This is a genomic window from Pseudomonas sp. B21-051, from assembly GCF_024748795.1.
GTDB lineage: Bacteria > Pseudomonadota > Gammaproteobacteria > Pseudomonadales > Pseudomonadaceae > Aquipseudomonas > Aquipseudomonas putida_A.
On the sequence record NZ_CP087166.1, the window covers coordinates 4,441,110 to 4,497,569 of the forward strand.

Annotated in this window: 52 protein-coding genes and 3 pseudogenes (2 of these 55 running past the window's edge); 24 read left to right on the top strand and 31 right to left on the bottom strand. The window is 59.6% G+C overall.

Annotation, left to right across the window (positions count from 1 at the left end; all coding sequences use genetic code 11):
* From astE to LOY52_RS19975, 7 genes are all read right to left on the bottom strand, one after another.
* A protein-coding gene (gene astE, locus LOY52_RS19945; protein ID WP_258675714.1) for a succinylglutamate desuccinylase crosses the window boundary here: on the bottom strand, positions 1-568 show its 5' portion. Its footprint begins 443 nt before the window's first position; the window shows 568 of its 1,011 coding nt (coding positions 1-568); the start codon lies at positions 566-568; its stop codon lies beyond the left edge, outside the window.
* 12 nt (positions 569-580) lie between these two features.
* The gene (locus LOY52_RS19950) at positions 581-868 is read right to left on the bottom strand and encodes a hypothetical protein (protein WP_007963090.1); all 288 of its coding nucleotides are present in this window, start codon (positions 866-868) and stop codon (positions 581-583) included.
* A gap of 57 nt (positions 869-925) precedes the next feature.
* Positions 926-2,272, bottom strand: coding sequence for an N-succinylarginine dihydrolase (gene astB, locus LOY52_RS19955; protein ID WP_258675715.1), 1,347 nt, complete (start codon positions 2,270-2,272; stop codon positions 926-928).
* A 142-nt stretch (positions 2,273-2,414) separates the two neighbouring features.
* A complete protein-coding gene (gene astD, locus LOY52_RS19960) occupies positions 2,415-3,884 on the bottom strand; it encodes a succinylglutamate-semialdehyde dehydrogenase (RefSeq protein ID WP_258679941.1) in 1,470 nt (489 codons plus the stop codon).
* Complete coding sequence (astA, locus tag LOY52_RS19965; protein ID WP_007963095.1) at positions 3,881-4,906, bottom strand: arginine N-succinyltransferase; 1,026 nt, start codon at positions 4,904-4,906, stop codon at positions 3,881-3,883. The genes astD and astA overlap by 4 nt, the downstream gene beginning before the upstream one ends.
* A gap of 51 nt (positions 4,907-4,957) precedes the next feature.
* Complete coding sequence (gene aruF, locus LOY52_RS19970) at positions 4,958-5,977, bottom strand: arginine/ornithine succinyltransferase subunit alpha (RefSeq protein ID WP_025112905.1); 1,020 nt, start codon at positions 5,975-5,977, stop codon at positions 4,958-4,960.
* A gap of 202 nt (positions 5,978-6,179) precedes the next feature.
* A complete protein-coding gene (locus LOY52_RS19975) occupies positions 6,180-7,400 on the bottom strand; it encodes an aspartate aminotransferase family protein (protein WP_097085830.1) in 1,221 nt (406 codons plus the stop codon).
* A gap of 449 nt (positions 7,401-7,849) precedes the next feature.
* On the opposite strand from LOY52_RS19975, the gene LOY52_RS19980 reads away from it, so the two are divergent.
* Positions 7,850-12,757, top strand: coding sequence for a dermonecrotic toxin domain-containing protein (locus LOY52_RS19980; protein WP_408980408.1), 4,908 nt, complete (start codon positions 7,850-7,852; stop codon positions 12,755-12,757).
* Between the two features lie 26 nt (positions 12,758-12,783).
* On the opposite strand, the gene argR is transcribed toward LOY52_RS19980, so the two are convergent.
* From argR to acs, 7 genes are all read right to left on the bottom strand, one after another.
* Positions 12,784-13,776: a transcriptional regulator ArgR gene (gene argR / locus LOY52_RS19985; RefSeq protein WP_258675717.1), complete on the bottom strand. Its 993-nt coding sequence runs from the start codon at positions 13,774-13,776 to the stop codon at positions 12,784-12,786.
* Positions 13,777-14,021: 245 nt separating this feature from the next.
* Complete coding sequence (locus LOY52_RS19990) at positions 14,022-14,786, bottom strand: ABC transporter ATP-binding protein (protein ID WP_003227281.1); 765 nt, start codon at positions 14,784-14,786, stop codon at positions 14,022-14,024.
* Positions 14,787-14,813: 27 nt separating this feature from the next.
* Complete coding sequence (locus LOY52_RS19995) at positions 14,814-15,926, bottom strand: M14 family metallopeptidase (protein WP_258675718.1); 1,113 nt, start codon at positions 15,924-15,926, stop codon at positions 14,814-14,816.
* A gap of 1 nt (position 15,927) precedes the next feature.
* A complete protein-coding gene (locus tag LOY52_RS20000; protein WP_003227285.1) occupies positions 15,928-16,626 on the bottom strand; it encodes an ABC transporter permease in 699 nt (232 codons plus the stop codon).
* Positions 16,623-17,312 (bottom strand): ABC transporter permease, encoded by a 690-nt coding sequence (locus LOY52_RS20005; protein ID WP_003227287.1) that lies wholly within the window; start codon positions 17,310-17,312, stop codon positions 16,623-16,625. The genes LOY52_RS20000 and LOY52_RS20005 overlap by 4 nt, the downstream gene beginning before the upstream one ends.
* 91 nt (positions 17,313-17,403) lie before the next feature.
* The gene (locus LOY52_RS20010; RefSeq protein WP_027612633.1) at positions 17,404-18,177 is read right to left on the bottom strand and encodes an ABC transporter substrate-binding protein; all 774 of its coding nucleotides are present in this window, start codon (positions 18,175-18,177) and stop codon (positions 17,404-17,406) included.
* A 726-nt stretch (positions 18,178-18,903) separates the two neighbouring features.
* On the bottom strand, positions 18,904-20,859 hold the full coding sequence (gene acs, locus LOY52_RS20015) for an acetate--CoA ligase (RefSeq protein WP_258675719.1): 1,956 nt from the start codon (positions 20,857-20,859) through the stop codon (positions 18,904-18,906).
* A gap of 417 nt (positions 20,860-21,276) precedes the next feature.
* On the opposite strand from acs, the gene LOY52_RS20020 reads away from it, so the two are divergent.
* The 3 genes from LOY52_RS20020 to LOY52_RS20030 all read left to right on the top strand — a co-directional run bounded on the left by LOY52_RS20020 (position 21,277) and on the right by LOY52_RS20030 (position 24,073).
* Complete coding sequence (locus LOY52_RS20020) at positions 21,277-21,537, top strand: DUF2790 domain-containing protein (RefSeq protein ID WP_108589286.1); 261 nt, start codon at positions 21,277-21,279, stop codon at positions 21,535-21,537.
* A 564-nt stretch (positions 21,538-22,101) separates the two neighbouring features.
* Positions 22,102-23,352 (top strand): ribonucleotide-diphosphate reductase subunit beta, encoded by a 1,251-nt coding sequence (locus LOY52_RS20025; protein ID WP_003227292.1) that lies wholly within the window; start codon positions 22,102-22,104, stop codon positions 23,350-23,352.
* Positions 23,353-23,848: 496 nt separating this feature from the next.
* A complete protein-coding gene (locus LOY52_RS20030) occupies positions 23,849-24,073 on the top strand; it encodes a DUF2188 domain-containing protein (RefSeq protein ID WP_258675720.1) in 225 nt (74 codons plus the stop codon).
* Positions 24,074-24,161: 88 nt separating this feature from the next.
* On the opposite strand, the gene LOY52_RS20035 is transcribed toward LOY52_RS20030, so the two are convergent.
* The 3 genes from LOY52_RS20035 to dcm form a co-directional block, all read right to left on the bottom strand.
* Positions 24,162-24,590: a very short patch repair endonuclease gene (locus LOY52_RS20035; protein WP_258675721.1), complete on the bottom strand. Its 429-nt coding sequence runs from the start codon at positions 24,588-24,590 to the stop codon at positions 24,162-24,164.
* Between the two features lie 110 nt (positions 24,591-24,700).
* A complete protein-coding gene (locus LOY52_RS20040) occupies positions 24,701-25,921 on the bottom strand; it encodes a type II restriction endonuclease (protein WP_258675722.1) in 1,221 nt (406 codons plus the stop codon).
* A 174-nt stretch (positions 25,922-26,095) separates the two neighbouring features.
* A complete protein-coding gene (gene dcm, locus LOY52_RS20045) occupies positions 26,096-27,532 on the bottom strand; it encodes a DNA (cytosine-5-)-methyltransferase (protein WP_258675723.1) in 1,437 nt (478 codons plus the stop codon).
* Positions 27,533-28,105: 573 nt separating this feature from the next.
* Between dcm and LOY52_RS20050 the strand changes: the two genes are divergently transcribed.
* Both LOY52_RS20050 and LOY52_RS20055 read left to right on the top strand, forming a co-directional pair.
* Positions 28,106-28,615: a Bro-N domain-containing protein gene (locus LOY52_RS20050; RefSeq protein WP_258675725.1), complete on the top strand. Its 510-nt coding sequence runs from the start codon at positions 28,106-28,108 to the stop codon at positions 28,613-28,615.
* Positions 28,616-28,890: 275 nt separating this feature from the next.
* Entirely contained in the window at positions 28,891-29,874 is a 984-nt protein-coding gene (locus LOY52_RS20055) for a hypothetical protein (protein WP_258675726.1), read from the top strand.
* Between the two features lie 3 nt (positions 29,875-29,877).
* Here LOY52_RS20055 and LOY52_RS20060 read toward each other — a convergent pair whose 3' ends face one another.
* Positions 29,878-31,068 carry a hypothetical protein gene (locus LOY52_RS20060; RefSeq protein WP_258675727.1) on the bottom strand — a complete coding sequence of 397 codons (1,191 nt, stop codon included), beginning with the start codon at positions 31,066-31,068 and terminating at the stop codon, positions 29,878-29,880.
* Between the two features lie 63 nt (positions 31,069-31,131).
* Entirely contained in the window at positions 31,132-31,947 is an 816-nt protein-coding gene (locus LOY52_RS20065; RefSeq protein ID WP_258675728.1) for a sulfite exporter TauE/SafE family protein, read from the bottom strand.
* Positions 31,948-32,059: 112 nt separating this feature from the next.
* Between LOY52_RS20065 and LOY52_RS20070 the strand changes: the two genes are divergently transcribed.
* From LOY52_RS20070 to LOY52_RS20080, 3 genes are all read left to right on the top strand, one after another.
* The gene (locus LOY52_RS20070; protein WP_258675729.1) at positions 32,060-32,827 is read left to right on the top strand and encodes a helix-turn-helix domain-containing protein; all 768 of its coding nucleotides are present in this window, start codon (positions 32,060-32,062) and stop codon (positions 32,825-32,827) included.
* 93 nt (positions 32,828-32,920) lie between these two features.
* Positions 32,921-33,235: an XRE family transcriptional regulator gene (locus LOY52_RS20075; RefSeq protein WP_258675730.1), complete on the top strand. Its 315-nt coding sequence runs from the start codon at positions 32,921-32,923 to the stop codon at positions 33,233-33,235.
* 11 nt (positions 33,236-33,246) lie between these two features.
* Positions 33,247-33,513, top strand: coding sequence for a helix-turn-helix domain-containing protein (locus tag LOY52_RS20080; protein WP_258675731.1), 267 nt, complete (start codon positions 33,247-33,249; stop codon positions 33,511-33,513).
* A 36-nt stretch (positions 33,514-33,549) separates the two neighbouring features.
* Here LOY52_RS20080 and LOY52_RS20085 read toward each other — a convergent pair whose 3' ends face one another.
* On the bottom strand, positions 33,550-34,605 hold the full coding sequence (locus LOY52_RS20085) for an MBL fold metallo-hydrolase (protein WP_258675732.1): 1,056 nt from the start codon (positions 34,603-34,605) through the stop codon (positions 33,550-33,552).
* Positions 34,606-34,821: 216 nt separating this feature from the next.
* Between LOY52_RS20085 and LOY52_RS20090 the strand changes: the two genes are divergently transcribed.
* From LOY52_RS20090 to LOY52_RS20105, 5 genes and pseudogenes are all read left to right on the top strand, one after another.
* Positions 34,822-35,430, top strand: coding sequence for a TetR/AcrR family transcriptional regulator (locus tag LOY52_RS20090; RefSeq protein WP_258675733.1), 609 nt, complete (start codon positions 34,822-34,824; stop codon positions 35,428-35,430).
* A gap of 156 nt (positions 35,431-35,586) precedes the next feature.
* Positions 35,587-36,636 (top strand): diguanylate cyclase, encoded by a 1,050-nt coding sequence (locus LOY52_RS20095; RefSeq protein ID WP_258679947.1) that lies wholly within the window; start codon positions 35,587-35,589, stop codon positions 36,634-36,636.
* Between the two features lie 294 nt (positions 36,637-36,930).
* A pseudogene (locus LOY52_RS27495) lies at positions 36,931-37,566 on the top strand (PAS domain-containing protein); the annotation flags it as partial.
* 156 nt (positions 37,567-37,722) lie between these two features.
* Positions 37,723-38,160, top strand: a pseudogene (locus LOY52_RS27500) (methyl-accepting chemotaxis protein); the annotation flags it as partial.
* A 144-nt stretch (positions 38,161-38,304) separates the two neighbouring features.
* Positions 38,305-38,838 carry a DUF1003 domain-containing protein gene (locus LOY52_RS20105; protein WP_258675736.1) on the top strand — a complete coding sequence of 178 codons (534 nt, stop codon included), beginning with the start codon at positions 38,305-38,307 and terminating at the stop codon, positions 38,836-38,838.
* On the opposite strand, the gene LOY52_RS20110 is transcribed toward LOY52_RS20105, so the two are convergent.
* Positions 38,839-39,780: a LysR family transcriptional regulator gene (locus tag LOY52_RS20110; protein ID WP_258679949.1), complete on the bottom strand. Its 942-nt coding sequence runs from the start codon at positions 39,778-39,780 to the stop codon at positions 38,839-38,841.
* A gap of 51 nt (positions 39,781-39,831) precedes the next feature.
* On the opposite strand from LOY52_RS20110, the gene LOY52_RS20115 reads away from it, so the two are divergent.
* On the top strand, positions 39,832-40,533 hold the full coding sequence (locus tag LOY52_RS20115; protein WP_258675738.1) for a CTP synthase: 702 nt from the start codon (positions 39,832-39,834) through the stop codon (positions 40,531-40,533).
* Entirely contained in the window at positions 40,530-40,844 is a 315-nt protein-coding gene (locus LOY52_RS20120) for an antibiotic biosynthesis monooxygenase (protein WP_258675739.1), read from the top strand. Before LOY52_RS20115 ends, LOY52_RS20120 begins: the two co-directional genes overlap by 4 nt.
* A gap of 125 nt (positions 40,845-40,969) precedes the next feature.
* Here LOY52_RS20120 and LOY52_RS20125 read toward each other — a convergent pair whose 3' ends face one another.
* A complete protein-coding gene (locus LOY52_RS20125) occupies positions 40,970-41,296 on the bottom strand; it encodes a DUF2025 family protein (RefSeq protein WP_258675740.1) in 327 nt (108 codons plus the stop codon).
* Between the two features lie 222 nt (positions 41,297-41,518).
* Here LOY52_RS20125 and LOY52_RS20130 point away from each other — a divergent pair, with 222 nt between their 5' ends.
* The 3 genes from LOY52_RS20130 (at position 41,519) to LOY52_RS20140 (ending at position 44,424) form a co-directional block, all read left to right on the top strand.
* Positions 41,519-42,643 carry a glycerophosphodiester phosphodiesterase gene (locus tag LOY52_RS20130; RefSeq protein WP_258675741.1) on the top strand — a complete coding sequence of 375 codons (1,125 nt, stop codon included), beginning with the start codon at positions 41,519-41,521 and terminating at the stop codon, positions 42,641-42,643.
* Between the two features lie 138 nt (positions 42,644-42,781).
* Positions 42,782-43,087, top strand: coding sequence for a PepSY domain-containing protein (locus LOY52_RS20135; protein ID WP_007963131.1), 306 nt, complete (start codon positions 42,782-42,784; stop codon positions 43,085-43,087).
* 161 nt (positions 43,088-43,248) lie between these two features.
* Positions 43,249-44,424: a GAF domain-containing sensor histidine kinase gene (locus LOY52_RS20140; protein ID WP_258675742.1), complete on the top strand. Its 1,176-nt coding sequence runs from the start codon at positions 43,249-43,251 to the stop codon at positions 44,422-44,424.
* Between the two features lie 146 nt (positions 44,425-44,570).
* Here the strand turns inward: LOY52_RS20140 and LOY52_RS20145 are convergent, their stop codons facing one another.
* The 3 genes and pseudogenes from LOY52_RS20145 to LOY52_RS27510 form a co-directional block, all read right to left on the bottom strand.
* Positions 44,571-45,017 carry a hypothetical protein gene (locus LOY52_RS20145; RefSeq protein WP_115989070.1) on the bottom strand — a complete coding sequence of 149 codons (447 nt, stop codon included), beginning with the start codon at positions 45,015-45,017 and terminating at the stop codon, positions 44,571-44,573.
* Positions 45,018-45,127: 110 nt separating this feature from the next.
* Positions 45,128-45,895, bottom strand: coding sequence for a methyl-accepting chemotaxis protein (locus tag LOY52_RS27505; RefSeq protein ID WP_408980445.1), 768 nt, complete (start codon positions 45,893-45,895; stop codon positions 45,128-45,130).
* Between the two features lie 165 nt (positions 45,896-46,060).
* Positions 46,061-46,750: pseudogene (locus tag LOY52_RS27510) on the bottom strand (methyl-accepting chemotaxis protein); the annotation flags it as partial.
* A gap of 276 nt (positions 46,751-47,026) precedes the next feature.
* On the opposite strand from LOY52_RS27510, the gene LOY52_RS20155 reads away from it, so the two are divergent.
* Entirely contained in the window at positions 47,027-48,049 is a 1,023-nt protein-coding gene (locus tag LOY52_RS20155; protein WP_007963136.1) for a transporter, read from the top strand.
* A 249-nt stretch (positions 48,050-48,298) separates the two neighbouring features.
* Complete coding sequence (locus LOY52_RS20160) at positions 48,299-49,915, top strand: inorganic phosphate transporter (protein ID WP_225136048.1); 1,617 nt, start codon at positions 48,299-48,301, stop codon at positions 49,913-49,915.
* A gap of 110 nt (positions 49,916-50,025) precedes the next feature.
* Here LOY52_RS20160 and LOY52_RS20165 read toward each other — a convergent pair whose 3' ends face one another.
* On the bottom strand, positions 50,026-50,922 hold the full coding sequence (locus tag LOY52_RS20165; RefSeq protein ID WP_258675744.1) for a LysR family transcriptional regulator: 897 nt from the start codon (positions 50,920-50,922) through the stop codon (positions 50,026-50,028).
* A gap of 120 nt (positions 50,923-51,042) precedes the next feature.
* On the opposite strand from LOY52_RS20165, the gene LOY52_RS20170 reads away from it, so the two are divergent.
* The gene (locus LOY52_RS20170) at positions 51,043-51,798 is read left to right on the top strand and encodes an SDR family NAD(P)-dependent oxidoreductase (protein WP_258675745.1); all 756 of its coding nucleotides are present in this window, start codon (positions 51,043-51,045) and stop codon (positions 51,796-51,798) included.
* Between the two features lie 112 nt (positions 51,799-51,910).
* Here the strand turns inward: LOY52_RS20170 and LOY52_RS20175 are convergent, their stop codons facing one another.
* On the bottom strand, positions 51,911-52,348 hold the full coding sequence (locus LOY52_RS20175) for a multidrug/biocide efflux PACE transporter (protein WP_258675746.1): 438 nt from the start codon (positions 52,346-52,348) through the stop codon (positions 51,911-51,913).
* Positions 52,349-52,437: 89 nt separating this feature from the next.
* Between LOY52_RS20175 and LOY52_RS20180 the strand changes: the two genes are divergently transcribed.
* Entirely contained in the window at positions 52,438-53,292 is an 855-nt protein-coding gene (locus LOY52_RS20180; RefSeq protein WP_258675747.1) for a LysR family transcriptional regulator, read from the top strand.
* A gap of 106 nt (positions 53,293-53,398) precedes the next feature.
* Here the strand turns inward: LOY52_RS20180 and LOY52_RS20185 are convergent, their stop codons facing one another.
* The 3 genes from LOY52_RS20185 to LOY52_RS20195 are packed head-to-tail and all read right to left on the bottom strand — an operon-like array spanning position 53,399 to position 55,431.
* On the bottom strand, positions 53,399-54,628 hold the full coding sequence (locus tag LOY52_RS20185) for an RNA polymerase sigma factor (RefSeq protein WP_097085875.1): 1,230 nt from the start codon (positions 54,626-54,628) through the stop codon (positions 53,399-53,401).
* A complete protein-coding gene (locus LOY52_RS20190; RefSeq protein ID WP_003227360.1) occupies positions 54,621-54,965 on the bottom strand; it encodes a YciI family protein in 345 nt (114 codons plus the stop codon). Before LOY52_RS20190 ends, LOY52_RS20185 begins: the two co-directional genes overlap by 8 nt.
* Positions 54,966-55,005: 40 nt before the next feature.
* The gene (locus LOY52_RS20195) at positions 55,006-55,431 is read right to left on the bottom strand and encodes a nuclear transport factor 2 family protein (RefSeq protein ID WP_027612596.1); all 426 of its coding nucleotides are present in this window, start codon (positions 55,429-55,431) and stop codon (positions 55,006-55,008) included.
* A gap of 140 nt (positions 55,432-55,571) precedes the next feature.
* Here LOY52_RS20195 and LOY52_RS20200 point away from each other — a divergent pair, with 140 nt between their 5' ends.
* Positions 55,572-56,057, top strand: a complete 486-nt coding sequence (locus tag LOY52_RS20200; protein ID WP_258675748.1) for an N-acetyltransferase — start codon at positions 55,572-55,574, stop codon at positions 56,055-56,057.
* 170 nt (positions 56,058-56,227) lie between these two features.
* On the opposite strand, the gene LOY52_RS20205 is transcribed toward LOY52_RS20200, so the two are convergent.
* On the bottom strand, positions 56,228-56,460 hold the 3' portion of the coding sequence (locus LOY52_RS20205) for a GNAT family N-acetyltransferase (protein ID WP_225136057.1). The gene runs 256 nt beyond the window's last position; 233 of the gene's 489 nt are visible here — the last part of the coding sequence; its start codon lies off the right edge, out of view; it ends in the stop codon at positions 56,228-56,230.

Consider the following 56,460-nt stretch of genomic DNA (forward strand, 5'->3'; position numbering starts at 1 on the left):
GCACCGCTTCCATCCCGGCGGCACGCAGGCGCGCCAGTTCGCGGCGCGAATGCTGGCGCCCTTCTTTCCACGGGTACAGGGCGAACTGCTCGATCTTCGAACCACGAATGGCGGTGTGCAGGTCGTAGTGCAGACGCTGACGATCCGCCAGGCTGAAGAAGCTCGCCGCCAGCCGTTCCAGCTCGCAGGCGCGGATGGCTTCGGAACCGCTGGTTTGTTCATGACGGCCGTTGAACAGCCGATTGACGTCCTGCTCGACGAAGCGCTCGCCCTTGCGAATCGCTTCCGGGTTGCCGAACAGGAACAGAATGCGTGCACGCGGCTTCAGATCGCCGCGAGCGATGTCATGCAGCAGCCGATCGAGCAACTCGATCGGCGCTGTTTCATTGCCGTGGATGCCTGCCGACAGCAGCAGGTCCAGGCCATTGTCGCGCGCTTCGGGCGGCCGGACTTCCAGCGCACCCTCGCTCAACCAGCGCATGCGCACGCCTTCGACAGTCAGTTGAGTCTTCTCCGCCGGTTCGCGGCCGGCGAGGGTCAGTTCAAGCAGTTTGCCGAGGGCGAGCATAGAGCGGTTTCCTTAGTGATCGTGATTGCAATCCGGGCCGTGCACGTGGTCTTCGTCACCGACTTCAGCCGGTTCCATTTCCAGTTGCAGACTTACCAGATTAGTTGCCAATGGGCGCAGCAGCAGGTTGGCGTACTCTTCGTCACCTTCCTCGACGTCCACGCCGATCAGCAGTTGGCCACGGCCGTCCTGCTGAATCCACAGCTCTTTGCCTTGCCACATGACCGCGACGCGGGTGCAGGAGGTTTGCAGTTGCGTGCCGTCGGTGTCTTCAAGGATCAGCTGCAGGGAATCGCTCATGTTTTTACTCTCTTGGGTAGACAAGCCGCGCGTCGCGTTCAGGCGACGCGCCGGCCATCAATTGATCTGGAATGGATAAACCGCGCCCAGTTTAAGGATTTGCGTCAGTTCATCCAGTGCCGTCCGGCATTCAAGCAGCAACTGCGGGTCCGCCAGATCGGTTTCGCTCAGGCGGTCGCGGTAGTGCTTTTCAACCCATGCGGTCAACGAACCGTACAACGGGGCCGTCATGATAACCCCTGGGTTGACGGCTGCCAGCTCGGTTTCGTTGAGCGCGACGCGCAGTCGCAGGCACGCCGGGCCACCGCCGTTCTGCATGCTCTGCTTGAGGTCGAAGACTTTGACTTCGCGGATCAGCCCGCCGGAGCTGGTCAGACCTTGCAGGTAGTTCCACACGCGCTCGTTGCCACGGCATTCTTCCGGCACGATCAGCAGCATCGAGCCATCAGGACGCGACAGCAACTGGCTGTTGAACAGGTAGGAGCGCACCGCGTCGTCGACGGTGACCGCCGAACGCGGCACGCAGACCGACTGGAACTGGCCGCCGACCTTGGCCAGTTTGCCCTGCAGCTCGGCCAGCATCTGTTCGGTGCCGAGGAACGCGTCCTCGTGATAGAACAGCACCTCGCCGTTACCCACCGCGATCACGTCGTTGTGGAACACGCCCTGGTCGATCACCGCCGGGTTCTGCTGCGCGTAAACCACGCCTTCCTCACGCAGACCGTGCAGACGGGCCACCGCTTGCGAGGCTTCCAGAGTCTGGCGCGCCGGGTACTTCTGAGGCGACGGGTAACGGGTGTCGAACGCGCTGCGCCCGAACACGAAGAACTCGACACCGGCCTCGCCGTACTCACGGCAGAAACGCGTGTGGTTGGCTGCACCTTCGTCACCGAACTGCGCCACCGCCGGCAGCGCGGCGTGGTGGGCGAAGTGTTGCTGATCGGCGAACATCGCACCGAGCACGCGGCTGGTGGTCGGGTGTTCGATGCTGCGGTGGTATTTGCAGTTGAGGTTGGCGGCGGTGAAATGCACGCGACCGTCAGCGGTGTCGGCACTCGGGCTGACGGTGGCGGCGTTGGCCACCCACATGCTTGACGCCGAGCAACTGGCGACCAGCAACGGCATGGCTTCCTTCGCGGCGCGCTCGATCACTTGCGCGTCGGTGCCGCTGAAACCCAGACGGCGCAACGCGGCCACGTCCGGACGCTCCTGCGGCGCCAGCACGCCTTGCTGAAAGCCCATTTCCATCAGCGCTTTCATTTTCGCCAGACCTTGCAGCGCCGCTTCCTTCGGGTTCGAGGATTGCTGGCTGTTGCTCTGGGACGCGACGTTGCCGTAGGACAGACCGCCGTAGTTATGGGTCGGCCCCACTAGACCGTCAAAATTGACTTCATAGGATTTCATCAGCGAGGCTCCACGAGAATCTGTTGTTATAGGCTTCAGTAACTAACTGTTCAGTGCGACCGCGTTGCGGCCTTCGCGAGCAGGCTCGCTCCCACAGGGATCTCATCGCCCTTGTGGGAGCGAGCCTGCTCGCGAATGGGCATCACACCATTTTGATGCCAGGCGTCAGGGCCGACGGCAGCGTCAGGCTCGGCGTTTCCAGCGAGGCCACCGGGTACGCGCAGTAATCCGCCGCGTAGTAGGCGCTGGCGCGGTGGTTGCCCGAAGCACCAACACCGCCGAACGGCGCGCTGCTCGCCGCACCGGTCAGCTGTTTGTTCCAGTTGACGATACCGGCGCGGCTTTCCAGCCAGAACTGCTGATAACGATCTTCGGAATCCGACAGCAAGCCAGCCGCCAAGCCATAAGCGGTGTCGTTGGCCTCAGCGATCGCCGCAGCGAAATCGGCGTAGCGGATCACTTGCAGCAACGGGCCGAACAGTTCTTCGTCCGGGCGCTCGGCCACGGCGGTCACATCAAGAATGCCCGGGGTCAGCAAGGCCGACTGCGCCTGTGGCTGAGTCATCGCCAGCAGCGACACCGCGCCATTGGCCAGCAGGTGTTGCTGGGCATCCATCAGCGCTTTCGCCGCGCCAAGGGAAATCACCGATCCCATGAACGGCGCCGGCTGCTGATCGAACGCACCGACTTCGATGGTCGCGCTGACTTCCACCAGACGCTTTAGCAGGCTGTCGCCCCACGCACCTTGCGGCACCAGCAGACGACGCGCACACGTGCAGCGCTGACCGGCGGAGATGAACGCCGACTGAATGATCGTGTAGACGGCTGCATCCAGGTCAGCCACCTGATCGACCACCAGCGGGTTGTTGCCGCCCATTTCCAGCGCAAGAATCTTGTCCGGACGCCCGGCAAACTGCTGATGCAGATGATTGCCGGTGCGGCTCGAACCGGTGAAGAACAGACCGTCGATGCCCGGGTTCGCCGCCAGCGCGATGCCGGTTTCGCGAGCGCCTTGTAGCAGGTTCAACACGCCGGCCGGCAGACCGGCTTCGATCCAGCACTTGACCGTCAGCTCGGCAGCTTTTGGCGTCAGCTCGCTTGGCTTGAACAGCACGCTGTTACCCGCCAGCAGCGCCGGCACGATGTGCCCGTTCGGCAAGTGGCCTGGGAAGTTGTAAGGGCCGAACACCGCGACCACACCGTGTGGCTTGTGGCGCAGCACGGCGGTGGCGTCGCCCAGCGGGCCGCTCTTCTCGCCGGTACGTTCGCGGTAGCTTTGCACCGAGATCGCGATCTTGTTGACCATGCTGGTGACTTCGGTCGCGGCTTCCCACAGTGGCTTGCCGGTTTCCTCACCGATGGTGCGGGCCAGTTCGTCGCTGTGGTTTTTCAGTGCCGCAGCGAAAGCTTCGAGCACGCTGATACGCTCGTCCAGCGAGCGCTGCGCCCAGCCCGGGAAAGCCTGACGCGCCGCTTGCACGGCCGACTCGACCTGAGCGGCAGTGGCGCCCTCCCCCGACCACAGCACTTGCTGGGTCACCGGGTTCAGCGACTGAAAGGCTTCGCCTTGACCGGCCAGCCATTCACCTGCGATGTATAGCGAATTCATTATTTCGACTCCCGAGCAGCAGACAACGCCACGGCGCGCACTTGATCGCCGGCGTTGAGTTGAAGACGTTTGGCGGTCAGCGGATCGACCACCAGCGTGCCCGCAGCCAGACGGGCCGGCGCAGCAGTGATGCGGCAATCTTCGCGCTTGCGGTTGTGGATGATGAACGGCGTGGCGTCATCGCCCGGTGTACCGATCGCCAGCACCAGCGCTTCGCTGTCGCGGACTGCGCGGATCTTGCTGGTTTCGCACTCGATGGCCGGGCCGGCGTCGAAGATGTCGACGTAGCCCTGATAGCTGAAACCTTCGCTCTTGAGCATCGCCAGCGCCGGTTCAGTGTCGGGGTGCACCTGACCGATGACGTTGCGCGCATCCGGCGACAGGAAGCAGGTGTACAGCGGGAATTTCGGCATCAGTTCGGCAATGAACGCCTTGTTGCCAACACCGGTCAGGTAGTCGGCCTGGCTGAATTCCATCTTGAAGAAGTGCCGACCCAGACTCTCCCAGAACGGCGAACGACCGGCTTCATCGGAGACGCCGCGCATCTCGGCGATGATCTTGTTGCCGAACAGTTCCGGGAACTCGGCGATGAACAGCATGCGCGCCTTGGACAGCATGCGGCCGTTCAGACCGCTGCGGTAATCGGCGTGCAGGAACAGCGAGCACAGCTCGGAGTTGCCGGTCAGGTCGTTGGCGAGGAACAACGTCGGAATCTCGCGATAGATGTTCAGCTCTTGCGAGGCGCTGACGGTCAGACCGACGCGGAAGTTGTACCACGGCTCGCGCATGCCCACGGCACCGGCAATGGCGGAAATCCCCACCACGCGACCGTTGTCGTCTTCGAGCACGAACAGGTAGTCCGCATCGCCACGGCCGGCTTCGCCGCGAAAGGTCTTCTCGGCCCAGCCAACCCGATGGGTCAGGCGTTCTTCGTTGGCCGGCAACGTGGTCAGGCCGGTGCCGGTGCTGCGGGCCAGGTCGATCAGCGCGGATAAATCGCTGCTGCGTACGGGACGAACAATCATGCTATCTCCTCAAACGGGCCGCCTTCGCCACCCGTGAAACTCGCTAAGGCGTTAAACCGCCACCAGGCGCACGCTGGCACCTTCACCGACGCCCAGGGCTTCGGCTGCTTCCAGATCCAGGGTCACCGGTTTGCCCGGCGCGTAATCCAGTTCCAGCAGCACCGCGCGGTAATCCTGCAACTGCGCGTTGGCCACCAGATACTGGCGCCCGGCACCTTTGACCGGCTCGCCGATCTTCACCGGCACTACGCGGCTCTGGGCGATCGAACGGATCCCCGAAACACGCGCATGCAGGGTCGGGCCACCGTCGAAAATGTCGATGTAGTGATCGGTCTCGAAGCCTTCGCGCATCAGGATGTCGAAGGTGATCTGCGCACGCGGGTGCACCTGGCCCATCGCCTCTTGAGCGGAATCCGGCAGCAATGGCACGTAGATCGGGTAATGCGGCATCAGTTCGGCGAGGAACGTGCGACTCTTCAGGCCACACAGGCGCTCGGCCTCGGCGTAGTTGAGGTCGAAGAAGTTGCGACCGATTGCGTCCCAGAATGGCGAGTCGCCGTTCTCGTCGCTGTAACCGACGATCTCGGTCACCACCGAATCAGCGAAACGCTCCGGGTGGCTGGCGACGAACAGCAGGCGACCACGGGAGTTGAGCTCGGCCCACGGCGACCCCACCAGCTCGCGCTGCACGTAGAAACTGGTCAGCAAGCTGTTGCCGGTCAGGTCGTGGCACTGCGAAAGCACGTGGATCTTGTTGTGGATCTTCAGCTCGCGGGAGGCGTGGACGAAGGTCTCGTTACGGAAGCTGTAGAACGGCTCGGAGTAACCGGCCGAGGCAACGATCGCCGAGCAGCCGACCAGTTTGCCGGTGGCGGTGTCTTCGAGGACGAAGAAGTAGCTCTCTTCACCGTTGAAGCTCACTTCGGCAGCGAACGAGGCTTCGCTTGCAGCGATCTTGTCGCTCAGACGTTCCACGTCATCCGGCAAGGAAGTGACACCAATCGGACTGTCCGCAGCCAGACGCTGTACCTCGCCCAGATCAGCCATTTGCGCAGGGCGCATCACCAGCATGGTGTCACTCCTTTCTCTTATAAAAATCACAGAAAAAACACCGGACATTGTGGGAGCGAGCCTGCTCGCGAAAGCGATCTATCTGTCAGCAAAAATGTTGACTGACACGCCGTCTTCGCGAGCAGGCTCGCTCCCATAATGGAACTCGCCCGGTATCAAAATTGGGTTCGACGCCCGAGAAGCTCAGGCGTCGAAGGTTCTATCAGGCTTGCGTCAGTGCTGCTGCAGCGCGTTCGAAGCGGTCCAGACCGGCGTCGATGTCGGCGTCTTCCACCACCAGGCTCGGGGCGAAACGGATCACGTCCGGGCCGGCCTGCAGAATCATGAGGCCTTCTTTTTCAGCGGCGTTGAAGATGTCCTTGGCCTTGCCTTTCCAGGCATCGCTCAGCACACAACCGATCAACAGACCGAGGCCACGCACCTGAGTGAACAGGCCGTACTTCTCGCCGATCTGCTGCAGACGGGTCTTGAATTTGTCGTGCTTGGCGTTGACGCCGCTCAGCACCTCAGGGGTGTTGATCACGTCGATCACCGCTTCGGCGACGGCGCACGCCAGCGGGTTGCCGCCGTAAGTAGTGCCGTGGGTACCGACGACCAGATGTTTGGCCAGCGCTTCAGTGGTCAGCATCGCGGCGATCGGGAAACCACCGCCCAGGCTCTTGGCGCTGGTCAGGATGTCCGGGGTCACGCCGTAATGCTGATAGGCGAACAGGTGGCCGGTACGGCCCATGCCGGTCTGCACTTCGTCGAACACCAGCAGCGCGTTGTGCGCGTCGCACAGTTCACGGGCACCTTGCAGGTAAGCCAGTTCGGCCGGCAGTACGCCGCCCTCGCCCTGGATCGGTTCGAGCACGACCGCACAGGTCTTGTCGGAAACCGCCGCTTTCAACGCGGCCAGATCGTTGTAAGGAACGTGAGTGATGCCGGTGATTTTCGGACCGAAACCGTCGGAGTACTTCGACTGGCCACCGACGTTGACGGTGAACAGGGTACGACCGTGGAAGCTGTTGAGCGCGGCGATGATCTCGTACTTCTCGCTGCCAAAACGGTCGAACGCCACGCGACGGGCCAGCTTGAACGCGGCCTCGTTGGCTTCAGCGCCGGAGTTGCAGAAGAACACGCGCTCGGCGAACGTGGCATCGATCAGCTTGTGCGCCAGGCGCAGGGCCGGCTCGTTGGTGAACACGTTGGACACGTGCCACAGCTTGTTCGCTTGCTCGGTCAAGGCACCGACCAGCGCCGGATGCGCGTGGCCCAATACGTTTACGGCAATCCCGCCGGCGAAGTCGATCAGCTCGCGACCGCTCTGGTCCCAGACGCGGGAACCGGCGCCACGCACCGGAATGAAAGCGGCAGGCGCGTAGTTGGGAACCATTACCTGGTCGAAATCGGCGCGTTGTACCGCAGCGTGCTCAACGGACATCGGAGTCTCCTGAAGAGGAACACCCGCCTGAAACTGGCGAGCGATGGGGGGATTGTAAGGACAGTTTTCAGCCCGGCCTTGCCGCCAAGCGACAACTTCTTATAGCGCAAACCCCGGATTTTCCCGGGTTTACGGCAATGCGACATATAGCGTCGCAAAGGCGCAGTTTAAACTGCACGCCGCCATTTGCGCAGACGTACCGGAGATCTTAATCAAGAGAGTTTTGTGGTGTGCGGTATATATGTACCGCACATCGAATCAATGGCCGGTGTTTGCTAGGGACCTTTCTCCAGGCAAACGGCCTCACCCCCATGATTCAAGAAACCACACCCGCCCTCGCGACACTGCCCGACCCACTGCTGCTACCCAGGCAGGACGCACACTATCAACCGCTGCTCCAGTCCATCCCGACATGGCTGAGCCAGGCTTCGGCACACAAGCGCGCGGCCTTGAAACGAGCCAGTCCGCTACTGCCCGCCAACCTCAAACAGGCATCACGCAACGAGCATGCAAAACTGCGCGCGCTGCATGCCGCGCACTGGACCGCACACAACCGCGTCGAACGAAGCCTTGCCCGGCTGCAGGATGCCAAAGCGTTCGCCGAACCGTTGCTGCGCGCCGAACTGGCAAAGCGCTTTGGCTTGAATCTGGATGTCCGGCAGACCTTCCTGCGCCTGTACCTGCCCGACCATGTTCCGTGGCTGCGCATCAAATCCGGCGCCGCGCGCACCTGGACCGTCTCGTTGCTGGACGCCGCGCTGCACAATTTTGAAAACAGCGAGACCGCCGCTGACGCCTTTGAATCAGCCTCGGGCTATGTCAGCCAGCCCTCCCCCGAAGGACAGTTCAACGTGCTGCCGAACATCCTCAAGGCGATGCCGATCCCTGCCTTCACCCGCCTGTGTCGCGAACTGGATATCGGCCGCCGCTACAACACTTATCTGCAAGACAACCTGGGCGTCAGCAATCCGCTGGTCGCAGCCGTGCTGCAACCGCAGGTTTGCACGAGTGACAAAGCCGCACTGGTCGCCGCCCTGCAAATGGCCTACATGCAAAAGCTGCTGGGGGTCGATGTCCATCGCCTGATTCTCGGGCTGCTCGATGGTTTGCAGCATTTGCGCCTCAATCGTCAGGTGTGGCATTGCCATGCGCTGACGATGATGAAAGTCAGCCTGACCGGCATCGTACTGTTCGCGCCGAATCTTGAAGCTGCAAACGCAGCAGCGCGAGTCGTGGTTTACATTCCCGATGATCCGCAACACCCGGTCAAGGAATACGCCAGTTCCGCTGCCTTCGCTGAGGAGCTGGCGCGACGCTTGCGCGATCCGGACTATCAGGTCTTCTTCAGCCGTTTCATCGACCATGCCGAGCGCGGCGCTTTCTTCGGTCAGTTGCGGGCCTTGCTCAGCCCCGTCACCTGGCAACCCGTGCCGACCGGCGATCCACGCCCCACCTGGCGCGAGCATCCGGCCGCGCGACCTTTTCTGCAGATCGTCGCGACCCCGATACGTGGTGATCTATGGGTGTTTCTCTACCAGCGCAAGCTCGACAAGATGCTCAACGATGCCCGCGTCATCGCCGTCTCGACGGCCATGGTCGATCGCAAGGCGCGCTGGGCACTCTGGGATTCCTTCACGGATATCGCACAGTCGCTGCTCAACCTCGTCGCGTTTGTCGCCTTGCCATTCGTGCCATTTCTTGGCGAGCTGATGCTTGCCTACACCGCCTACCAACTGCTCGACGAGACGTTCGAAAGCATCGTCGACTGGGCCGAAGGACAACCCCGCGAAGCGTTCGCGCACTTGATCGGTGTAGTGGAGTCCATGGTGCAGGTCGGTACTTTCGCCGCTGGCGGCGCGATCGCCGTCAGCGAGTTTCGCGCGCTGTTGCCTGCCGATGTCGTGCAATTCATCGACCGCTTCATTCCGGTGAAGACGGCTAATGGCAAGACCCGCTACTGGAAACCCGACCTGCGCCCTTACGAGTGGCCCGGCACGCTGCCCAAAGACGCCAGAACCGATGCACTGGGCCTGCAAGTCCACCAGGGCAAGAGCCTGCTGGCCCTCGAAGACAAGTTGTATGCCGTCAGCCTCGCTCCCGAAACGGGCGCCTATCACATCGACCATCCGACGCGTCCCGAGGCTTACAAACCCGCACTCAGGCACAACACCGCAGGCGCCTGGCAAACCGAAATTGACCAGCCACTGGGTTGGGATCGCGCCACCGTGCTGAGCCGCAGCAGTGCGCAGATGCAGCGCCTTCCCGCCGCTCTGCGGGAGCGCCTGCTGAACATCAGTGGCTGCGAGGAAAATAGCCTGCGCCAGATGCACGTCGAGCGCGATCAGTTGCCACCCTTACTGAGCGATACGCTGCAGCGCTGGCAGATCGATCAGGACATTCAATTGTTCATCGAACAGATCGGCAGCCCGCATGCCGAGGATTACCTCAAGGCCGACCCTGCCACACAACTGCAACTGCTGTTCGACACCGGCGAGTGGCCTGCAGAGCGGGGCCTGCAACTGATCGATCGCCAAGGCAGAACCCTGTGGCGCAGCCCTGTCGTCGATGTGCCCTTCGTACAAATCGAGGGCTCACGACTGGACGATGGCGACCTGCTCAAGACCTGTCTGCAACGCCTGACAGAATCGCAAAGAAGGCGGCTATTGAGCGAAGCATCACATACGCCCGCTCCTTCGGCCGAGACCCGCGCAACTAGCCTGCGGCGCACCGTCGCCGAGCTGGCACAGCGCAAACGCCAAAGCCTGTTCGAGGATCGATATCGTCAATTGCAGCGCGGCGCCAGCCCGCCGGTACAGGTACTGATGGATGCCGAACCCGGCCTGCCGAAGGCGTTGGCGCAATCGGTACTGGAAACGGCAAGTGATGCCGAATACCTGCAATTACAGCGCGGAACACTCTCCGCAAGACTGGCCGCACTGACCCAGGAGATGGGCCTGCAAGTGCGCGCAACCCGCGCCCTCGAAGGACTGGAGCTGCAAGCGACAGTCAATAATCTGGATACCGATCGGCTGGCCCTCCATTCCTTGCCTCGGTTGCCGGGCTGGTCGCAGACCATACGACTGGAGCTCAGGCACTACAGCCATAGCGGGCAACTGATCAACAGCCTCGGCGCGCAGGACGCCCTCACTCGTAAAGTACTGGTACTGACCGAACAGGGTGACTATCAGCCGTTCGACGCCACCGGTGAGGCGCTCAGCGCGCCGGGGTCACTGTATTCAAGCCTGCTGCATGCCCTGCCCGACGCAGAACGTTCGGCGCTGAACATCCACATCACGCAAGACCTGCAGCTCAAGCAGTTGATTCGTGACCACGCGCTCGACCGTCAAGCGTTGCTGGAGCTATTGTCGCAAAACCCGATTCGCAAACCCGCTTACGACCCCACCGTGATGCGCCTGCGTGGCGGAACCAGTGGCTATCGACGCATGCCTACCAATACGCCGACGCTGCACGCCCATGCCCACTGGCTGCTGCCGCACTTGCTGCCTGAAGAGCTCAACGCGTTCGTCGAGCGCCTGCAACGCCATCCGAACGGCCCGCGAGCGGAGCTGAGCCGCCTGATCGCTGAACGCAACCGCCTCGACGCGGTGCTGAATCCGTGGGCTGAGAGTATTCCGCTCGCTCATCCGGAGACCGGCGCCAGCCTTACCACCGAGCAATATGCGATCCAGCGTCATCGCCGACGGCAGATGCGCGTCGACATCCTGGACTGCTGGAAGCAGCAGGTTTCCTTGCCGGAGAACACCGAGCAGACCATCGACCTGCGCCTGTCACAGCCAATCACGGGAGAGCTGCCAGCGCTGGAGGTAAACTTCAGTCACGTGGACTACCTGACCATCGAGGGGGTCGGCAGCACTCAGGGTATACACGGCTTTCTGAACTGCTTCTCCGGCTTGCGTCGTCTGGCGCTGCGCAATTTCCAGTTGGGCAGCCTGCCGGAGTCGATCAGCCAGTCGCCACAACTGCGCGAGCTGATTCTCAGCGACTGCGGCATCACCCTGACAGCCGAGAGCCACACCACACTGGCGGCCTTGACTCACCTGAGAACCCTGGACCTGTTCAGGAACCCGCTCGGGCTCACCCCCAATGTCGAAAAAATGCCCCGACTCAATTACATCGATGTATCGGAGACCGGCATTTCCGAACTGCCACCCGGCCTGCTCACGCGTCCGCTCTTGCGCACTGCGCTGCTCAACGACAACCAGATCCGGTCGTTGCCTCCCGCCCTCTTCGAGCTGCCCAGCGACGTTCCGGAAGGCTTCGATCTGAGCGGCAATCCGATTGCCAGCGCAGACCGGGAGCGCGTCAAACGCCACTTCAACGACACACGACAGGACTTCGGCGTAATGGCGGAACAGACTGATCTGTTGCGCGTACAGGCGCTGTACACGCACATGGATCTGGAACAGGCCAGTGAGTTTTTCTATCTGCTACCCGGCACCCTGGCCGAGGGTCGAATCGAACTTGCACGACTTGAGAGTGAATACAGCGACTTGAGTAGCAACCTCGCCAACTGGACGACCGACCACCCTGCCCTGCACCCGATCAGTGGCGAGCCCTTCACGATCGAGCAGGTGTTGAACGAGCGTGCAGCACGTCAGGAATTCAAATCCCTCATTGAGCAGTGCTGGCGACGGGAAACCGAGCAGGACGAACCGGATCAGAACCTGCAGCCACTGCATGACTTGAACCTGGCGACGATCATCAGCGGCGACTTGCCCGTACTCAATGCCGATTTCAGCCATGTCACGCATCTGTACCTCAGAAGCCTGCCGGGCCAGACGTTCGGGGTGGACAGGTTTGTCGAGACGTTCGCCAGTCTCAGAGGACTGACGATCTACCAATATCGACTGGAACACATTCCGCCGGCCGTGTTTCGCATGACTGAGCTGACCTATTTGTCGCTCTCACATTGCGAGCTGACGCTCACGCCGCAAAACGCCCTTGAGCTTGCGCAAATGGAGCGCATGGATCACCTGGACCTGAGTGATAACCCGTTGGGCGAGACCCCGGATGTCAGCCAGATGACCAATCTGTCGACGCTAATGCTGGACAACAGCGGCATCTCCAGCCTGCCGCCGGGCTTGCTGCAACTCGAACACCTGGAAATCGCCGACCTGAGCGACAACGCAATCACCCAGGTTCCCAGCGATATTCTGGAGTTGCCAGAAGAACGTGCGGACAAATTCAGCCTGCGGGGCAATCCGCTCTCTGAGCTCAGCCTGCAACGGCTGATCGCCTACTTCAGAAAGCACCGCATCGATTTTGGCGTGGAGGACGTCATCGAACGGGCGGAAATGGAGGTGTCCACGTCCGAAGATTCAGGGGTCGATGAGTGACGTTCAGCGGAGTCTGCCGGGGTGCGTCAACCGCGCTCCGGCGGCACCGACGACAGCTCGAACGGACTGCTGCTGCGCCGCTGGTTGCGATCTTCGCGCGGCGTGGCGCCGAAGAAGTTGCGGTAGGCGCTGGAGAAATGCGGCCCCGAGGAGAAACCACAGGACAGGCCGATCTGGATGATCGACTTACTGGTTTGCATCAACATCTGCCGGGCCTTGTTCAGGCGCAGTTCCAGGTAGTACTGGCTCGGCACGCGGTTGAGGTATTGCTTGAAGATCCGCTCCAGTTGCCGACGGGACACGCACACGTGCTGGGCGATTTCGTCGGTGGTCAACGGCTCTTCGATGTTCGCTTCCATCAGCAACACCGCCTGGGTGAGCTTCGGATGGCTGGAGCCGAGGCGGTTCTGCAGCGGAATGCGCTGGCGTTCGCCACCCTCGCGAATGCGCTCGACCACCAGCTCTTCGGACACCGCCCCGGCCAGTTCAGCCCCATGATCACGGGCCAGCACCGCCAGCAACAGGTCGAGTACCGACAGGCCGCCACACGCGGTCAAGCGATCACGATCCCAGTCGAACAGGTGACTGGTGGCGATGACTTTCGGGAAACGCTCGGCGAAATCGTCCTGCCAGCGCCAGTGCACGGCCGCGCGATAACCGTCGAGCAAACCGAGCTGCGCCAACGGATAGACACCGGCCGACAGACCACCGATCACGCAACCGGCACGCACCAGTTGCTTGAGCGCGCTGCTGAGGGCCGGGGCCAGGGTGGTCGGTGGCTCGTCGGCGAGCAGGAACAGTTTCTGGAAGTTTTCCAGCTTGCCGGTCCAAGCCTCGCCCGGCAGTTGCCACGCCCCCTCGGCCGCAACGTCTGTCACGGTTTCGGCCTGGAGGAACGACAGTTCGTAAACCACCTCCGGATGCACCCGCTGCGCAACACGCAAGGCCTCCTCCGCCAGCGCCAGCGTCAGAGCTTTAGTGCTGGGCCAAATCAGGAAACCAATTCGATGGGCAGTCATGGGCGGGCAATCCGAAACGAAGAACGGTGATGAAGGCATGGGCCAATGCTAGCCCGTAAATGAACGCAAATCTCGAAACCTGCGAAGCTCCCACTGTAGGAGCTGTCGAGTGAAACGAGGCTGCGATCTTTTGATCTTGTTGTGAAGATCAAAAGATCGCAGCCTTCGGCAGCTCCTACAGGGGATTGGAGCCAGCCTTCAGGCTGCGAAGCATGCACTATTTGGGTGCATATCGGCAGCTCTGATTACTTCAAGCTGCCCGAGAGGAATTGCTGCAAGCGCTCGGATTGCGGATTGACCAGCACCTCGCGCGGGTTGCCGCTCTCTTCAACGACACCTTTGTGCAGGAACACCAACTGGTTCGACACTTCACGGGCAAAGCCCATTTCGTGCGTAACCACCACCATGGTGCGGCCTTCCTGAGCGAGGGCCTGCATGACTTTCAGCACGTCGCCGACCAGTTCCGGGTCGAGGGCCGAAGTCGGTTCGTCGAACAGCATCACTTCCGGCTCCATCGCCAGCGCACGGGCAATCGCCACACGCTGCTGCTCGCCACCGGACATGTGCCCCGGGAACGCGTCTTTACGATGGGCCACGCCAACCTTGTTCAGGTAGTGCTCGGCTTTCTCGCGGGCTTCAGCCTTGGACACGCCGAGTACGTGGACCGGCGCTTCCATGATGTTTTCCAGAGCAGTCATGTGCGACCACAGGTTGAAATGCTGGAACACCATCGACAGGCGCGAACGCATGCGTTGCAGCTGTTTCGGATCAGCGGCTTTCAGCGCGCCATCCTTGTTCGCTACCAGTTTCAGCTCTTCGTTGTTGAGCAAGATCTTGCCCGCGTGCGGCTGCTCGAGCAGGTTGATGCAACGCAGGAAAGTACTTTTGCCGGAGCCACTGGAGCCGATGATGCTGATCACATCGCCGGCTGCCGCTTTCAGGGACACGCCCTTGAGCACTTCGTGACTGCCATAGCGTTTATGCAGGTCTTGGACTTCAAGTTTGTACATGCGGTCGGTTCTCACAAAAACAGTCAGTCAGTCGTTGAGCAAGCGCCCGTGACGCAGCGCTTCGCGCCCCGCCACCTTGGCCAGCCAGAAACCGGGTTGGGCATAGCGCAGCCGTTCAATGGCAAACAGCACCCCGGACGTACCAGCACACACCGTGCTGACCCGATCGGACACAGGGTCGATCACTTCGAAAATCTCATCTCCGACGTCAACCCACTCGCCGGGTTTACGCAGAAAACTCACCACACCGGGGTGCGGTGCTAACAGTAATTCAGTGCCTTCGAACGGCATGCCTTCGCACGCTTCGTTGGCCGGTTTCGGCCACTCGCCCGTGATCAGGCCCTGCTCGGCAAGAAACGCCAGAATGCCTTCAGCCCAGGCCACCGCATCAGCGCGGTCGGTATTGGCCTGACCGCCGAGCTCGACGGTAGTCGCCAGGCACGCCAGCGGAATCTGCGCGTCCGGGAACTGCCGCGACAGACGCAGCCACGGCAACGAGCACGCTTCATCGAAGGAGCTGCCGCCGGAATCTTCCGCCAGCAAACCGACCTTCACATTCAGGTGCGCGGCCAGCGAACGCCACTGCGGCCAGTGCTGCGGCAGTGCATACATGTGCAGCGCGGCTTCAGCGTCGCAGTGCAGATCGAGCACCACATCGGCGGTGCAGGCGTGGCTGAGCAGTACGCGCTGCATGCCTTGCAACTGGCTGCTCGCCTCGGGCAATGCCGCCAGATGATCAGCCATGGCCTGACGGATCAGGCGAATGTTGGCGTGCGGATCGTCACCAAGGCTGTCAGCCAGTGCCGCCGCAACCGGCGCGCTCAGCTCGACGAAATCGCGGTTGAAATTCTTGCCGCTGCCCGCCTCGAAACGCCCCTGATGATTGCCTTGCAGCAACTGGCCGAGGCCCAGCGGGTTGGCGACCGGCACCAGCTCGATCACGCCGTTGAGCAGACCTTGGGCTTCGAGTTCGCCGAGGCGCTTTTTCAGCTCCCAGGCGGTGCGCATGCCCGGCAGTTCGTCGGCGTGCAGGCTGGCCTGAATGTAAGCCTTGCGCTCGCCGCTCCCAAACCGGAACACCGAAATCTTGCGCTCGCTGCCCAGATGGCTCCACGGCAATACGTGGTCGATGCGTTCCATATCAGTGCTTCCGCGGGGCCAGGTAGCTCAACCAGCGGCGCTCGGCCAGCTTGAACAGCTTCACCAGAATGAAGGTCAGGCACAGGTAGAACACGCCAGCGGTGATGTACGCCTCGAACGGCAGGTAATACTGCGCGTTGACGGTACGGGCCGCACCGGTGATGTCGATCAGGGTCACGATGGACGCCAGACTGGTGGTCTGCAGCATCATGATCACTTCGTTGCTGTACTGCGGCAGCGCCCGGCGCAGGGCCGATGGCAACAGAATGCGCTTGTACAGTTTGAAGCGCGACATGCCCATGGCCTTGGCGGCTTCGATCTCGCCGTTCGGCGTGGCCTTGAGGCTGCCGGCGATGATTTCGGCGGTGTAGGCGCTGGTATTGATCGCGAACGCCAGGCACGCACAGAACGTCGCGCTGGACAGCCACGGCCACAAGAAGCTTTCACGTACCGCTTCGAATTGCGCCAGACCGTAGTAGATCAAAAACAGCTGCACCAGCATCGGCGTGCCGCGGATCACGTAGGTGTAGAGCCACGCGGCGCCGTTGACGATCGGGTTCTTGGAGACGCGCATCAGGCCCAGCGGCAGTGCCGCCAACAGACCGAACAACAGCGACAGCGCGAGCAGTTTGAGGGTGGTCAGCAGGCCGCCGAGGTACAGCGGCATGGCCTCCCAAATGACGTTGTAGTCGAAGATCATAGATCAGCCGCCCTTACGCCTACCGAGTAGCGCTTCTCAAGGTGACGCAGCGCCAGCAACGAGACACTGGTGATCACCAGGTACATCGCCGCCACTGCGAGGAAGAAGGTGAAAGGCTCGCGGGTGGCATCTGCCGCCTGCTTGGCCTTGAACATCATGTCTTGCAGACCGACCACCGAAATCAGCGCGGTCGCCTTGGTCAGAACCAGCCAGTTGTTGGTGAAGCCAGGAATCGCCAGGCGAATCATCTGCGGCACCATCACCCGGAAGAACACCTGAAAACTGCTCATGCCGTACGCCATGCCCGCTTCAGCCTGGCCCTTGGGGATCGCCATGAACGCACCGCGGAACGTCTCGGACAGATATGCACCGAAAATGAAACCGAGGGTGCCGATACCGGCGGCCAGCGGGTTCAGGTCGATGTAGTCGTCATAGCCGAGCATCGGCGCAACGCGGTTGAGCAGGTCTTGACCGCCGTAGAAAATCAGCAGGATCAGCACCAGGTCGGGAATCCCGCGGATCACCGTGGAATACAGATCGCCCAGCCACGCCAGCCAGCGAATCGGCGACAGGCGCAATGCGACCCCGATCAGCCCGAGAACGATGGCCAGGGCCATGGACGACAAGGCGAGCTGAAGCGTCAGCCATGCGCCATCGAGGATGACAGCCCCGTAGCCTTTCAACATGATTCAGGTCCTCGAAAGTTGGGATGAAAAAATGGCGCAAACCGCAGAGATCCTGTTGCTTGCGCCATTTCTGACTTGTCGCAGAGACGTGTTACTTGCCGTAGATATCGAAGGCGAAGTACTTGTCCTGGATAGCTTTGTATTTACCGTTTTCACGGATGGCCGCGATGGCCGCGTTGATCTTGTCTTTCAGCGCGTCACCCTTGCGCACCGCGATGCCTACGCCGTCGCCGAAGTATTTGACGTCGGTGAACTGCGGGCCAACGAAGGCGAAGCCTTTGCCGGAATCAGTGTTCAGGAAGCCGTCCTGCAGCAGGGTGGCATCAGCCACGGTACCGTCGAGGCGACCGGCGGCCACGTCGAGGTAGATTTCGTTCTGCGAGCCGTATGGCTTGATCTCGGCACCCAGCGGGGCCAGGACTTCGCGAGCGAAACGCTCGTGGATCGAACCACGTTGCACGCCGATGTTCTTGCCTTTGAGCTCAGACAGGTTGTCGCTGACAACGGTACCTTGCTTCATGACCAGACGGGCCGGGGTGTTGTAGTACTTGTTGGTGAAGTCCACGGACTTCTTGCGGTCTTCGGTGATCGACATGGACGACAGGATCGCGTCGATCTTGCGCACTTTCAGCGCCGGGATCAGACCGTCGAACTCTTGCTCGACCCACTGGCACTTGACCTTCATTTCTTCACACAAGGCGTTGCCGATGTCGTAGTCGAAACCGACGATGCTGCCATCCGGCGCTTTGGAAGCGAACGGAGGGTAAGCCGCTTCGATACCGATCTTCAGAGGTTTTTCATCAGCGAAGGAATTCAGCGACAGCACGGACAGTGCCAGGGCGCCAAGCAGCACAAGTTTCTTCATCTTGGGACTCCATCGGTAAAGGGCAAAAACGGCAGAGTGAGCGACAGCCCAATATGCGAATGGGTGAATCGGGAAAGCGGTGCAGCATCGGTGGGAAATTTCCCATTGAAACCCTCGGGGTTTCAACGTCAGCCACGATGAGCGAGTGATCGGCATTCTAACGACAGGCCCGAAGCCGATATTTCTTCAATGCGACAACTAATTACAGATGCACAGAGAAACCCGCTTGAGCACATTGACAGCCTTGCAAATTCATGCAATAGCGAAAGACAGTGAACCGATCTATGCTGCAAATTGCGGGCCTATTATTCGCAAACCCTTCTAATCCGGCAAGCGCAGCGTTGTGTCTTATTTTTCACCGGGGTTTTTGAGGCTCTAAAACGGGGCGTTGCGTTTCCCTTCGCCCCGGTTTGACGCGGGCGGTTACACATTCGGTTACGTGGAAAGCAGGCGGTAACAGCGGGAAATGTCTTACGGGGGAAATCGATAATTATTGGTGGGTGGGGCCTGCGTTCCGACAGCGGGCTACACGGGCGTCAGCCAAGTTGCCTTCGCGAGCAGGCTCGCTCCCACAGGGTTCTGCATTTTGTCTGAAGGTACTCAGTCAAACTGTGGGAGCGAGCCTGCTCGCGAAGAGGCCAGCCCAGCCCCCACAAAAACTCCAGATACAAAAAAGCCCCACCCGGCATACACCGGACGGGGCTTTGTTCTTTTCAGACGTTCTACTTAAGCCACATTCATCGTCTTGTGCGTATCAATCAAATGCTGCACCACACCCGGATCCGCCAGGGTCGAGATATCCCCCAACCCATCGTACTCAGCCGTCGCAATCTTGCGCAGAATCCGCCGCATGATCTTGCCCGAACGGGTCTTCGGCAGCCCCGGCGCCCACTGGATCACATCCGGCGAAGCAATCGGGCCAATCTCTCTGCGCACCCAGTTTTTCAGTTCCAGGCGCAGTTGCTCGCTTGGCTCCTCGCCGTTTTTCAGGGTGACGTAGACATAAATGCCCTGCCCCTTGATGTCATGCGGCACACCGACCACCGCCGCTTCGGCGACTTTCGGGTGGGCGACCATCGCGCTTTCGATCTCGGCGGTGCCCATGCGGTGGCCGGAGACGTTGAGCACGTCGTCTACGCGCCCGGTGATCCAGTAATAACCATCGGCGTCACGCCGCGCACCGTCACCGGTGAAGTACATGCCACGGAAGGTCTTGAAGTAGGTGTCGACGAAGCGGTCATGGTCGCCATACAAGGTGCGCGCCTGACCCGGCCACGAATCGAGAATCACCAGATTGCCCTCGGCCTCACCCTCGATGATGTTGCCGAGGTTGTCGACCAGCGCCGGTACCACACCGAAGAACGGACGTGCCGCCGACCCCGGCTTCAGTGCATGCGCCCCCGGCAGCGGGCTCATCATGTTGCCGCCGGTTTCGGTCTGCCACCAGGTATCAACGATCGGGCAACGCGACTTGCCGACATTCTTGTAGTACCAGTCCCAGGCTTCCGGGTTGATCGGCTCACCCACCGAACCGAGCAGACGCAGGCTGCTGCCATCAGCGCCCTCAACAGCAGCGGTACCCGAAGCCATCATCGCGCGGATCGCGGTCGGTGCGGTGTAGAGGATGTTGACCTTGTGCTTGTCGACGATCTTCGCCACCCGGGTGATGTCCGGGTAGTTCGGCACGCCTTCGAACAGCAGCGTGGTCGCGCCATTGGCCAGCGGGCCGTAGACGATGTAGCTGTGGCCGGTGACCCAGCCGACGTCGGCGGTGCACCAGTAGATTTCGCCTGGACGGTAGTCAAACACGCGCTCATGGGTCATCGCCGCGTACAGCAGATAACCGCCGGTGGTGTGCTGCACGCCCTTCGGCTTGCCGGTCGAGCCGGAGGTGTAAAGAATGAACAGCGCTTCTTCGGCGCCCATCTCTTTTGGCGCGCAGACGGTGCCCGCCACTTTCATCAGGTCTTCGTACCAGATGTCGCGATGCTGGTTCCACTTGATGTCGCCACCGGTGCGCTTGCACACGATGACTTTCTGGATGCTGCTGGTTTCCGGATTGGTCAGCGCGTCGTCGACGTTGGCCTTCAGCGAGATCTTCTTGCCGGCACGGATGCCTTCGTCAGCGGTGATCACCACTTTCGATTTGCAGTCGATGATCCGCCCCGCCAGCGCTTCCGGCGAGAAGCCGCCGAACACCACCGAGTGAATCGCGCCGATCCGGGTACAGGCCAGCATGGCGACCACGGCTTCGGGGATCATCGGCATATAAATAGTCACCACATCGCCGCGGTGCACGTCCTGACCACGCAGGGCGTTGGCCAGTTTGCAGACTTGTTCGTGCAGTTCGCGGTAGGTGATGTTGCGGCTTTCGGAAGGATCGTCGCCTTCCCAGATGATCGCGATCTGATCGCCGCGCTCGGCCAGATGACGGTCGAGGCAGTTGTAGGAAACGTTCAGGGTGCCGTCGGCGAACCATTTGATGTCGACATGGTGATCGTCGAAAGAAGTCTGCTTCACCGTGGTGAAAGGCTTGATCCAGTCAAGACGCTTGGCTTGCTCGCGCCAGAAACCGTCAGGGTTGACGACCGACTGCTGGTACATGGCTTTGTAGGTCGCCTCGTCAGTCAGCGTATTGGCCAGAACCTCGGGACGAACGGGATACAGAGAAGCCGCACTCATCTTTCTTACCTCGGTGGAATAGTTGTTTTTGTATGACCCCGTTGTAGCCGGGCCGGCCCCATAGAACCATTCGACGATGGTTGTAGGAGCTGCCGCAGGCTGCGATCTTTTGATCTTGCCTTGCAAAATCAAATACGAAAGATCGCAGCCTTCGGCAGCGCCTACAAGGGTTGGGCGGTGTTTTGTGTGGATTGTTACCAAAACCGCGAAAAGTGTTTATCAAAACCCCACCTGTTTACCCCCACCCCACCTCCCTAAAATCCGCATCGCCGACAAGGCAAACGCGATTAACAACGTTACAGCCCCCACGAAGGCCGTTAATCCAGCTCTCAAGCAATAACTGCAAACGATGAAGTTCCACACGCAACCCTAAAAAGGTTGCATGACCCCACTCGACCTCAAAAAGGTAAATCTGAAATGAAAGCTTTATTGGTTCTGGCCCTCAGCAGTCTGTGCGCAACCGCCATGGCAGACGAGGTCCCGACTGATGTCGCACAGCAACAACCGGTGATCGAGGAATACACTTACTCCACTCACCTGGACATCGCCAACGTAGTGTCCATGAGCGAAGTTCCAAACGTCTGCGAAGTTGTCCCGATGAAAATGGAATACGACGACTCCAAGGGTCAGCGTCATATCCTGCGTTACAGCGTGATGGGTAACGGCTGCACCAATTGATGATCGAGACTGCACCGAATCGGACCACTCAGCGTCTCGTTTGAGGGTCGATTCCAGCCCGACTTCGGTCGGGCTCAGTTGTGTCTGGAGTCGCTCAAAAGGGTTGCAAAACACAAGATATAGTGAAAAACCCGGTTTTTTGCTCATTTCTTGAGCAACCGAAGCCTAGCAAAAAAATTAATGAAAAAAAATTCTCGCAGGCCAATCCCAGCGAAAGCCCTGTAAACCCTCGCTCCAATCGAAATCACCCGGCCAATCGAACGGCCTGCGGTGTTTCGCCCTCCCCCACGCCCGCGTTTTTTTCCCTATAATGCCGCCCTAATCGGGTCAGCAATATTCCCTTACAGGGATCAAAGCCATTCTGAAGCCCCGCAGCAGCCCAAACGCTGATCTGCGCCCGTCAGAGGCTCTCGGAAACCCGTACAAAATTCTGTTTTATTGCCTGCCTTGGCTGCCGCAAAAAACGATTCCTTAAGATCCAACGCGGTCTGTACGACCGTGTGAAAAACCAACCAATCAGGTTTCACACGGGGCGACAGGCCCTCACGCAGGAGACGACACGTCATGCTGAGCTGGGACGAATTCGACAAAGAAGACAGTGAAGTAGCAACCGTGAAAGGCGCCAACGCCGGTCACGCTACTGAAGCCAACATGGACCGCCTCGACAGCGCCGGCGGCGCCGCAGCGCTGGAAGCCCGCGCCGTGACCGCCGACGACTCGGCCGCCGTGGCCCGCGCCAAGGCCGCACTGGATTCCCTCGACGTCGCCGAAGGCCTCGCCGAACTCGAAGGCGCCTCCGCCCGTGTCGCCGTTGACGAAAAGCGCATGATCAACTGCCGCGCCGACCTTAACCAACTCGTGCCATTCAAGTACGACTGGGCCTGGCAGAAGTACCTGGACGGCTGCGCAAACCACTGGATGCCGCAAGAAGTCAACATGACCGCCGACATCGCCCTCTGGAAAAACCCGGAAGGCCTGACCGACGACGAGCGCCGCATCGTGATGCGCAACCTCGGCTTCTTCTCCACCGCCGACTCCCTGGTTGCCAACAACCTGGTGCTGGCCGTGTACCGCCTGATCACCAACCCGGAATGCCGCCAGTACATCCTGCGCCAGGCGTTCGAAGAGGCGATCCACACCCACGCTTACCAGTACTGCATCGAATCGCTGGCCATGGATGAAGGCGAGATCTTCAACATGTACCACGAGATCCCGTCGGTCGCGAAAAAGGCAGCCTGGGGCCTGAAATACACCCGTTCGATCTCCGATCCGAAGTTCGAAACCGGCACCCCGGACACCGACAAAGAACTGCTGCGCAACCTGATCGCCTACTACTGCGTTCTGGAAGGCATCTTCTTCTACTGCGGCTTCACCCAGATCCTGTCCATGGGCCGCCGCAACAAAATGACCGGCGTCGCCGAGCAGTTCCAGTACATCCTGCGCGACGAATCCATGCACCTGAACTTCGGCATCGACGTGATCAACCAGATCAAAATCGAAAACCCACACCTGTGGGATGCCGAGATGAAAGAAGAAGCGACCCAGATGATCCTGCAGGGTACGCAACTGGAAATCGAATACGCGCGCGACACCATGCCTCGCGGCGTACTGGGCATGAACGCGGCGATGATGGAGGACTACCTGAAGTTCATCGCTAACCGTCGTCTGTCGCAGATTGGTTTGAAGGAAGAGTACCCTGGGACGACTAACCCGTTCCCTTGGATGAGCGAGATCATGGACTTGAAGAAAGAGAAGAATTTCTTTGAGACGCGGGTTATTGAGTATCAGACTGGTGGTGCTTTGAGCTGGGATTGATTTTCTGAGTGCGCAGCCTGAAACATCGACGCGGTTGTCAGCCCTTGATGTTTTTTTGTGAGTTTGAAATAGGTCAGAATGAGGCCGCTGCGATTGGGATTAGCGGCTTCAGTTTGACGTATCTGGCAAACGGCAGCTGCTAACCACTCAGCATTTAGCACAGAAGTAGCTACGAGTAGCCTCGGCGTCTGCTTTCGAGAGATTGCGGAGAAGATGAAGGGGCAAAAACAAGAAACCCACAGCAACCGTTGGCGCGGATGCTGTGGGTCTTGACCGTACTGGTGAACAAAGCCCACTCGTACGGGCCGTAATCGGGGTAGCCCACAATCACGAAAGCATTTGGGAAATGCGGGGCGTGATTATGGACGACCTTTGAGCGGTGTCAACGGCTGATCGTCGGAGATTGGGTTTCGTACGAAATCTTATTTCCATAGTAAATCGGCAAGCTAGGCAATTTTGCCAAAGCTTGGACATCCACATTGCGAGGACTTTTATCATGCCCAAGAAAAATCAGCATGTAGTTCCACATGGAGACGACTGGGCCGTCAAAGGCGCGGGCAACTCGAAAGCAACAAAAGTTGTGAACACGCAAGCAGAGGCTATTCAGCTCGCGCGCGAGATCGCAAAGAACCAAGGCAGCGAAATGTTCATTCACGGACAGAATGGGCAAATTCGAGAGCGCAACACCTACGGCGATGACCCGTTTCCTCCCAAGGGCTAATCGCACCGGCTCAAGGACGAGCCGATTTCTAGCTACATAACCTCCAATGTTCATCGAACTGACCCAACCATCTCCGCCTTCACCATCATCAAACTGATTGGTCCAGAGCGATAACGCGTAATTTCTCCGCCAACCCCTCCAAAGTATAGGGATCGTTCTTGAGAAAGCATTCCCAAACTATCAGAACATGCCAGCCGGCAGATTCCAGAGCGTCGATGTTGGCTAAATCTCTGTTTACATTCTTCTGAAATTTTTCCTCCCAGAATTCATGGCGTGTTTTCGGAGTAGTTGCGTAAACGCACCCCGGATGACGATGCCAGAAGCATCCATGGACGAAAATGCAGACTTTCAGACGGGAAAGTACAAGATCTGGCTTTCCAGGAAGGTCTTTCCGGTGGATTCGGTACCGATAACCTCGCGCATGCAGGAATCTTCTGACCTGCATTTCCGGGGCGGTATTCTTTCCGCGAATACCGGACATCATTCTGGAGCGAGTTGACGAGTCAACTATGTCCATGCCAACTCTCCTAGAAACCTCGTTGCCAATCAAGACTCAGCTAATAACCTTATGCGTCGAGAAGAGACGCGGAACGAGCATCCTCTATCCCCCCTCGAAGGCATCATTGATCAGGTGTGTAGTCGTATATCTTTAGCTTCCACAATAAAGTCATTCAGCGTCATAAGCTTTTCACGCACCTCATCTGGGTATTTCGTATGCAGTGGCTTAGGAACCACTAACTTTACGTTCGCGTCCTTCATCTCTGCGAATTGATGAGGAGAGACGCCCTCCTGAAGCGTAAAAAGGTGAATCTGCTCCACTCTGTTGGCTTCATTCAAAACCTGACGCCAGCGGTCTTTGCACGTTGTCTTGACAGCCAGCATTCGCAGATTCTGTTCAGGGTACGCGGGGTCATGATAGTCAGCACATGAAGGGAAGATAAAATCTGGCCGCTTGTTACCTTCAGTTCTGCACTGGGTACTAAATTGCTCAAGTCCGAACTGTCGAAATAGATGCTCGAGATGTATCTCTAAAGATCTTCCAGACCTCGATTTACGCCTATTGCTGACCGAGTTCGCCACCTGCATGAACTCGTCTACGGAACCGAACCCCTGTTGAACTCTGTGCAGAATATGGAGTTCTTCAATCTGGCGGAACAGTTTGTACTCGCTGTCACGCCTTTCAATGATGAGTTCATCGGGTGTTGTCTTGCCGAAACGAAAAACCGTGGGAAGGTAGGCAATAATCTCCTCGCCACTTGGGAACCTGTCTTCCCAAAGTGGAGGAATCACAACATGGCTAGGCTCTTTATCTGATCCAGCAGCGAAGCCAGCAAACAACCGGTCCCCTCTGTCAAAAAGTGAGCTGCCGGGAATCACTTCGCCGATCTTGCTCTCGACGAACTCCTCCTCCTCCAATCCTTTGCAGATCCAGATATCCAAAAATTCGGAATCTCTGCCCAAATGGGGCACATGAAAAGCAAAAATTGCTAAGGCACCAGTATTCTCGGGATCTTGGGCAGGACTGTTTCTAAAATCTGTATTCCATCTAGTCAATCGATGTTCGTTGCGTGACCCAGGGCCTTCGAAATGACGATTGTTGTAGTAGATGCCCCTCAGCGTTTGCTCTGGAAGACCGTGTGAGGTGATCCGTGCTGTCAGACTGCAATCAGGATTCTGAGAACAGGTGCTTGAAATGGACGGTAGCGCTGTCGCTACAACAGCTTTGGGCACATAAATACCTACCCCGTTGCCCCCCGTTAGCCCTGTGTCATTGGCTGATAGACGCTTGATGAATATCCACCATTCGTCTCGATTCTTGTCTTCAATCCATTGGGAAAAGCTAGTCATGGGTAAGGCCGCTGAACAATTGATGAGTCGAAATTAAAGTGTTTCCGACAGGTTCGCAGAATTGCCTTTCCGAGAGAAGCCTCAAACGGAGGGATAATGCAATGACCCAAAGCCCTGCAACTGGTGTCAGGACTTTGCGCATCTAATCATCGAGAGCGAAGGCGATAAGACTGATTACTCAGGAAGAGTAAATTCCAGCTGTGGTCGCTCCTTGTCAGCAGTTTTTTCCTTTGCCGCCAAAATGCGTTCCTTCATCAACCGAGCCACCGCCTCAAAAACGGGGACTGCCACTGAGTTACCAAACTGCCGATACGCTTGGGTATCGGAGACAGGAATCACAAATTTGCTTTCCCCCGGCTTGTCAAAACCCATCAGGCGCGAGCACTCATGCGGAGTCAATCGGCGCGGGCGATTGAGCTGATTCAATTCACTGTTGAAATCCAAGGTATCCACAAACCCGCGGTCAACCAGGATTTCCGAACCATCCTTGTGATATCTCGCCGAAAGCGTACGAGCAACATCGTTTGGACGGGTAAGACCAAAGCCAAAACCATTACCCTTTTCGCGATGTTTCTCGGCATATCGGTAGAGGTAATCCCAGAGCTTCGGAGTAAGGATGTATTTTTCGTCCACATCCTTATCGAGCAGATCACCGAAGCTAGGTCGCTGCTTTGGTATGTGCTTGCTGATGTCACGCAGGGTGAACCCTTGGTGAACATTCAAGTCACGACGGAAACCGACCAGCACTATTCGCTCACGATGCTGAGGGACAAAATGCTTGGCATCAATGACCTTCGGGTCTGAGCCTTTCGGTGCGTTAACGTCTGCAACCTCATAGCCCAGTTCATCCAGCGCTTCGCAAATGATCCGGAACGTATTGCCCTTGTCATGGCTTTTCAGGTTTTTCACGTTTTCCAGCAAGAATGCGGCCGGGCGTTTCGCGGCAATTATCCGCGCCACATCGAAAAACAGAGTGCCTTGGGTCTCACACTCGAAACCATGTTTGCGTCCCAGAGAGTTCTTCTTGGAAACACCCGCAAGCGAGAACGGCTGGCATGGAAAACCCGCCAACAGGACGTCGTGATCAGGAATTTCGCGATCAATATTCTTGTACGCTTCTTCGTCGCTGACCTCGGGCTTGTCCGAAAGCGTGACCGAGCGGATGTCGAGATTGAAGCGGTGACGAGCCGGATCGCAGAAGTGGTTGGCCTTGTAGGTCTTGACCGCGTACTTGTTCCATTCGGACGTGAACAGGCACTCGCCGCCGATGGCTTCAAACCCTTTTCTGATACCGCCGATACCGGCAAAGAGATCGATAAAGGTGAATGAAGGTTTGTGGTTCAAACGCTTGGGCAGCAGATCCTTGAGGCGAGTGAACTCAATGTGGGAAAGCTTCGGCGAAGCCTTGCCCTTGATCCATCGATTGATGGTTTCACGGCACCAATGACTCGGGCTCACATCGTTGAGAATTTCGGCCAACTGCCCTTGGTCGTAGATCTCCAGCAGCTTGTGCAGTAACGCAAGGTCGGTAACAGGATGGGTATCAGGCTCATAAGAATCCGAGGTCGTTTCGCTCAAGGATTCAAAAGATGCTGTTTCAAAAAGATTCATGAGCCGGAATTTCCTCTGGGTCAAAGCTGTGACGAATGGTCACCATTCTAGCCCTAGAAACTCCAAAGTAAATGAAATTTCCCGTAATCCGTGAGATCAGTCATGGCGACACGGGTTGGGTGAATTGGAAGAACAGCGGCGACCAAATACTGGATATAAACACAGCATAATTTACTCTGCGCCATTGTCCAGATTTCGTTTTACCTCACGATAAGTAGGAAAAGTCGCTGGTTGACGACCATCCCTGTTCCCCCTACCCTCAGCTCCGAGCCTAAGAAACTCTACAAACCAGAGCGGCCCTCCGCACCCGACAGTCATGCGGCTTTTTTTCGTCTGCGGTTTTTCTACGCCTGCGAAAAGTCCCGTTATGTCGGGAGTGGGCGAATACAAGACCCGAAAGGGGAATATGTCCGGCCCGTCTCTGGTGGGTTTCTTAGCTCCCGACACCCTAACGAATGCCCTAAGAAAGCAGCCAGAGGTAAATGGAAATGCCTGAATACTCAGCCTTCATGATGAAGGTGAATCGCTGTACCCACCGTTCGAATCCCGTGCTTCCAGGTCTGGAGGCATGCCATGTCTGAACCACTTTTCCCGACTCGTTTCACCCGCAACAAAACCCATCTGCACGCCCTGCTGGTTGAGAACCAGGCGTGGTTCTGCGTCCAAGAGCTGGGCCGGTTGATGGGCAAACATCTTGATGAACGCCAGTTGCGCAAACTCGACGCTGATCAGCGTCAGATGATGTGCGTGGAAACCTATGGCGAAGCTGAGGAACACATGATGGTGAGTGAGTCCGGCGTGTATGCACTGCTGATCTATCACTACTGTCCTGAGTATCGGCAGCTTCGTGAGTGGCTGACGCATCAGGTCGTGCCTGCGCTGCGTGATGCTCGTCCGGCGCGCTCGGTTGAGCGTCCGACGTTGAGTGTTTTGAGTTGGCCGCAGATGTCGCTGAGCACTTTGCATTGGCAGGACGAGCCGTGGATTCGGTTGCGGGATATGCCTTGTTTGCTGGCGGAGGATCCGTTCAATCGACAAGAATCCTGGTGGCGTAGGGCCTCGCGATTGTTGCGTGGTTGCTGATGGTTTAAAGATCCGCTGTTTGAGGTTCAAGCAGCGGTTTTTTTGTGCCTCAAAATGCTTGGGGCTGCTTCGCAGCCCAGCGGGAGCAAGCTCCCTCGCCACAGGGGTGATGTGCTGCCTGCAGTGGCGGGGTGAGGATTGAAATCTGGTTGATGCCTGGAATCGTCAGCAGGATGGCTCCCACAGATTCCGCATCATCCTGAAAACAATCAGTGCAACCCGCGCCGCCTCCCGCTATTAATACCCCTCCCCCACTCAAGGATCCGAGCCCCGCCATGAAATTCGATCTCGCCTACTGCCTCAGTCTCGACGACAAGTTGTCGATCTATGACGTTCGCGATCTCAATTTTGATGAGACGGTGGCGTTCGATTCTGCGAAGGAGCATTTCCAGTGCCCCAACGACGCCTGTCGTGCGGCGTTCGATGCGTCCAACGAGTTGGGCACGTTCAACGCCAAGAACGTGAATTACGTGCGTACACCGCACTTTAAGAATCTACCCGCGACGCAGCATGTGGCGGGTTGTCCGTATGTGAGCTTAAAGGCGTCAGCGTCCGGGGTTGAGACGGCGGATGGTGACGTGGATGACGCGCGGGAGGAGCATTTTCCGTCGGAGTTGTTGCTGACGCGGCGTGAGTATGTGCGCAAGCCTGTTGCGCCAGTGGATGCGGCGGATGTGTTGCGCGATGATCCGGTGCGGTTGGCGCAGGTGAGTTCCAGGGAGTCGCCGGGGCGTGAGACGGCGCCGGACAAGACCAGTGTGTTTGCACATCCGGTGGAGTGTTTTGTGTCGAACTTCGCCGACAAGGAGTTGCTTAAGCGCATGCCGTTGAAGATCGGCGAGCACACGGCGCCTTATGGCTCGTTCTTCAAGAAGATTGAGTATCTGATGGACAATAAAGGGCTGATTTACTGGGGCAAGATCAAGGAGATCAAGGATTACACCCAGAGTTTTCGCATTGATTTCGAGCAGAAGGTCTGGTTCAAACAGGCGGATGAGGCGAAGAAGAAGCCGTATTCGGTGAACGTCTACTTGAGCAAGAAGTTGATCGACAACTACCGCAAGCGCAAGGCGTTTCTGGAAGAGATCAAGCATGCGATCGACAGCGACAAGGAGTTGTTCTGTTTCTTCTATGGCGTGACGCCGGAGTTGAAGCAGGTGCCGAGCAAGAAGAACCCCGAACAGACGTTCGGGGTGTTCAGTGCCAACATCGAGAACCTGGATCACTTTATTGTGCGGGAGGCGCCGGGGTTGGCGTGATGGTTAGCCTTTGGGCAGTTGAAGTTCGACCGCGCCTGGGTGTTGGTTGACGACGGAGTACGGCAGGATCGACCAGTCTGGCCTGTCGCAAGAGCGTTGTACTCGAGCGAAGTAGGCGCCCAAGTAGAGGCCCTTATCAGTGAAGTACCACGGCGTAGTTCCCCAGATGCTTTCATCTGTGAAATCACAGTCGTCATCTTGCGCCGGTTTCTTCATTTCCGTGGGGTACAGAGCGGTGAATTGCTGGATGACCCAAGGCACCAGCTCTTTGCTGACATACCGATAACGCGCGTCACTCTCGGCCTCGCTCAGCGGTTTGTCGCCCAGGCTGTCGCGCTCGGCGTGTAGCAATGGTTTGCCTTCACCGACCCACAGCACATCTTCAAGCGACAGTGGGTGGCCGGTTTTCACGTCGATGTTGAGCGGGGAATCACCGAAATCCGGATGCGCGCCGCCGCAGTAGTAGCTGGTGGAGATGTTCAGGCTGACCACGGCTGGCGAGATCATTTTCGGTTCTGCCTGCTGCATGAATTCGACGTTTTCTCCGCCCCGCAGCTGGCAGCTGTGGTAACTGATGACCTCATTCCAGAGTCGCCCGAGCAACTGCTGGTTTACCCGTTGCTGATCATCTTTCGACAGTCCGGACTCCACGCTGAACAGCGAGATCTTTGTCTCAGGCTCCGTCCACCATTGCAGGTCGTAGCCCATGAAGTTTTCTTTCTTCGCCGGTTTCAGTTTGAGTCCCAGCAGGCGCAGATACTCGTAAGGCTCGTCGTATGGCAGCGCGGCAATGAACGGCAAAGTTGCGGACGTTGGCGCGGGAAGTCTGGCCTCTGCAAGTTTAACCGGCAGTTTCTTTCCCTGCGGACTTTGCCATTCACCCTGCCAGCCATTGGCAGTTTCTTCCAGCTTCAAGGTTGGCAACGGTTTGTCGTCACCATAGCGGTTGTTGCCTTCAACAAGGTTCAACGTGCTGTCCTGCAGCGAGCCACTGAGCTCCAGGTCCCGGTGATACTTCTCATAGAAGTAGCGGCCGGTAACTTCGTCCTGCTGCGTAGTGTTGAGCTCCACCACAATCGGCATCTTGCCCAGCGTACCGGTGAACACGCGTCGGCCATCTTCGGCATTGGCGGTGGAGATAAGTGTAAACAGCGCCGCAGCGTATGGCGCAAGGCGCAGCAGTCCCTTGAGCATGGATCGATCCCTGAATGAATGAGGCTGCGGAGTATGCAGAGGATGCGCGCAGGAATCGAGGCTCTACTTGAGCAGCATGCCCAGCATCACGAAGATCAGCAGCGCGATGTACACCCAAGCATGCACCCGATCCGGTATCCGCCCGATCCACGGCGTGGCCATTCGAATCCCGACCAACGACCCCAGCGTCAGCACCGCAAACGCCAGCAAATCCACATACCCGACAAACCACGCGCCCAGATCCGTCTCGCTGAAACCGGCCAGTGCCATGTAGGTCAGCGTCCCAGCCACTGCCACCGGCACGCTCAGCGGATTGGCCATGGACGTGGCCTGGGACATGCTCAGTCCGCAGCGGCGCAGGAGCGGCACGGTCATGATGCTTCCTCCTACGCCGAGGAACGTGGCGATGGCGCCGATGCCTACACCACCGGCGGATATTTCCTTGCGATCCAATCGGCGTGGGACGACGCCCTCACTGCGGGTGAGGAAGCCGCGTCTGAGCAAGCAGTCGATGATAGTCACGCCGAGGTAGGCGATGAAGGCGTAGCGGATGACCTCGCCGCTGACCCACACCGCGGCGATCGCGCCGATGATCGCGCCGAGGGCGATGAAGCCGCCGAGGGGCCACAGGTAATGGCGGATCAGGTTGCCGGCGCGGCGGTGTTTGTCGGTGGCGATCAGGGCGTTGACGATCATCACGCAGGTCGAGGTGGCGACGGCAATGTGCATGGCCGATTGGCCGATGGGGTCGTCGGCGCCATGGCTGGCGCTGAGCATGCGATAGAGTAGCGGCACGACGACGAAGCCGCCGCCGAAACCGAACAGGACGGCGGTGATGCCGGTCAGGCAGCCGAACAGGGTCAGCAGGAGGTAGAACATAGCGCGTCTTCCGGTGGTGGCGAGCGGGCGACGATAGAGCGACGTGGCTTGGCCTGCTTCAGCAACTCAGCCAATAATGTTTGCGTTTACGCCAACTACCGGGAAACGCTCGATGCGCAATGTTTCGATCAATCAGCTGGATGACACGCCGCGCCCGGTGGTGGCGATCGGTACGGATTATTCCCACGGCCATCTGTTGCCATTTCATACGCATCGACGGGCGCAATTGTTGTACGGAGCGACCGGGGTGATGCAGGTCTGCACCCATGACGGTAACTGGGTGGTGCCGCCGCAACGGGCAGTGTGGATTCCGCCGGGGGTGGCGCATGAGGTGCTGATGCTCGGCGTGAGTACGCGCAGTTTGTACATCGAGCCGGGGGCGGTGGACTTGGGTGGGCGCTGCCAGGTGATCAGCGTTTCGCCGTTGATGCGGCACTTGTTGATGGAAGCCGTGGAAGTGCCGCTGACTTATGACCTCGAAGGACGCGACGGTGTACTGATCGATCTGCTGCTGCATGAACTGGCGCGCAGCGCGCCCCTGCCCTTGCACATTCCGTTGCCGACTGACGGAAAACTACTGGCTTTGTGTCAGACCTTTCTGCTTCAGCCGAACGCTCATCAGTCGCCACAACACTGGGCCGAGCAGTTGCACATAAGCTTGCGCACCTTCAACAGACTGTTTCGGCAGCAGACCGGGTTGAGCTTCAGCCAATGGCGGCAACAGGCTTGCGTGGTGCTGGCGCTGGCGCGTCTGGCGGCCGGTGACGCGGTGACGCGGATCGCCCTGGACTTCGGTTATGAAAGCCCGGCGTCGTTCTCGACGATGTTCCGGCGCATCCTCGGACAGGCACCGTCCGTCTGGTTGGAGGCGGCGAACTAGGGCAAATCAAAAAATGCGTTTGATCTCGGCCAAAAACAACTGTACAAAAACACAGTACATTTTCAATCAGCACTCTTGAGCCCGGAGCACACCATGGCCTCTCTTGCGATGAACCACATCCTCGAACGCATTGCCCTCTTCCAGTTCACCCCGACGCACTGCGTCCAGGCCCGAGCGATGCTGGGCTGGAGCGTGGAACAGTTGTCGCGCGAGGCGGAGGTTGCGGTGGACGATATCCAGCGGTTTGAAGCGCAGCAAGATGTGGCGGATGCGGCGCGGCTGGCGTTGGCTTATCGATTTGAGGCGCAGGGGTTGGTGTTCTTTCCCGGATTTGCGCCGGGTCGCAGTGTGAGTATGGGCGCGCCATCGGATGCGGTGGGGCGTGGGGATTATGCGATGGCTGAATAAGGACGTAGAAATTGAGTGAAATCGAAGAAAGCAAAGGTTGCGTTTATAAGGATCTGGAAGGCGTGGATACGGGTGACATGCAAAATAAGGCCCGGTATGTCACACGATTGGCTGCACTCATAGAAACAGCTCCCGTGAGCAAAGCCGACGTAGCTCAAAGACTTGGTTTGAATCCGGAAAGTCTGGAAGAGATTCTCCGGGGGAAATTCCGCGACATAAACGTTTCCACGTTGGTGAGCTATGGTGACTTGATGTCGGAAAACAATCTCGAAAAATAAGGTTCGCCTCTATAGAGGCGAACCGGTTTTAACTCATCAGGCGTTCTGCACCACCCCTTCACTCTCCCCTTCAACCGCCAACCACCACGCACTCCCGCGCTGTGGTTGCATCAGGTTGAACGCCTCGCCCATTCGTGGCGTGGTGATCGAAACACTACGCTCCCACGCCAGCGCCAGAATCCGGTCAAACGGTTCATGCCAGGCGTGCATCGCCAGGTCGAAGGTGCCGTTGTGGATCGGAAATAGCCAGCGGCCCTTGAGGTCGAGGTGCGCTTGCAGGGTTTCTTCGGGTTGCATGTGCACGTGTGGCCATTCGACGTTGTAGGCGCCGGTTTCCATCAGGGTCAGGTCGAACGGGCCGTACTGTTCGCCAATGCGTTTGAAGCCGTCGAAATAGCCGCTGTCGCCACTGAAAAAGATCCGCGTGTCGCCGTCGATCATCACCCACGAGGCCCACAGGGTGCTGTTGCTGTCGAACAGGCTGCGGCCGGAGAAGTGCTGCGAGGGAGTGGCAACGAAGCGGATGCCGGCGATTTCGGTGCCCTGCCACCAGTCGTACTGGCGGACCTTGCTGGCGTCGATCCCCCATTTGATCAGGGTGTCGCCGACGCCCAGCGGGGTCAGGAAGTAGTTGGTCTTGGCCGCCAGTTTCAGCACTGCCTGGTAATCGAGGTGGTCGTAGTGGTTGTGCGACAGGATCACCGCTTCAATCGGTGGCAGCTGGTCGATGCTGATCGGCGGCTGGTGAAAGCGTTTCGGGCCGGCCCATTGCACCGGCGAGGCGCGCTCGGCGAAGACCGGGTCAGTGATCCAGAATTTGCCGCGCATTTTCAGCAGCAGGGTCGAGTGACCGAGGCGATAGACGCTGTGGTCAGGCGCGGCCAGCAGGTCTTCACGGGTCAGCGGTTGCACCGGGATCGCGGCGGCCGGTCGGGTATTGCGCGGCTTGTTGAAGATCATGTTCCACATGATCCGCAGCATCTTGCGCCCACCTTCGCGTTGCACCGGCGCATGGTTACGGAACAGCCCTTGATCCTGGCGAGAGGCTTCAGGCGTGGAAGTTTGATCCGCAGAAAAATCTGGATTGGCCATGACTGAGAGACTCCAGAAAAACCGCGCAATTCACGGTTTTTCACGGTGGGACGATAAATGGCCAAGGCACGCACGCATCAGCCGAACTGTCTGGTTTTTAGGTTGTGCGGATTAACGCAACATTACACTGGGCGGTGTAGTTTCTAGGTTGCATGAAACTGGATGACAAGTAAACTGCCAAGTGTAATTCCACCCCCTCTTAGCCAAAGCGTACTTATGACAGTTCCGAAGCGCCTCACCGACCGCAAACGCGAAGCCATCATCCAGGCGGCGATTGCCGAATTCCGGGCCAACGGGTTCGAGATCACCAGCATGGACAAGATCGCAGCCACCGCCGCGGTGTCGAAGCGCACGGTGTACAACCACTTCCCCAGCAAGGAAGAGTTGTTCGCCGAAATTCTCAACCAACTCTGGGCACGGATTACCGACGAGCAAGCCGTGACCTATCGCGCTGAACAGCCGCTACGCGAGCAACTGCTGCCCATGTTGCTGGCTAAACTGCAGATGATGGCCGATGACAACTTTCTCGGCCTGGCGCGGGTGGCGATTGCCGCCACCATCCATTCCCCGGAGCGCGCGCAGGACATGGTGGCGCGCATGGGCGAGCGCGAAGAAGGCCTGACGGTGTGGATTCGCGCGGCGCTGGCGGATGGTCGACTGAAAACCGTGAACGCAGAATTCGCCGCGCAGCAGGTGCAAGGGCTGTTGAAGTCGTTCGGTTTCTGGCCGCAGATTTCCATGGGCCTGCCGCCGCTGGATGCAGACACGCAAAAAGCCGTGGCCGAGTCGGCCATGGAGATGTTTCTGGCCAGATACCAGCTCTAAACCGGCCCTCTCCTGCGCCCCGCCACGATTAAATGGCTCGGAAGGACACTGATTATTCCCGGTGGAATAAATGACAATGTCCGACAATTGACCGACGAACGGTCAACCTGAAAAAACACTTCAAAGTATTTCAGGATGAATCTGGCGCAGGACATCATGGAAAATCAACGCGGCAAAGGCTTGTCATTCGCCAGACGCATTTATCTGCCCAGGATCATCGGTCTGGGTGTCGGCTTTTTCAGCGTCGCGGCCGCGCTGTATCCGTTGCACATGCCGACCTGGCTCTGGGCGCTGCTGGTGTTCAACGGTTTTATCTGGCCGCATCTGGCCTATCAGCTTTCGACCCGCTCGACTTTCCCCTACCACGCCGAACGCCGCAACCTGTTGTACGACTCGTTGTGCGGCGGCTTCTGGACCGCGTGCTTTCAGTTCAATCCGCTGACCACGGTAACCATCCTGTCGATGATGACCATGAACAATGTCGCCGCCGGTGGACGACGTCTGTTCCTGCTCGGCGCTCTCGCCCAAATCGCCGGCGTGCTGCTGGGCTGTTTACTGTTCGGCTTCAAGTTCAGCCTGACGATGACGCAAATCGAGGTTTGGGCCTGCCTGCCGATGCTGACCTTGTACCCCTTGGCCCTGGGCATGGTCTGTTACCAACTGGCGATCAAACTCGCGCAGCACAAGCGTGCACTCAGGGACCTGAGCCGCACCGACAGCCTCACCGGGCTGCTCAATCACGGTGCCTGGAAGGATCTGCTCCATACGCGTTTCACCCGGTGCCGAGATAACAACACCCAGGACATTCTGGCGCTGATCGACATCGATCATTTCAAGACCATCAACGACAACTATGGGCACATCGTTGGCGACGCCGTGCTGCGCGAGCTGAGCCAGGCACTCAAAGGACTGCTGGCCGAAGGTGAACGGGCCGGCCGTTATGGCGGCGACGAGTTTTGCCTGATCCTGCCCGACCAGCCACTCAATAAAGCCGAGGCGCAAATGGAACGATTGCGTCAGGCGCTGGATCAATATCGGCACCCGGATGTACCAGAGCTGCGCGTCAGCCTGAGTATCGGTCTGGCACGCTTTCAGCCATCGTACAGCGACGCGGTTGCCTGGCTGGATGACGCCGATAAGGCGCTGTACACCGCCAAACACACGGGGCGCAACACCATCAGCGTTGCGCTGAGCAGTCCGAGCTAAGAAGACGCCCCCCCCCCGCCCTCAGCCTTGAAAAAACTGATTCGCAATTTCTTGTACAACTCCAAGTAGTTTGTATAAGATCGGCTCGTCAGCCTGGATGCTGGCACTTTGCAGTTAATGACCAATGCCGACCCGGCATTTGCTCTGCCAGCGCGGAAACAGGGACACAAACCTCGTCTTTCCCTACTTCCAGGTACTGCCCCTATGTTTTTCAAACGCCACCAGTCCGAACTCAACAACCTTCAACACACCATCACCGAACAGAACGGCCTGCTTGAAGCGATCAATCGCTCCATGGCGGTGATCGAGTTCGACCTTGAAGGCGTAGTGTTAAAGGCCAATGACAACTTCCTCAAAACCATGGGCTACCGCGCCGAACAGGTGATCGGCCAGCCGCATCGCTTGTTCTGTACCCCGGAGTTTGGCCGCAGCGCGCAATATACTGAACTGTGGTCGCGCCTGAAAAACGGCCAGTTCCAGTCTGGCACCTTCGAGCGGATCAACAGCCAGGGCCAGCCGGTCTGGCTGGAAGCCAATTACAACCCGATCAAGGATGCGTCGGGACGCGTGGTCAAAGTGGTCAAGTTCGCCATGGACGTGACGACCAAGGTTCAGCAGGAAAGCGAGGCCAATGCCAAGCTGCAGGCGATCGACCGGGCGATGGCGGTGATCGAATTCGACCTCAACGGCGGCATTCTCACCGCCAACCAGAATTTTCTGACGCGCATGGGTTACACGCTCGCTGAACTGAAGGGTAAACATCACCGCTTGTTCTGCCGCGCGGAGCTGGTCAACAGCAGCGCTTATGAGGATTTCTGGCGGCGGTTGAATCAGGGTGAGCTGTTTCAGGGTCAGTTCGAACGCGTCGACAAGCGCGGCCAGAGTGTGTGGCTGGAGGCCAACTACAACCCGGTATACGACGCTGCCGGGCGGTTGTGCAAAGTGGTGAAATTCGCCACGGACGTCACCGCCCGTGTCGAGCAGCACGAGCACGATGCGCGCAGCGCCAGCGCTGCTTATCACATCTCCGTGGAAACCCGGAAAGTCGCCGAGCAAGGCACTCAGGTGATCCAGCAGGCGGCCAGTGAGATGCGCGAAATCGCTGACGATATCGCACAATCTTCTACGTTGATCGCGCAACTTGGCGAGCGTTCGGAGCAGATCACCGCGATCGTCAACACCATCCGTGCGATTGCCGACCAGACCAATCTGCTGGCGCTCAACGCGGCGATTGAAGCGGCGCGCGCCGGGGATCAGGGGCGGGGGTTCGCCGTTGTAGCGGACGAAGTGCGGCAACTGGCGGCGCGTACCAGCGGCTCGACGGCGGAGATTTCCAACATGATCGGCCTGATCCAGAGCGAAACCCGTCAGGCGATCAAGAGCATGGAAGGCACTCGCGGGCGGGCGGCGCAAGGCGTTGAACTGGCGGATCAGGCCGGCAGCGTGATTCTGCAGATCCGCGACGGCGCCAGTGAAGCGGTGCAGGCGGTGAGCATGTTTGCCAATGAGCGGGCGCCGGGCTGAGAGACCGCGTCGCGGCCTTCGCGAGCAGGCTCGCTCCCACATTGGAATGCGTTCCCCTGTAGGAGCGAGCCTGCTCGCGAAAGGGCCATAAGCCTCGATGCAGGACTATAGTGACCTTCAGTCCCAAGTCCTGCCGAGTCCATCATGACCACAGAAAAACCCGACGTCCCCGCGCCCGCCCCTGTCGACCACCTGCGCTTCCACCGCCCCCACGCCCACCTCAACACCACCTTCGGCAACGACACGTTCGCCTTGCGGGCCGAGGCCTTCGCGCGGTTCTTCGGCACGCCGACCTTTCTTGGCGCACAAACCCTGATCGTGCTGTTGTGGGTGTGCCTCAATACGACAGGCATCACCACTTTCGACGTGTACCCGTTCATCTTGTTGAACCTCGCGTTCAGCCTGCAATCGGCTTATGCCGCACCGCTGATCCTGCTGGCACAAACCCGGCAAGCCGCGCGGGACAAGGCGCAATCGGACGCCGACGCGCAACACCGTGAAGCGCTGGCGGTGGCCAACAGCGAGCGCCAGGCGCAGGCCGCGCAGACCACCGCGCAATTGCTCGAACTGCTGGAACAGAACACCCGTCTCACCGAAATGACCAAGAGCCTGACCGAACGCATCGAAGGCCTGACCCGCGAACTGCATGCGCACATCTGCCAGAACCCGCAACGTTGATCACGGCAACCGCAGCGCCCGCCCAAGCTCATCGAACAGCGTGACCACCGAGCGCAATGCCCGGCAATCCGGGCGGGTCAGCAACCACAGCGCGGTATCGTAGCCGTGCAACGGTTCGCTGAGGGCCTGCAAACCTTCAGTGATCAGAAAGTCCGGCAACGCCGCCACCCCGAGTCCGCCACGCACCAGTTCCGTCACCGAGAGCATACTGTTGCAGCGATAAGCCGGGGTCACGCCGGGCAACTGCTGGCGACGCCAGGCGACGGTCGGATGATCCGGCAGAAACTCGTCCGGGGCGATCCAGGTCAGCGCCGCCAGATCCGTCGCATCAACATTCTGCAGATAACGCGCACTGGCGCAGACCCGGTAGGAAATCTTCGCCAGTTGCCGTCCGACCAGATGCTCCGGCGGTGTACGCGTCAGGCGCAGGGCGATGTCAGCATCGCGGCGGCTGAGGTTGGCGAAATCGTTGGAGGTGCTCAGTTCGAGGGTCAGCGCCGGGTAGTTCGGCATGAACTGCGCCAGCGCCGGCAACAACAGCCCTTGCAGCACCGAATCGGTGCACGTCAGGCGCACCGTGCCGCTGACCACTTCACCGCCCTGCTCGACACCGATCCGCGCCGCTTCCAGTGCCTGCTCGGCGCGTTCGGCCTGCTCGGCCAAGGTCTGCGCGAGGGTGGTTGGCAGGTAACCGGCGCGGCTCTTTTCGAATAACTGCTGACCGAGCGCCGACTCCAGCCGCCGCACTGCGCGAAACACCGTCGACACATCTACCCTGAGCAGCTGCGACGCCCGGGCCAGAGAGCCGCCCCGCACCAACGCGAGGATCAGCGCCAGATCCGGGTAGTCGAGTCGATAGTGCGTCGCTGCATTGATCACTTGGGGAAACGCCAATATTGAGTGCGTGAACGCCAATCTATAGTGAGCCCCGGTGATCGACAACTGCACACCCTCCCCCAGAGGTTCATCACTCACTCAAATCAAGGAAATCCCATGGACGCCATTTCCATCGCCCTGATCGGCGATCACGACCCGCAAGTCACCGCTCACCAGGCGATCCCCGTTGCCCTCGGAATGATCGCCGAGCAGTCCGGCCACAATGTGCAATTCGAATGGCTGCCTACGGAGCAGATCCACGCCGACACTGCGCTGGATCACTTTGACGGCTTCTGGTGCGTCCCGGCCAGCCCCTACAAAAGCGAAGCCGGTGCGATCAGGGCCATCCGTTTTGCCCGCGAACAACAGCGCCCTTTCCTCGGCACCTGCGGTGGTTTTCAGCATGCGCTGCTGGAGTTTTCCCGCAATGTGCTGGGCTGGGCCGATGCCGAGCATGGCGAAACATCACCGGATTCACCGCGAGCGGTGCTCACACCGCTGACCTGTTCACTGGTTGAAGCGGTGGACAGCATTCAGCTGGTCGCCGGCTCGTTGATCGCAAAAGCGTATGAAACGTCGGAAATTCATGAAGGCTATCGCTGCCGGTTCGGTGTGAATCCTCAGTTCGAACGCGAGTTGTTGACCCATCGGCTAAACGCCGTGGGGCACGATTCGGCGGGCGACTTGCGCGCAATCGAATTGACTGACCATGTGTTTTTTATCGCGACGCTGTTCCAGCCGGAACGTGCGGCGCTCAAGGGCCAGATCCCGCCCCTGGTGCGGGCGTTTGTCGAAGCGTGTGCGAAGCAACATCCATGAAGCCGAACGAGCCTTGCTTTGCGGTGATTTTCACCTCGACCCGCACCGAGGGTGACAACGGTTATGCCGCAGCCTCCGAGCGCATGATGGAGCTGGTCAGCGAGCAACCGGGATTTCTCGGCATTGATTCGATTCGTGGGGAAGACGGGGTCGGGATCACCATTTCCTACTGGCAGAGCGAAGCGGCGATTCTGGCCTGGCGCGAGCATCCCGAGCACCGGGTGATTCAGGCGCGCGGACGGGCGCAGTGGTATTCGAAGCTTCAGACCCGGGTGTGTCGGGTGGAGCGCGAATACCTGTTTGGCCAGTGAGTTGGGTGGTGTTCTCACTGGCCTCATCGCTGGCAAGCCAGCTCCCACAGGAACTTGTGAACGCCACAGATCCAATGTGGGAGCGAGCCTGCCCGCGAAGAGGCCGGCACAGCGACTACAAAACTTCAGCCCTTCACCAGACTGCGCACCGCCACAATCTCTGGCACCTCAACCTTGCTCATGTACACCCGCAACGGCTCGGTGATGTTGATCCGCTCATCGATGTTCTGGTCCAGCAGCAACTGAATCAGCTCGCGTTTAAGCGTCATGGTCTGCGGCGTTGCCGGCGCCCAGACGAATTCATTCACAGGAATGATGCCGTCATCGGCCACGTCCATGCCGAACGAATCTTCGCTGAAACGCACGATGTACTGGCCGGTCTTGCGATTGAGGCCGACAAAACCCTTGAGGTCATCGGCGGCCTGACAGATGAGTTGGGAAGTGATGCGCATGGTAAACCTCACGAAAAATCATCGATGGTTTACACGCAGGGCAACAGAATCGGCGCGCCCTCTGCCGGGGCGTCTGCCGAGGGCAAGCGTACTGCAAACCGCGCCACAAAAGTGCAGGAAAAATCGCTTTTAATACGTTTATGTCGGTCTGGCGATAGCACCCAATCGATTCAGTTGTTAAAAGGTACGTCTTTGAAAATGCCCTGCGAAAGGAACTCGAACATGCCCGCCACTTTCACCAGAAGCGCCCTCATGCTGAGCCTGATGCTCGGTCTCGGCCAGGCCCACGCCGCCCAGACTGACGTCAATGCGCTTGCCGCCGCCCATGGCATCCCGCATCCAGCCGTGATCGCTCACCGTGGCGCGTCTTTCGATGCACCGGAGTCCACCGCCGCTTCCTACAAACTGGCCCGCGACCTCGGCGCCGACTACCTGGAAATGGATTTGCAGCGCAGCAAGGACGGCGTGCTGTTCGCCCTGCACGACAACAACCTGCAACGCACCACCGATGTCGCGACCAAGTTCCCGGAGCGTAAAGACAGCCCGGCCACCGCCTTCACCATGGCCGAACTGAAAACCCTCGACGCCGGCAGCTGGTACAACAAGGCTTACCCGGATCGCGCGCGTCCATCCTACGCCGGGCTGAAAATCCTCACCCTCGATGAAATCATCGACATCGCCCAGGCCAATCCGAAACACAAGCCGGGCCTGTACATCGAAACCAAAGAGCCGCAACTGTTCCCCGGCATCGAGCATGACCTCAAAGAGAAGCTGCAGGATCGCGGCTGGCTGAGTCCGGCCGGTTCGAAGCTGGCCAAGAGCGAGCTGGGCGTCGGCCAGGGCAAAGGCAAGGTGATCCTGCAGACCTTCGAGAAGAACAGCCTCGAACTGCTGCAGAAGGAAATGCCGCAAGTGCCGAAGATCCTGTTGCTGTGGGTCGGCGAAGGCAGCATCGAGCCGAAATCGAAGGTGACCTTTGCCGAATCCGGCGAGAAGGACAAGAACGTGTTCTACGGCAAGCAGGAGCCGAAGTCCGAAGCCGAATTCAAGCAATGGGTGGATTTCGCCAAGTCGCAGGGTGCCATCGGCACCGGTCCTTCGGCCAGGCTGACCAAGGGCGGCGACCAGAGCTACTCGGATCTGGTGCAACCGTGGATGAACCAGTACACCCACGATCAGGGCATGCTGGTACACGTCTACACCGTCGATGAGCCGGTGGATTTCGAGAAAGTCATGGCGTCTGGCGTTGATGGCATCTTCACCAACCGCGCCAGTGAGCTGCTGAAGTTCTACAAGCGTCCGGCCAGTGCCAGTGTGGATCAGGTGTTGAAGAACAACGGGTTCTGATCTGCAGTCCGGGTTGTCCGCATCGCGAGCAGGCTCGCTCCCACAAGAGCGCTGCACGCGATGTGGGGTTTTAAGGGTGAATTAAGTTGCGGTGGTTAACCTGAGCCCACTTCAACGAACAACCCAAGGAATGACCCGATGAAAACTTTGACTGCCCTGTTTACCGCTGCTGCCCTGACCCTGACTGCTGGCCTGGCCCAAGCCGATGTGCGTGTCGACCAGATCCCGCAACTGGTGAAGGAAGGCAAGATCAAGTCGCTGGAGTCGATGAACGCCGAGGCACTGAAACTGCACCCCGGCGCAACCATCACCGACACCGACCTGGATAACCACTTCAACGGTTACGAGTACGAAGTCGAGCTGAAAACCGCCGACGGCAAAGAGTTCGACGTCGACTTCGATGCCACCACCGGCAAAGTGCTGAGCAACAAGCAAGACACCTGATACACCGCCAACGCAAAGCCGCACGATCAGCGATCGTGCGGCTTTTTTGCGTCCGTTGCCCGCCGAATCACGTGGATATTGCCTGAAGGGATGCCAAAACCGCCATCAGACCGCTAGTATGGCGACCATCAGATAAACGATTGCAGCCGAGAGCGATGGGCATGGGGCAGACAGCGGCAGCAGACATCGCGACAATCGGACGGATCAGCGCGGTTCCGGCGATCCTTCAGGTGATCCGCGAACTGACCGGCCTGCGCTTTGCCGCCGTAGCGCGGGTGACCGAAGATTCGTGGACAGCCTGCGCCGTCCTCGATCAGCTGGATTTCGGCCTGCAGGTCGGTGGCGAGCTGGATCTGGTCACCACGCTGTGCCACGAAATCCGTGCTGCACACACCTCGGTGGTGATCGACAAGGCCAGCGAAGACCCGCTCTACCGCGACCATCACACCCCGCGCCTGTACAAGTTCGAGAGCTATATCTCGGTGCCGGTGTTCCGCACTGACGGACGGTTTTTCGGCACGATCTGCGCGCTCGATCCGAACCCGGCGGAGCTAAAGTCCAGCAGCATCCAGAGCACCATGGAGTCGTTCGCGCGGATGCTCGCGTTGCAGATCGAAGCCGAGGAAAACGCGCAGCGCACCGAAACCGCGTTGTTGCAGGAGCGCGAAACCGCCGAGTTGCGCGAACAATTCATTGCCGTGCTCGGCCACGACTTGCGCAACCCGTTGTTCGCCATCAGCGCCGGCGCCGAAATGCTTCTGCGCAAGCATCCGGATCCGGCCATCGAGGTGCGGTTACGCAATATCCTTGGCAGTGCGCAAAGGGCAACGCGGTTGGTGGATGATGTGCTCGACTTCGCTCGCGGGCGCTTGGGCAAGGGCATTCCAGTGGATATCCAGCCCTGCGCGGAATTGACCGAAGCCGTGCAGCAAGTGGTGACGGAGATTCGCAACGTGCATCCGCAGCGCACGATTCATGCGTCCATCGGTGACTTGCAGGGTGTGTCCTGCGACCGGGCGCGGATCGCTCAACTGCTGTCGAACCTGCTGGCCAATGCCGTGGCCCATGGCGACCCGGCGGGTGACATTGAGGTCATCGCGCAAGTCGAGCACGGCGCGTTGATGCTGGGGGTGAAGAATCAGGGGCATATTCCCGAGGCGATCCTGCCGCACCTGTTCCAGCCTTACTCGCGCCCGACCGGCAGCGCGCCCCAGGCCGGGCTCGGTCTGGGGCTGTATATCGCCAGCCAGATCGCCCAGTCCCATGGCGGGCATTTGCATGTGGCGTCCACCGCACAGAGCGGCACATTGTTCACCTTCAGCCTGCCAACCCTCTGAAACACCACAAACTCAAATCCACCACAGCTCCCTGTGGGAGCGAGCCTGCTCGCGAAAGCGGTCTGTCTGCCACATCTGAGGCGACTGGCACTGCACCTTCGCGAGCAGGCTCGCTCCCACCTTGGACCTTCAGTGTTTTTTGGTGATCAGGCCGAAGTGCTGACCAGCGAGCCCGAGGTGCTACCGCCCGACTCCTGCAACGCCTGCAACAACGCCGCCGTGGCCGTCTGCAAAGAAGCCGAGGTGCTGGAGATCTGCGACTCGGCAGAGGCCACGTCAGCCGCTTTGGCATCAGCGTCTTCCTGCTTGGCCTGGGCCGCTTGCAGCGCTTGCTGCTGTTCCTGCAATTGCTTTTGCAGCTCGGCGATCTGCTTGCGCAGTTCTTTTACCGAATCCGATTCCCCGCTGCTGTCGGAACTGCTGTCGCCTGCCGGAGCCGCGCCCCCACCGGCCGCCACTTTGCTGGTATCGGCGCTGACGCCCGCGCTGCTGGTTGCAGGGGTCGAGGTGTCGTCACTCGCGTCGCTGATCCTGGTCTTGCTGGTGGCGGTGCTGACGGTCTGATTGATCGAAACGGAGGTGATGCTGACCATGGGATGGCTCCAATGCCGGTTTTAGATAACCGGCCATCGGCGGCACTCGCACGGATTTGAGATCGACTGTGTACCGACTCGGTAACCGAACCGGTACACGTCAGCTGACGTCAGGCGCTCAGGCGCGCGGTGACTTCGTTGAGTTGCCCGGACAGGCCATGCAGGTTCTGGCTGGCGCTTTCGGTGCGCTGCACGCTGTTGAGGTTGGTGCTGGCGATCGAGGTGATTTCGGTCAGGTTGCGCGAGATGTCTTCGGCCACCGAGGTCTGCTCTTCGGCGGCGGTGGCGATCTGGCGGTTCATGTCGCGGATCGCCTCCACCGCGTGGGTGATGCGCTCAAGCATGGCGCCGGCCTGGGTCACTTGCTCGACACTTTCGTCACTGCGCGCTTGACCGCTTTCGATCGCTTGCGCCGCGTCCACGGCGCCGGTCTGCACGTTTTGAATGATCTGGTTGATCTCGATGATCGACTCCGCCGTACGCTGCGCCAGATTGCGCACCTCGTCGGCGACCACCGCAAAACCGCGTCCGGCTTCACCAGCACGCGCCGCTTCAATCGCCGCGTTAAGCGCCAGCAGGTTGGTCTGCTCGGCGATGCCGCGAATCACTTCCAGCACCTTGCCGATGCGGCCGCTGTCGCTTTCCAGACGACGAATCACGTCAGCGGTGTTGGCGATTTCGCCACGCATCTTAGTGATGGTGTGGATGGTGCCCTGCATGACCTTTTCACCCTGCTGGGCAGACTGGTCGGCATCGTCGGCAGCGCGCGCCGCATCCGCCGCGTGACGGGCGACTTCCTGGGCAGTGGCAGACATTTCGTTCATCGCCGTGGCCACCTGATCGGTGCGGTTGAACTGCTCGTTGGTGCCGCCGGCCATGGTCGTGGCGATCGCATTCAGTTCGCCGCTGGCGCTGTCCAGATCACTGGCGCTGCGTTGCAGATGAGTGAAGGTTTCGGCGAGGAAATCACGCAGGGTATTGGCCGCGGCGGCAAGGTTGCCCAACTCGTCCTGACGGTCGTTGGCGACGCGTTCGGCGAGGCGCCCACGGCTCAACTGGGTGACGTAGTCGATCAGCTTGCGGATCGGCTCGATCAGGTTGCGGTTGACCAGCCACAGGCTCAGCAAACCGATCAGCAGACCCGAGCCGAGCATCACCAGAATCCCCAGCAGCACGGTGCTGTCAGCACTGGCGCTGATTTGCGCCGACTGTTCGGTGCCCTGCTTGCGCAGCTCGGCGACCAGTTCGCTCATCTGATCGCTGGTGGCGCGATCCACGCCTTTGACGGCGCTGTCGCCAGCCGTTGGATCGGCACCCGCAGCGACGTAGGCATCGCGGCCCTTCTGGTAAGCGCTGCCGAGTTGGCGGTGCTCATCACGCAAGCGTTCGATGCGGGATTTCAGCGCCGGCTCAAGGCCTTTCTGCCCGGCCAATTCACCGAGAATGTTCTGCACATCGCGCTGACGATCTTCGAACTGGCTCCAGTACTTGGCCAGGTCCGCCGGTTGCTTGCCGCGCAGCAAGACGTTTTTCCACTCCTGCACCTGCACTTTGAATTGCAGGTTGGCCTCGTCGATCAGTTGCGAGGTGTGCAACGGGCCGGCGATCAACTGGCTGTAGTTCTGCACGCCGTTGGACAGGAAATGAAAGCAGGCCAGTGCGATCAACAGCATCGCCAGCAGGCTGCCGCCCAGCAGGGCGAGAATTTGTGCTCTCAAGGATTTTTGCAGCATCGCGAGATACTCAGGACAGGGATGAGGCACGCCCGGTAAGGCGTGGAATTTTGCCGGACATCCGTGTCGGCGAGCCTTGGCTCATGGCCAAGCGCGCGCAACGTAACCCAAGCGTGATCGGCGTACCAGAGCGCTTCTTGAAGAAAATCCGACCGCCGGTAAGACATTGATCTGGCGTCACTTTGTCGTCACACAAGTGTCATCTGCGGTTGCGATGATGCGGCTCAGTGAACCTGCCATTCCGCGACCGGCGTCCCCTCCTCGCAGCGAGCCTCCATGAACCACAGCCTTGATCTCAGTCATCGCGATCCTGATTTGTTCGGTCTGCTTTACGGCTTCCGTTTTCGTCCCGGTGAACGTGGCCGCGAAGTCGATTCGGCAACCGCCCTGCGTTGTCTGCAAGACGACAGCGACACTGATGAATTCCTCTGGCTGCACCTGAACCTGGCGCACGCCGCGTGCGAGCGCTGGATGAAAAGCCATCTGCAATTGCCCGAAGAGTTTTTCGAGGCGCTGCACGAAGGTTCGCGCTCGACGCGCATCGAGCACGTGGACTCGGCGTTGCTGGCAGTGGTCAACGACGTGGTGTTCAACCTCAGCAGCATGGTTTCCTCGGACGTGTCGACGCTGTGGGTCTGTGTGCGCAGCAAACTGATCGTCAGCGCACGCCTGCAACCGCTGCACTCGGTGGACAAGTTGCGTTCGTCGGTGAAGGCCGGCGAATGCTTTCGCTCACCGTCGGAACTGCTGGTGCACTTGTTGCGTGATCAGGGCGAAGTGCTGACGCAGATCGTGCGCAAGACCAGCATGAGCGTCGATCAGGTCGAGGACGAATTGCTCTCCTCACGCCTGTCGACCAACCGCGCCGAACTCGGCGCCAATCGCCGGGTGCTGGTGCGCCTGCAACGGCTGTTGGCGCTGGAGCCGGGTTCACTGCTGCGCCTGCTCAACCGGCCGCCGCCGTGGCTGCAGAAGGAGGACGTCAAGGAGCTGCGCAAATCCACCGAGGAGTTCGCGCTGATCATCAACGACCTCACCGCCCTCGGCGAGCGGATCAAACTGCTCCAGGAAGAAATCGCCGCCAACCTCAACGAACAGAGCAACCGCACACTGTTCACCCTGACCGTGGTGACGGTGCTGGCGCTGCCGATCAACATCATCGCGGGTTTCTTCGGGATGAACGTGGGGGGTGTGCCGCTGGCGACGGATCCGGAAGGGTTCTGGATATTGGTGGCGCTGGTGGCGACGTTTACCGTGATTGCCGGGCGATGGGCGTTTCGCAAGCGTGGGGATTATTGACCCCCGAACCTGATGTCCAGCACAGTTCCCCTGTGGGAGCGAGCCTGCTCGCGAAAGCGATCTGTCATTCAACAATGATGGTGACTGACACGCCGTCTTCGCGAGCAGGCTCGCTCCCACAGGGGACCTCATTGACCTTCAGATCGGTGGTCTGGTTATTCAGCCAAACACTGACCTGCCGCAGTCTCTCTGTAATATTTAGCAACGATCATGACCGACACTCCTTCCCTCGCTCAGGATTGTCCGCTCATGGCTACTCCCTCCCTGACCGCCGCCCGCCCCACGTCCGCCCACGGCGGCCGGCCGGCACTTGATAAAAAAACCGGGCCGTTCACTTACGTGGTGTTCTTCGCGGTGCTCGCGATGGGGATGCTGTTCACCGCTTACAGCCTGATGCACGACATGCATGAGCTGGGCACCACCGTCACCACCTGGACCCCGTTCCTGCTGCTCGGCGTAGCGCTGCTGATTGCGCTGGGCTTTGAGTTCGTCAACGGTTTCCACGACACCGCCAACGCGGTCGCGACGGTGATCTACACCCACTCGCTGCCGCCGAATGTGGCGGTGGTCTGGTCGGGGTTCTTCAATTTCCTCGGGGTGCTGCTGTCCAGCGGCGCCGTGGCGTTCGGCATCATCGCCCTGCTGCCGGTGGAGCTGATTCTGCAGGTCGGTTCGTCCGCCGGGTTCGCGATGATCTTTGCCCTGTTGATCGCGGCGATTCTGTGGAACCTCGGTACCTGGTGGTTGGGCCTGCCGGCCTCCTCATCCCACACCCTGATCGGCTCGATCATCGGCGTCGGCGTCGCCAATGCCTTGATGCACGGGCGCGACGGTACCAGCGGCGTGGACTGGGCACAGGCGACCAAGATCGGTTACGCCCTGCTGCTGTCGCCGCTGGTGGGCTTCGGCTGCGCGGCGCTGTTGCTGCTGGCCATGCGCGCCTTCATCAAGAATCGCGCGCTGTACAAGGCACCGGAAGGCAACAACCCGCCACCGTGGTGGATTCGCGGTTTGCTGATCGCCACCTGCACCGGCGTGTCTTTCGCCCACGGCTCCAACGACGGGCAGAAAGGCATGGGCCTGATCATGCTGATTCTGGTTGGCACCTTGCCGATGGCTTACGCGTTGAACCGCACCATGCCCGCCGATCAGGCGCTGCAGTTCGCTGCCGTCGCCGAAGTCACCCAGCAAGCGCTGGTGAAAAACACCCCGCTGCCAGCCCCGGTGGATCCGCGTCCGGTACTGTCCGATTACGTGCGCAGCAAGCAAGCCACGCCGCAACTGATCCCCGCCCTCGCCGCTCTCACCGGGCATATTGGCGAAGAGGTGAAAGGCTATGGCTCGCTGTCGAAAGTCCCGGCCGAGGCCATGGGCAACGTGCGTAACGACATGTACCTGGCCAGCGAAAGCATTCGCCTGATGGACAAGAACAAGGTCGGCAATTTCGACGCCGACACCACTGACAAACTGCAACTGTTCAAGCAGCAGATCGACAACGCCACACGCTTTATCCCGCTGTGGGTGAAGATCGCCGTGGCCATCGCTCTGGGCCTCGGCACCATGGTTGGCTGGAAACGAATTGTGGTGACGGTCGGTGAAAAAATCGGCAAGACCCACCTGACCTATGCCCAGGGCGCCTCGGCGGAAACCGTGGCGATGCTGACCATCGGCGCGGCGGACATGTTCGGTTTGCCGGTATCGACCACCCACGTGCTGTCATCGGGTGTCGCCGGGACCATGGTCGCCAATGGCGGTGGCTTACAGATGAAGACCATCCGCAATCTGCTGATGGCGTGGGTGCTGACCTTGCCGGCGGCGATTCTGCTGTCGGGTAGCCTGTACTGGCTGTTCACCCAAATCTTCTGATCCCCACAAATCCCCTGTAGGAGCTGCCGAAGGCTGCGATCTCTTGATTTTGCTTTAAAAAACAAGATCAAAAGATCGCAGCGTGCCGCAGCTCCTACAGGGAGAGTCGGTCAGAGCGTCGAGCGGATGACATCGCCCAACCACTCCATGAACACCCGCACCCGCAGCGGCAAATGCCGTTGCCGTGCATACAGGATTGAAATCGCCATCGCCGGCGCGGTGAACTGCGGCAGCACAGTCACCAGTTCGCCAGTTTCGAGGTGCGGCTGCATGCCGGTGCGCGGCACCTGGATCAGACCAAAGCCACCCAGGCACGCCGACTCGTAAGCATCGGTGCTGTTGACCGTGACGCTGCCAGCCATCGGCAGGCGCCGCACCTGTCCGTCCTGTTCATACACAAACCCTTCCGAGCGTGAACCGAGCACGCCGACGTAGTGCACCAGCCGATGCTGCGCCAGATCCTCCAGCGTCTGCGGCACGCCGTAGCGCTCAAGGTACGCCGGGCTGGCGCAGTTGATCATCGGGAAGTCGCCCAAGTGCCGCGCCACCACCGACTGATCCGGCTGCGCGCCGATGCGTACCACGCAATCGAAACCTTCGCTGAGCAGATCGACGCGGCGGTCGGTGCTGCTGATTTCCAGTTCCAGATTCGGGTGCCGCGCCATGAACTCCGGCAGCAGCGGCATGATCAGGCGCCGCGCGAGGATGTTCGGCATGTCGACACGAATCCGCCCGCTCAGCGAGGCCGGATCCTGCCGAAACAGCCCCTCGATCTCGTCCATGTGCGACAGCAGATCCTTGCTGCGTTCGTACAGCACCAGGCCGTCCTGAGTCGCCTGCACCTTGCGCGTGGTGCGTTGCAGCAGGCGCGTGCCGAGCAAGGTTTCCAGCGCTTGCACATGCTCGGACACGGTCGAACGCGGCAGCCCGAGACTCTCGCCGGCCAGGGTGAAACTCGACAGTTCGCTGACCCGGGCGAAGGTGCGCAGCAGTTCCAGTTTGTTCATCAGGACACCCGTTGATTGTTCGGCGGAGTCGATCAGTGATTCCGGTTTCAGTCTGTTTATCACCCCGTGGCGGATAAATAAACTTTGCTCATCACCACTCACCGCAATCGAGGATTTCACATGAGCCGCAAAATCGCATTGATCACCGGCGCCAGCCGTGGCTTGGGCAAGAACGCCGCGCTGCACCTCGCCGCCGAAGGCGTGGACATCATCGGCACCTACAACAGCCGCGCCGATGAAGCCCAGGCGCTGGTGGCTGAACTGGAACAACGCGGCGCCAAAGCCGTGATGCTGCAACTGGATGTGGGCCGCAGTGAAATCTTTGCCGAGTTCGCCACACGGGTTGAGCAAGCGCTGCAGCAACTGCAGCGTCCGCGCTTCGACTTCCTGATCAACAACGCCGGGATCGGTGTGCACGCGGCGTTCGCCGAGACCACCCCGGAACAGTTCGACCTGCTGATGAATATCCAGCTCAAAGGGCCGTTCTTCCTGACTCAGCAACTGCTGCCGCTGATCAATGACGGCGGGCGCATCATCAACATCTCCAGCGGCCTGACCCGCTTCAGCCTGCCGGGTTATGCCGCCTACGCGGCGATGAAAGGCGCGATGGAAGTGCTGACCCGCTATCAGGCCAAGGAGCTGGGTGCGCGGCAGATCGGCGTGAATATTCTCGCGCCGGGCGCCATCGAGACCGATTTTGGCGGCGGCGCGGTGCGCGACAACGCGGCGTTGAACGCGATGGTCGCGAGCAATACCGCACTGGGTCGCGCCGGGCAACCGGATGACATTGGAGGTGCGCTGTCGATGCTGCTGGCGCCGGGTGCGCAATGGATCAACGGGCAGCGGGTTGAAGCGTCGGGAGGAATGTTCCTCTAACTTCAAACACTGTCCCTGTAGGAGCTGCCGCAGGCTGCGATCTTTTGATCTTGCTTTTAAAAAATCAAAGTCAAAAGATCGCAGCCTTCGGCAGCTCCTACAGGGGTTCGGGTTAGCTATGGCAGGCGCTGCGCTGCACAAACCGCTCCCGCACAACGTCATACCCCCAGTGATACACGTAGGTGTAAGGCAGGAAAAACAGCAGCACACCAATGTCCAGCAAGAACGCCTGCCACAGGCTGACCGACAACCACCAGGCAATCAGCGGCACGCCCATCACGATCAATCCACCCTCGAACAGCAGCGCATGAACCACCCGGGTCCAGGCGTTGTGCGCGACGTGCAGGCGTTTGAGCATGCGGTCGAAAAAGCCGTTGAACAGCACGTTCCACGCCAGCGCCAGCAGAGCGATCAGCACGGTCACCGCGCCCATGTCCAGCAGCGGTTTGTTCATGATCCACGCCAGTAACGGGGTACAGATCAGGATCGCCAGAAACTCGAAACCGATGGCCTGGAAGATACGTTCAGTGATGGATTTGTTGGCAGTCATGGCCTGACTCCTTGAGTGAAGATGGTTGCCATGATCTGCCCTCACACCGATACTTCATAACCAATAACCATCGATCAAGGCGATAGTTCATGGCTTCGCAAGAAGTGTTGTTGGCGTTTGTTCAGGCGGCCACTCAGGGTTCGTTTTCGGCAGCGGCGCGCAAGCTGGGGCGCAGTCAGTCGACCATCAGTGCCGCAGTGGCCAGCCTGGAAATCGATCTGGACCTGATTCTGTTCGACCGCAGCAGCCGTAAACCGACCCTGACCCCGGCCGGGCATGTGATGCTGCAACGGGCCGAGGCGATTCTGGCGGCCACCAGTCGTATGGAAATGAGCGCCCGACAACTGGCCCAAGGCGTCGAGCCGAAGCTGACCGTGGCGATTTCCGATACCTATCAGTCGTACCGTTTTGAAGCGGCACTGGTCGGGTTTGAGCAGCGTTATCCGGATCTGGAACTGGAATGTCTGATTGCCGAATGCGATGACTTGATCGAATTGGTCCAACGTGGTCGCGCGCACTTGGCCTTCGCTGAGATGCAAGAGAACTATCCGCCGGATCTGGTGACGTCAACAGTTGCCGAGCGCACGGAAATCGCCTTGTTCGTCAATCGCGACCATGCGCTGGCCAGGCTCGATCACATCGATCAACACATCCTGGAACAGCACCGTGAATTGCGTCTGGCAACCATCGTCAATCCGTATGACAGCCGTGGCAAAGGTCGCGTGTGGTCGGCGCCGAGTTATCTGATGTTGTTGGAGATGGCCGAAAAGGGTTTTGGCTGGGCGCCGCTGCCGCGTTGGCTGGCACAGCGTTATGGCAATGATTTGCTGGTGGAGCTGAACGTGCGCGGCTGGCCGAAACCGGTGTTTGTCGATGCCTTGTGGTCGCGGCTGTATCCGCCGGGGCCGGCGGGGAGCTGGTTGTTGAGCAAGATGCTGGAATAGCGGCGCCACCATTCGCGAGCAGGCTCGCTCCCACAGAGAAATGCATTCCAAAGGTGGGAGCGAGCCTGCTCGCGAAGAAGTCGGCAGTGCCCGCGAAAAGTTCAGCTCAATCCAGCTCGCTCAGCCGCCCCTCGATAAATCGCCGCTCCGGCTCTTGCCGGGTCAGTTCCAGTGCTCGCCGATACGCCGCCCGCGCCTGCTCCACCCGACCCAACTGCCGACAAAACTCCGCCCGCGCCGAATGCGCCAGGTGGTAATCCTGCAACTCGCCGCGATCCAGAATCCCCTCGATCAGCGTCAGCCCGGCCAGCGCGCCATCGCGTTTGGCCACTGCCACTGCGCGGTTCAACTCGATCACCGGCGACGGCACTGCGCGCAACAGCACGTCATACAGCCCGACGATCTGCTGCCAATCGGTTTCTGCCGCTGACGGCGCTTCTGCATGCACCGCGGCAATCGCCGCTTGCAGGCAATACGGCCCGAACCTTCGGGTGGTCAGCGCCCGCTCCACCAGCGCACAACCTTCGGCGATCAACCCGGCATCCCAGCGCGAGCGATCCTGATCATCCAGCAGGATCAACTCTCCGCTGGGTGACGTGCGCGCCGGCCGCCGCGACTCATGCAACAACATCAACGCCAGCAGGCCCATGACCTCCGGCTCCGGCAGCAATTCCATCAGCAGCCGCCCCAGCCGAATCGCTTCGCGAGTCAGATCTTCGCGGGTCAGCTCGGCGCCCATCGACGCCGAATAACCTTCGTTGAACACCAGATAAATCACCCGCAACACGCTGTCGAGGCGCTCGGGCAGTTCGCTCAGGCTCGGCACTTGATAGGGGATTTTTGCGTCGCGGATCTTCGCCTTGGCGCGGACGATGCGCTGGGCAATCGCCGCCGGCGCCGAGAGAAACGCGCGGGCGATTTCCTCGGTGGTCAGGTCGCAGACTTCACGCAGGGTCAGCGGCACCTGCGCATCCGCCGCCAGCGCCGGGTGACAGCAGGTGAAGATCAGCCGCAGGCGGTCGTCTTCCACGTCTTCGCCACTCCAGTCGGCCTGTTCCAGTTCTTCGAGCTGCGCCAGCAACAGCGGCTGCGAGGCCTTGAAGCGGGCGCGGCGGCGCAACACATCAATGGCCTTGAAGCGCCCGGTGGACACCAGCCAGGTGCGCGGATTGTCCGGCACGCCATCGCGCTGCCAGCGCTCGACCGCGACGAAGAACGCCTCGTGCAAGGCTTCTTCGGCGAGGTCGAAATCCCCCAGCAGACGAATCAGCGTCGCCAGAATCCGCCGCGAGTCTTCGCGATAGACCTGCTCGACCCGCGCCCGGACTTCAGACATTCAACTGCCGCACCGGACGCACTTCGACGCTGCCGACCCGAGCCGCCGGAATGTGGCCGGCGACCTGAATCGCTTCGTTGAGATCCTTGGCATCGATCAGGTAAAACCCGGCCAGTTGCTCCTTGGTTTCAGCGAACGGGCCATCGGTGATCGACAGCTTGCCGTTGCGCATACGCACGGTGGTCGCGGTCTGCACCGACTCCAGCGCTTCGGCCGCGACCATCCGCCCGCTGCCCTGAATCGACTCGGCATAGGCCCAGCACTCGGCGTCTTCCGGGCTGTCGGGCGAGGTGTGCAGCAGGCGCTCATCGCTGTAGACCAGGCATAAATACTTCATGGTTTTCTCCTGATTCGAACGGATCAACTATGGCTGAAGATCAGGGCTGCACATCGAACAGCGTGCTGCCGCTCATCGGATCGAACGGCGCCGACCAATGCTCGTGGGCGATTTTCCACGTCCCGCCGACCTGCCGATAGCACGCGGTAGCGCGCATCCAGCAACTCTGGGTTTCGCCCTTGTCGTTGGTGCCGCCGCAATGCGTCACCCAATGGGCGAAGGCGAGGTTGTCGGCGGTCTCGATGGCGATCTCGTGAAACTCGAAAACGTGCGGGCCGGAACACATTTCCATGCAGGCTTCCCAATGTGCACGGTAGGCCGCTTTGCCCTTGAATTGCAGGGCCTTGATCGCATCGAAGGAGACGATGTCGTCGGTGTACAACGTCATGACCTTGTCGACGTTCTTGGTCATTACCGCGTCGCGGTAGGTGTTGATCAGGGTCTGGATTTCAGTCTGTGCGCTCATGGTGTTCTCCGTGTTTTTGTTGTGAAGACACCCTTAGTCGTTCGGCAAACAGGCAGATCGACAGACGAAACAAAAAATTTCCGCAGAACACAAAATCGCTAGAATCCGAGGCTCATCTTTGTAGGAAAAAGGAAATTCCCGTGTCAGCCCAACTCGTGCCGTACGACCGCCTGAACGCCTTGCAGCGTCAACAAGTCGAGGCGATTGAAATCCATCCCGAGCAGATCAAGTTCTCCGGCGACATCCATGGCGCGCTGCACACGCTGCTGTCCAAACCTGGTCCCGGCGTCAAAGGCTTTGCCCTGCTGGCCGACCAGGTGCCGGTGGCGTTCCTGCTGCTCAAGCGCCCGCCCGTGCTGCCGGCCTGGGCCGATGAACACAGCGCCACCCTGCATGCCTTGCAGGTCGATCACCGCGCGCAGGGCAAAGGGTACGGCAAGGCCTGCCTGCAAGCGTTGCCCGCCGTGGCGCGTGAAGCATGGCCGGAGATCAAGGGACTGGAACTGTCGGTGGACGCCGATAACGATGCCGCCATCGCGCTGTACGCCAGATACGGTTTCGTCGACAGCGGCGAAGCGTACAAGGGCCGAATCGGTTACGAGCGGCGCATGGGGCTGTTTTTCTAAAATCATCGAGAGATGCACGACGATGTTTCGGCCTGCCCACGACCGAAAAAAGTACGTGCTCCCCTTGTAGGAGCTGCCGCAGGCTGCGATCTTTTGATCTTGATCTTCTTAACTGCAAGATCAAAAGATCGCAGCCTTCGGCAGCTCCTACAGTTTTGAATGGTGTTGGCTTAGAGGGTGAGGATCATCTCGTGCCAGGCCATCCCGCCATGGTCTGACTCTGACGGCTTGATATAGGCAAAGCCGAAACCGGCATACAACGCAATGTGCTTCTCTTTGCACATCAGGTGAATCGTCGCTTTATCCAGCCCGCGCATGCGCTCGATGAATTCGGCCATCAAGCGCTTGGCCAGGCCCTGCCCCTGATAGTCCGGGTGCACCACCACTGACATGATCACCACAT

What these genes read in the sequence shown, in the direction of transcription:
- LOY52_RS27505 (WP_408980445.1), bottom strand. Translation starts at nt 45,895, where the DNA reads ATGGCCGGCGGCACCAACGAGCAGTTCAACCGCACCGATCAGGTGGCC.
- LOY52_RS20195 (WP_027612596.1), bottom strand. Translation starts at nt 55,431, where the DNA reads ATGAGCGCACAGACTGAAATCCAGACCCTGATCAACACCTACCGCGAC.
- LOY52_RS20035 (WP_258675721.1), bottom strand. Translation starts at nt 24,590, where the DNA reads ATGGACATAGTTGACTCGTCAACTCGCTCCAGAATGATGTCCGGTATT.
- LOY52_RS20020 (WP_108589286.1), top strand. Translation starts at nt 21,277, where the DNA reads ATGAAAGCTTTATTGGTTCTGGCCCTCAGCAGTCTGTGCGCAACCGCC.
- LOY52_RS20040 (WP_258675722.1), bottom strand. Translation starts at nt 25,921, where the DNA reads ATGACTAGCTTTTCCCAATGGATTGAAGACAAGAATCGAGACGAATGG.
- LOY52_RS20170 (WP_258675745.1), top strand. Translation starts at nt 51,043, where the DNA reads ATGAGCCGCAAAATCGCATTGATCACCGGCGCCAGCCGTGGCTTGGGC.
- LOY52_RS20030 (WP_258675720.1), top strand. Translation starts at nt 23,849, where the DNA reads ATGCCCAAGAAAAATCAGCATGTAGTTCCACATGGAGACGACTGGGCC.
- LOY52_RS20085 (WP_258675732.1), bottom strand. Translation starts at nt 34,605, where the DNA reads ATGGCCAATCCAGATTTTTCTGCGGATCAAACTTCCACGCCTGAAGCC.
- LOY52_RS20190 (WP_003227360.1), bottom strand. Translation starts at nt 54,965, where the DNA reads ATGAAGTATTTATGCCTGGTCTACAGCGATGAGCGCCTGCTGCACACC.
- LOY52_RS19995 (WP_258675718.1), bottom strand. Translation starts at nt 15,926, where the DNA reads ATGGAACGCATCGACCACGTATTGCCGTGGAGCCATCTGGGCAGCGAG.
- LOY52_RS19990 (WP_003227281.1), bottom strand. Translation starts at nt 14,786, where the DNA reads ATGTACAAACTTGAAGTCCAAGACCTGCATAAACGCTATGGCAGTCAC.
- LOY52_RS20055 (WP_258675726.1), top strand. Translation starts at nt 28,891, where the DNA reads ATGAAATTCGATCTCGCCTACTGCCTCAGTCTCGACGACAAGTTGTCG.
- LOY52_RS20065 (WP_258675728.1), bottom strand. Translation starts at nt 31,947, where the DNA reads ATGTTCTACCTCCTGCTGACCCTGTTCGGCTGCCTGACCGGCATCACC.
- LOY52_RS20070 (WP_258675729.1), top strand. Translation starts at nt 32,060, where the DNA reads ATGCGCAATGTTTCGATCAATCAGCTGGATGACACGCCGCGCCCGGTG.
- LOY52_RS20115 (WP_258675738.1), top strand. Translation starts at nt 39,832, where the DNA reads ATGGACGCCATTTCCATCGCCCTGATCGGCGATCACGACCCGCAAGTC.
- LOY52_RS20175 (WP_258675746.1), bottom strand. Translation starts at nt 52,348, where the DNA reads ATGACTGCCAACAAATCCATCACTGAACGTATCTTCCAGGCCATCGGT.
- LOY52_RS20160 (WP_225136048.1), top strand. Translation starts at nt 48,299, where the DNA reads ATGGCTACTCCCTCCCTGACCGCCGCCCGCCCCACGTCCGCCCACGGC.
- LOY52_RS20140 (WP_258675742.1), top strand. Translation starts at nt 43,249, where the DNA reads ATGGGGCAGACAGCGGCAGCAGACATCGCGACAATCGGACGGATCAGC.
- LOY52_RS20180 (WP_258675747.1), top strand. Translation starts at nt 52,438, where the DNA reads ATGGCTTCGCAAGAAGTGTTGTTGGCGTTTGTTCAGGCGGCCACTCAG.
- LOY52_RS20130 (WP_258675741.1), top strand. Translation starts at nt 41,519, where the DNA reads ATGCCCGCCACTTTCACCAGAAGCGCCCTCATGCTGAGCCTGATGCTC.
- LOY52_RS20155 (WP_007963136.1), top strand. Translation starts at nt 47,027, where the DNA reads ATGAACCACAGCCTTGATCTCAGTCATCGCGATCCTGATTTGTTCGGT.
- LOY52_RS20060 (WP_258675727.1), bottom strand. Translation starts at nt 31,068, where the DNA reads ATGCTCAAGGGACTGCTGCGCCTTGCGCCATACGCTGCGGCGCTGTTT.
- LOY52_RS20000 (WP_003227285.1), bottom strand. Translation starts at nt 16,626, where the DNA reads ATGATCTTCGACTACAACGTCATTTGGGAGGCCATGCCGCTGTACCTC.
- LOY52_RS20075 (WP_258675730.1), top strand. Translation starts at nt 32,921, where the DNA reads ATGGCCTCTCTTGCGATGAACCACATCCTCGAACGCATTGCCCTCTTC.
- astA (WP_007963095.1), bottom strand. Translation starts at nt 4,906, where the DNA reads ATGATTGTTCGTCCCGTACGCAGCAGCGATTTATCCGCGCTGATCGAC.
- dcm (WP_258675723.1), bottom strand. Translation starts at nt 27,532, where the DNA reads ATGAATCTTTTTGAAACAGCATCTTTTGAATCCTTGAGCGAAACGACC.
- LOY52_RS19950 (WP_007963090.1), bottom strand. Translation starts at nt 868, where the DNA reads ATGAGCGATTCCCTGCAGCTGATCCTTGAAGACACCGACGGCACGCAA.
- LOY52_RS20120 (WP_258675739.1), top strand. Translation starts at nt 40,530, where the DNA reads ATGAAGCCGAACGAGCCTTGCTTTGCGGTGATTTTCACCTCGACCCGC.
- LOY52_RS19975 (WP_097085830.1), bottom strand. Translation starts at nt 7,400, where the DNA reads ATGTCCGTTGAGCACGCTGCGGTACAACGCGCCGATTTCGACCAGGTA.
- LOY52_RS20185 (WP_097085875.1), bottom strand. Translation starts at nt 54,628, where the DNA reads ATGTCTGAAGTCCGGGCGCGGGTCGAGCAGGTCTATCGCGAAGACTCG.
- LOY52_RS20050 (WP_258675725.1), top strand. Translation starts at nt 28,106, where the DNA reads ATGTCTGAACCACTTTTCCCGACTCGTTTCACCCGCAACAAAACCCAT.
- LOY52_RS20165 (WP_258675744.1), bottom strand. Translation starts at nt 50,922, where the DNA reads ATGAACAAACTGGAACTGCTGCGCACCTTCGCCCGGGTCAGCGAACTG.
- LOY52_RS20095 (WP_258679947.1), top strand. Translation starts at nt 35,587, where the DNA reads ATGGAAAATCAACGCGGCAAAGGCTTGTCATTCGCCAGACGCATTTAT.
- LOY52_RS20145 (WP_115989070.1), bottom strand. Translation starts at nt 45,017, where the DNA reads ATGGTCAGCATCACCTCCGTTTCGATCAATCAGACCGTCAGCACCGCC.
- LOY52_RS20005 (WP_003227287.1), bottom strand. Translation starts at nt 17,312, where the DNA reads ATGTTGAAAGGCTACGGGGCTGTCATCCTCGATGGCGCATGGCTGACG.
- LOY52_RS20010 (WP_027612633.1), bottom strand. Translation starts at nt 18,177, where the DNA reads ATGAAGAAACTTGTGCTGCTTGGCGCCCTGGCACTGTCCGTGCTGTCG.
- LOY52_RS20135 (WP_007963131.1), top strand. Translation starts at nt 42,782, where the DNA reads ATGAAAACTTTGACTGCCCTGTTTACCGCTGCTGCCCTGACCCTGACT.
- argR (WP_258675717.1), bottom strand. Translation starts at nt 13,776, where the DNA reads ATGACTGCCCATCGAATTGGTTTCCTGATTTGGCCCAGCACTAAAGCT.
- LOY52_RS20125 (WP_258675740.1), bottom strand. Translation starts at nt 41,296, where the DNA reads ATGCGCATCACTTCCCAACTCATCTGTCAGGCCGCCGATGACCTCAAG.
- LOY52_RS20025 (WP_003227292.1), top strand. Translation starts at nt 22,102, where the DNA reads ATGCTGAGCTGGGACGAATTCGACAAAGAAGACAGTGAAGTAGCAACC.
- LOY52_RS20090 (WP_258675733.1), top strand. Translation starts at nt 34,822, where the DNA reads ATGACAGTTCCGAAGCGCCTCACCGACCGCAAACGCGAAGCCATCATC.
- aruF (WP_025112905.1), bottom strand. Translation starts at nt 5,977, where the DNA reads ATGCTGGTGATGCGCCCTGCGCAAATGGCTGATCTGGGCGAGGTACAG.
- astB (WP_258675715.1), bottom strand. Translation starts at nt 2,272, where the DNA reads ATGAAATCCTATGAAGTCAATTTTGACGGTCTAGTGGGGCCGACCCAT.
- LOY52_RS20105 (WP_258675736.1), top strand. Translation starts at nt 38,305, where the DNA reads ATGACCACAGAAAAACCCGACGTCCCCGCGCCCGCCCCTGTCGACCAC.
- acs (WP_258675719.1), bottom strand. Translation starts at nt 20,859, where the DNA reads ATGAGTGCGGCTTCTCTGTATCCCGTTCGTCCCGAGGTTCTGGCCAAT.